General features: G+C 38.8%; 36 protein-coding genes and 1 pseudogene. 21 read left to right on the plus strand and 16 right to left on the minus strand.

What is annotated here, in order from left to right:
• Nucleotides 1-105, plus strand: a pseudogene (locus tag H5119_RS20540) (IS5/IS1182 family transposase); the annotation flags it as partial.
• 273 nt (nt 106-378) lie between these two features.
• Nucleotides 379-1,668, plus strand: coding sequence for an alkaline phosphatase (locus H5119_RS14875; protein ID WP_182702816.1), 1,290 nt, complete (start codon nt 379-381; stop codon nt 1,666-1,668).
• Nucleotides 1,669-1,763: 95 nt separating this feature from the next.
• On the opposite strand, the gene H5119_RS14880 is transcribed toward H5119_RS14875, so the two are convergent.
• From H5119_RS14880 to H5119_RS14905, 6 genes are all read right to left on the minus strand, one after another.
• Complete coding sequence (locus tag H5119_RS14880; RefSeq protein ID WP_077535275.1) at nt 1,764-2,093, minus strand: hypothetical protein; 330 nt, start codon at nt 2,091-2,093, stop codon at nt 1,764-1,766.
• 68 nt (nt 2,094-2,161) lie between these two features.
• Nucleotides 2,162-2,863 (minus strand): tRNA (adenosine(37)-N6)-threonylcarbamoyltransferase complex dimerization subunit type 1 TsaB, encoded by a 702-nt coding sequence (gene tsaB, locus H5119_RS14885; RefSeq protein WP_182702817.1) that lies wholly within the window; start codon nt 2,861-2,863, stop codon nt 2,162-2,164.
• Nucleotides 2,864-2,872: 9 nt separating this feature from the next.
• Nucleotides 2,873-4,789 (minus strand): ATP-dependent DNA helicase, encoded by a 1,917-nt coding sequence (locus tag H5119_RS14890; RefSeq protein ID WP_077535273.1) that lies wholly within the window; start codon nt 4,787-4,789, stop codon nt 2,873-2,875.
• A 95-nt stretch (nt 4,790-4,884) separates the two neighbouring features.
• The gene (locus H5119_RS14895) at nt 4,885-6,738 is read right to left on the minus strand and encodes a M28 family metallopeptidase (RefSeq protein ID WP_182702818.1); all 1,854 of its coding nucleotides are present in this window, start codon (nt 6,736-6,738) and stop codon (nt 4,885-4,887) included.
• Nucleotides 6,739-6,825: 87 nt separating this feature from the next.
• Nucleotides 6,826-8,997 (minus strand): M4 family metallopeptidase, encoded by a 2,172-nt coding sequence (locus H5119_RS14900; RefSeq protein ID WP_182702819.1) that lies wholly within the window; start codon nt 8,995-8,997, stop codon nt 6,826-6,828.
• 338 nt (nt 8,998-9,335) lie between these two features.
• Nucleotides 9,336-9,572: a hypothetical protein gene (locus H5119_RS14905; RefSeq protein ID WP_182702820.1), complete on the minus strand. Its 237-nt coding sequence runs from the start codon at nt 9,570-9,572 to the stop codon at nt 9,336-9,338.
• A 395-nt stretch (nt 9,573-9,967) separates the two neighbouring features.
• Here H5119_RS14905 and hisG point away from each other — a divergent pair, with 395 nt between their 5' ends.
• Genes hisG through hisIE form a run of 8 tightly spaced genes read left to right on the plus strand, consistent with a single transcriptional unit; the run spans nt 9,968 to nt 17,052 of the window.
• Nucleotides 9,968-10,867 carry an ATP phosphoribosyltransferase gene (gene hisG / locus H5119_RS14910; protein ID WP_138585252.1) on the plus strand — a complete coding sequence of 300 codons (900 nt, stop codon included), beginning with the start codon at nt 9,968-9,970 and terminating at the stop codon, nt 10,865-10,867.
• 5 nt (nt 10,868-10,872) lie between these two features.
• On the plus strand, nt 10,873-12,174 hold the full coding sequence (hisD, locus tag H5119_RS14915) for a histidinol dehydrogenase (RefSeq protein WP_182702821.1): 1,302 nt from the start codon (nt 10,873-10,875) through the stop codon (nt 12,172-12,174).
• Nucleotides 12,164-13,273, plus strand: coding sequence for a histidinol-phosphate transaminase (hisC, locus tag H5119_RS14920; protein ID WP_182702822.1), 1,110 nt, complete (start codon nt 12,164-12,166; stop codon nt 13,271-13,273). The genes hisD and hisC overlap by 11 nt, the downstream gene beginning before the upstream one ends.
• Nucleotides 13,270-14,331 (plus strand): bifunctional histidinol-phosphatase/imidazoleglycerol-phosphate dehydratase HisB, encoded by a 1,062-nt coding sequence (gene hisB, locus H5119_RS14925; RefSeq protein WP_002960263.1) that lies wholly within the window; start codon nt 13,270-13,272, stop codon nt 14,329-14,331. Before hisC ends, hisB begins: the two co-directional genes overlap by 4 nt.
• Nucleotides 14,328-14,918 carry an imidazole glycerol phosphate synthase subunit HisH gene (hisH, locus tag H5119_RS14930; protein WP_002960265.1) on the plus strand — a complete coding sequence of 197 codons (591 nt, stop codon included), beginning with the start codon at nt 14,328-14,330 and terminating at the stop codon, nt 14,916-14,918. Before hisB ends, hisH begins: the two co-directional genes overlap by 4 nt.
• Nucleotides 14,919-14,951: 33 nt before the next feature.
• Nucleotides 14,952-15,686 carry a 1-(5-phosphoribosyl)-5-[(5-phosphoribosylamino)methylideneamino] imidazole-4-carboxamide isomerase gene (locus H5119_RS14935; RefSeq protein WP_182702823.1) on the plus strand — a complete coding sequence of 245 codons (735 nt, stop codon included), beginning with the start codon at nt 14,952-14,954 and terminating at the stop codon, nt 15,684-15,686.
• A complete protein-coding gene (hisF, locus tag H5119_RS14940) occupies nt 15,668-16,447 on the plus strand; it encodes an imidazole glycerol phosphate synthase subunit HisF (RefSeq protein WP_007376298.1) in 780 nt (259 codons plus the stop codon). The genes H5119_RS14935 and hisF overlap by 19 nt, the downstream gene beginning before the upstream one ends.
• Nucleotides 16,438-17,052: a bifunctional phosphoribosyl-AMP cyclohydrolase/phosphoribosyl-ATP diphosphatase HisIE gene (gene hisIE, locus H5119_RS14945; protein ID WP_182675446.1), complete on the plus strand. Its 615-nt coding sequence runs from the start codon at nt 16,438-16,440 to the stop codon at nt 17,050-17,052. The genes hisF and hisIE overlap by 10 nt, the downstream gene beginning before the upstream one ends.
• A 74-nt stretch (nt 17,053-17,126) precedes the next feature.
• Here hisIE and H5119_RS14950 read toward each other — a convergent pair whose 3' ends face one another.
• Nucleotides 17,127-17,696 carry a hypothetical protein gene (locus tag H5119_RS14950; protein WP_182702824.1) on the minus strand — a complete coding sequence of 190 codons (570 nt, stop codon included), beginning with the start codon at nt 17,694-17,696 and terminating at the stop codon, nt 17,127-17,129.
• 136 nt (nt 17,697-17,832) lie between these two features.
• Here H5119_RS14950 and H5119_RS14955 point away from each other — a divergent pair, with 136 nt between their 5' ends.
• Both H5119_RS14955 and H5119_RS14960 read left to right on the plus strand, forming a co-directional pair.
• Nucleotides 17,833-18,351, plus strand: coding sequence for a hypothetical protein (locus H5119_RS14955; RefSeq protein ID WP_182702825.1), 519 nt, complete (start codon nt 17,833-17,835; stop codon nt 18,349-18,351).
• Between the two features lie 2 nt (nt 18,352-18,353).
• Entirely contained in the window at nt 18,354-18,539 is a 186-nt protein-coding gene (locus H5119_RS14960) for a DUF1289 domain-containing protein (RefSeq protein WP_182702826.1), read from the plus strand.
• Nucleotides 18,540-18,685: 146 nt separating this feature from the next.
• Here H5119_RS14960 and H5119_RS14965 read toward each other — a convergent pair whose 3' ends face one another.
• The 4 genes from H5119_RS14965 to H5119_RS14980 all read right to left on the minus strand — a co-directional run bounded on the left by H5119_RS14965 (nt 18,686) and on the right by H5119_RS14980 (nt 23,158).
• Nucleotides 18,686-20,302: a M56 family metallopeptidase gene (locus H5119_RS14965; RefSeq protein ID WP_182702827.1), complete on the minus strand. Its 1,617-nt coding sequence runs from the start codon at nt 20,300-20,302 to the stop codon at nt 18,686-18,688.
• Between the two features lie 11 nt (nt 20,303-20,313).
• Nucleotides 20,314-20,694 (minus strand): BlaI/MecI/CopY family transcriptional regulator, encoded by a 381-nt coding sequence (locus H5119_RS14970; RefSeq protein WP_182702828.1) that lies wholly within the window; start codon nt 20,692-20,694, stop codon nt 20,314-20,316.
• A 257-nt stretch (nt 20,695-20,951) separates the two neighbouring features.
• Entirely contained in the window at nt 20,952-22,223 is a 1,272-nt protein-coding gene (locus tag H5119_RS14975) for an O-acetylhomoserine aminocarboxypropyltransferase/cysteine synthase family protein (protein WP_182702829.1), read from the minus strand.
• A 134-nt stretch (nt 22,224-22,357) separates the two neighbouring features.
• On the minus strand, nt 22,358-23,158 hold the full coding sequence (locus H5119_RS14980) for a chromosome partitioning protein ParA (RefSeq protein ID WP_182702830.1): 801 nt from the start codon (nt 23,156-23,158) through the stop codon (nt 22,358-22,360).
• A gap of 98 nt (nt 23,159-23,256) precedes the next feature.
• On the opposite strand from H5119_RS14980, the gene H5119_RS14985 reads away from it, so the two are divergent.
• Nucleotides 23,257-24,150 carry a response regulator gene (locus tag H5119_RS14985; protein WP_182702831.1) on the plus strand — a complete coding sequence of 298 codons (894 nt, stop codon included), beginning with the start codon at nt 23,257-23,259 and terminating at the stop codon, nt 24,148-24,150.
• Nucleotides 24,151-24,397: 247 nt separating this feature from the next.
• On the opposite strand, the gene H5119_RS14990 is transcribed toward H5119_RS14985, so the two are convergent.
• Both H5119_RS14990 and H5119_RS14995 read right to left on the minus strand, forming a co-directional pair.
• Nucleotides 24,398-26,569, minus strand: a complete 2,172-nt coding sequence (locus tag H5119_RS14990) for a S46 family peptidase (protein ID WP_182702832.1) — start codon at nt 26,567-26,569, stop codon at nt 24,398-24,400.
• A gap of 142 nt (nt 26,570-26,711) precedes the next feature.
• Complete coding sequence (locus tag H5119_RS14995) at nt 26,712-28,505, minus strand: M61 family metallopeptidase (RefSeq protein WP_182702833.1); 1,794 nt, start codon at nt 28,503-28,505, stop codon at nt 26,712-26,714.
• 204 nt (nt 28,506-28,709) lie between these two features.
• Between H5119_RS14995 and H5119_RS15000 the strand changes: the two genes are divergently transcribed.
• The 8 genes from H5119_RS15000 to ilvN all read left to right on the plus strand — a co-directional run bounded on the left by H5119_RS15000 (nt 28,710) and on the right by ilvN (nt 38,598).
• A complete protein-coding gene (locus tag H5119_RS15000) occupies nt 28,710-30,245 on the plus strand; it encodes a GGDEF domain-containing protein (protein WP_182702834.1) in 1,536 nt (511 codons plus the stop codon).
• Between the two features lie 77 nt (nt 30,246-30,322).
• Complete coding sequence (ppnN, locus tag H5119_RS15005) at nt 30,323-31,666, plus strand: nucleotide 5'-monophosphate nucleosidase PpnN (protein WP_077535256.1); 1,344 nt, start codon at nt 30,323-30,325, stop codon at nt 31,664-31,666.
• 10 nt (nt 31,667-31,676) lie between these two features.
• Entirely contained in the window at nt 31,677-32,450 is a 774-nt protein-coding gene (xni, locus tag H5119_RS15010; RefSeq protein ID WP_182702835.1) for a flap endonuclease Xni, read from the plus strand.
• A 194-nt stretch (nt 32,451-32,644) separates the two neighbouring features.
• Nucleotides 32,645-33,028: a DUF3192 domain-containing protein gene (locus H5119_RS15015; protein WP_077535254.1), complete on the plus strand. Its 384-nt coding sequence runs from the start codon at nt 32,645-32,647 to the stop codon at nt 33,026-33,028.
• Between the two features lie 10 nt (nt 33,029-33,038).
• Entirely contained in the window at nt 33,039-34,727 is a 1,689-nt protein-coding gene (locus H5119_RS15020; RefSeq protein ID WP_182702836.1) for a hypothetical protein, read from the plus strand.
• A 214-nt stretch (nt 34,728-34,941) separates the two neighbouring features.
• A complete protein-coding gene (locus H5119_RS15025) occupies nt 34,942-35,949 on the plus strand; it encodes an isocitrate dehydrogenase (RefSeq protein WP_182702837.1) in 1,008 nt (335 codons plus the stop codon).
• A gap of 427 nt (nt 35,950-36,376) precedes the next feature.
• Nucleotides 36,377-38,101, plus strand: a complete 1,725-nt coding sequence (locus H5119_RS15030; RefSeq protein ID WP_182702838.1) for an acetolactate synthase 3 large subunit — start codon at nt 36,377-36,379, stop codon at nt 38,099-38,101.
• Nucleotides 38,101-38,598, plus strand: a complete 498-nt coding sequence (gene ilvN / locus H5119_RS15035) for an acetolactate synthase small subunit (RefSeq protein WP_138585236.1) — start codon at nt 38,101-38,103, stop codon at nt 38,596-38,598. The genes H5119_RS15030 and ilvN overlap by 1 nt, the downstream gene beginning before the upstream one ends.
• A gap of 182 nt (nt 38,599-38,780) precedes the next feature.
• Here the strand turns inward: ilvN and H5119_RS15040 are convergent, their stop codons facing one another.
• The 3 genes from H5119_RS15040 to H5119_RS15050 form a co-directional block, all read right to left on the minus strand.
• Entirely contained in the window at nt 38,781-39,056 is a 276-nt protein-coding gene (locus tag H5119_RS15040) for an HU family DNA-binding protein (protein ID WP_008166804.1), read from the minus strand.
• Between the two features lie 208 nt (nt 39,057-39,264).
• Nucleotides 39,265-39,804 (minus strand): DUF3833 domain-containing protein, encoded by a 540-nt coding sequence (locus H5119_RS15045; protein WP_138586333.1) that lies wholly within the window; start codon nt 39,802-39,804, stop codon nt 39,265-39,267.
• Between the two features lies 1 nt (nt 39,805).
• The gene (locus H5119_RS15050) at nt 39,806-40,294 is read right to left on the minus strand and encodes a chalcone isomerase family protein (RefSeq protein WP_138586334.1); all 489 of its coding nucleotides are present in this window, start codon (nt 40,292-40,294) and stop codon (nt 39,806-39,808) included.
• Nucleotides 40,295-40,631: the final 337 nt, after the last annotated feature.

Here is a 40,631-nt window from a genome sequence, read left to right on the forward strand (position 1 = left end):
AGGCTAAAGCACTTCCGTGCTATAGCGACAAGGTACGATAAATTGAAATTACAGTTTGAGAGTATGTTAGCGCTGGCATGTGCAATGATTTGGCTACCAATGTGAAAGATCAACAGCCCCTAGTTGTTCTAAATAAAAAATTTTTAACGACGTTATAGTGCAATCTAATTCGTTAAATTGATCAAAGATTTATGCAGTTTGGTATTAGTACATAAAAGCGATATATTTTATAATTATAGAGATTATAAATACCAACCCAATACTCTTTTAAAAACAACATCACTTATTGTAATTCATCTCATATATTAATTTATTTATCATGCTTAAGGTATACAATAACGCAGGCTTTTAAATAAGGTACACTCAAAAGGTACAACTATGAAAAAACAGTTCAGCTTATTAGCACTTTTGTGCACTGCATCAGGTGCTTACGCAGAGTCAGCGCCTAAAAATGTAATTTATATGATTGGTGACGGCATGGGTCCGGCATACACCACAGCTTATCGCTATTTTAAAGATGACCCTGCAACTAAAGAAATCGAAGGTACCGTTTTTGATACGATATTAAAGGGCATGGCGCATACCTATCCGGATGACCATACGTATGTAACCGATAGTGCAGCAGGTGCGACAGCACTTAGCAGCGGGCATAAAAGTTACAATGGCGCTATAGCCGTAGATACACACAAAAAAGCGGTTAAAACCATGCTTGAAATTGCAAAAGAGCGCGGTATGACAACGGCACTTGTTGCAACATCACAAATAAATCATGCAACGCCTGCAAGCTTCGCTTCGCATAATGAATCGCGTAATAATTACGATGCGATTGCTAACGACTACATAGACAATAAAATTGTTGGTAAATTACCAGTCGATTTAATGTTAGGTGGTGGTACTAAATACTTTATTAGAGACGATCGTAATTTAGTTGATGAGTTTAAAGCCGCTGGCTATCAATATGGCGATGACATTAGCAATCTCGGCCAAATAACTCAAATACCCGCTTTAGGTTTGTATGCGCCAAAAGGTTTACCTTTTGCACTTGATGAGAACCCAACTCGCCTTACGCAACTAACATCCAAAGCGCTTGATTTACTAGATACTCAAAACAAAAGCGGTTTTTTTGTGATGATTGAAGGCAGTCAAATAGATTGGTGTGGTCATGCAAATGATATTGCTTGTGCGATGGCTGAAATGGACGACTTTGCAAAATCAATTGAAAAAGCAAAAGCCTATGTCGACAAAAATAAAGATACTATTTTAGTAGTAACAGCCGATCACTCTACAGGAGGATTAACTCTTGGGGCACACGGTCAATACAAGTGGGAAACTGAAGTAGTTAAAGGCGTTAAAGCAACCGCAGGTAAACTTACTCAGTTATTACTTGATGCAAAAGATTTAAAATCAGTGTGGACGACTAACACGAACATTGAATTCACAACTGAAAATCAAATTAAACTTGAGCAAGCTAAAAAAATGGGCGACAAAGCGCTTAATTTAGCCGTTAAAAGTATTATTAGTGATACTAGCTTTACTGGCTGGACAACAGGCGGACATACAGCTGTAGATGTTCAAGTATTTGCCTATGGTAAAGGTAGCGAGCATTTTATTGGATCACAGAACAATACTGACATTGCTGATAAGCTGATTGGCTTTATTGAACAGTAAGTTTTACCTCGTTTTGAGTACAAAAAGCCCGAACACTTGTTCGGGCTTTTTATTAAATTTTATAGCTATATTTATCTAAAGCGCTTGAATAAGCGTTAAGCGTATATATCAACACCTATTAAATTTTGCACTTCAGCACGGCGCTCTAAATTAGCAAATTCAGTATAAGTAGAAATTGCTTTGCTTACTTGAGCTGATGGTTGGTCGTAAATTGTTTGACTGTATTCGTTGCTTTTAGCGCTGCTTTTAAACAGTTGATTGGCAAGCTCTTCGCCTTTTTTACTGCTTTTTACATAGTCGGTATTCGCTTTTTGTGTAGCCGGTTGCTCTACTAAACTCTGTGGTTTATTAGTAACGACTTGAGTAGAGCTAACCCTCCCCGGAATATCTCCGGTAAAAAAACCTGAACCAATAGGCAGCGTCATTACGCGTCTCCAACCTTAATATTGCATAAAATTATGATTTAAAAACAACCAATTTGCAAATAATACGATTACTCACGCCCTGGTAGCTTTTTCCACGTTACCGTATCTCGCACATATTTAGGTTGAGCGTCACTCGCTTTTACAACGTCACCCGCTAAAAGCGCGGCTTCAACATGCGCTAACATATAACGCGCATCAGGTAATGTAATCTCACTATTAATTGTCACGTTTTCAAAGTTATTAAGCGCACCTGGGTAGGTTTTAAACCCAGTGCCCACTGCGATAGATGGCTCAGTAGAAGTAATATAGTCATCGCTTAATAGGTCCGGCTTTATTACACACTCTTGATTGACCAGTTGCACTAAATTATTTTTTGCTTGGTAATGGGCGAAATATATTTCCCCCATACGCGCATCTATACTAGGGAAAACACTAAGGCTGCCGTTTTGTTCAAACGCTTGTTGCGCCATAATAGCAAGTGTTGAAACGCCAACTAGTGGTAAGTTTGTTGAATACGCAAGCCCTTGTGCTATTGCAACACTAATACGCACGCCAGTAAAACTACCGGGTCCTTGACCAAAACCAATCACATCTAAATCTTTCAATTTACAGTTAGCTTTGGTTAACAACTCATCCACGAGTGGAAGTATTTTTTGGCTGTGCTGCTGCGGGCATTCTTCAAAATGATGAAATGTTTGGCCCTGAAAATGTAAAACAATTGACAGTGCTTCAGTAGAAGCGTCGAGGGCGAGGATATTACTTTTAATCATTTTATTACTCTAATTAATTTGTTGTAAAAATTTATTGGCATCTTCTAAACTCCGCGTGCGGCGCATTGGCGGTAAGCTCTTTAAAAACACTTGCCCATACTGACGTGTAACTAGGCGATTATCACATATTACAAGGACGCCTTTATCTTTGCTATCACGAATTAAACGCCCGACACCTTGCTTTAGTGCAATCACCGCTTGCGGTAATTGTATGTGTGCAAAAGGGTCTTTTCCTTGCATTTGGCAATCTTGCATTTTGGCTTGTAATAAAGGGTCATCGGGGGCTGCAAATGGTAATTTATCAATAATAACACAGCTTAGTGTGCTGCCGCGTACATCAACACCTTCCCAAAAAGAAGCTGTGCCGAGTAACACCGCATTACCATGGCGGGTAAACTTCTCTAAGATAATACGCTTAGACATTTGCCCCTGCATATAAACTGGGTAGTCTATTTGTGTGGTGAGTCCTTCAGCGACCAAATGCATCATTCGATAACTAGTAAAAAGCACAAAGCAGCGCCCTTGTGCTGATTTTATAAGTTCGAGTGTGAGTTTTACAATTGCGTGGGGCATGTTATCAGCGTGTGATTCAGGTAAATAACGTGGCAAACATAACAATGCCTGATTAGGGTAATCAAACGGGCTGTCTACCATCATGCTTTGCTTTGGTTTTAAACCCAAACTTGCGTTAAAGTGCGCTAATTTGTTGTCGACCGAAAGCGTAGCTGATGTAAACACAAAGCCTGCGCCAGTGTCTTGCATCATTTGAGCAAATTTAGCGGAGACATTAAGTGGTGTTATATTAATCGTTAAATAACGACGTGTTGTTTCATACCAATAACTAAAACCTGTTTGAGCCGTGTCAAACACACGCTCTAACTGGCCTTTAAAAGCAAGTGTTCGCTCAAACGGATGCTCTATTTTATCGCTTCTGTCTAAACACAGTTTAAGTACCTGATAAACAAAATCTAAATCACTGATCACACGATGAAGTGCTGCACAAATTTGTTTGTCGCTCAGTTTTTCTCGCCAGTCACCTCTGCTACCATCAACACCAAACTGCAATCGTAAATCTGCAACACTTGTCTCTAGCTTATTTAAGCTTTTACCGAGTTGCAGCATATCGGGTATTTCAGCTCTATAAATAGCACGTAAGTCATTAATTAAATCCACCAGCTTTTTAGTGCTAACACTCTCGCCAAAATAATCACTGGCAATTTCACTTAACTGATGGGCTTCGTCAAATATATAGGCATCTGCTTTTGGCATCAATTCAGCAAAGCCGCTTTCTTTTACGGCCATATCGGCAAAAAACAAATGGTGGTTAATAACAACCACATCGGCATCGGCCGCTGTTAAACGCGCTTTGCGTATATAGCAGCTTTGAAAGTCTGGGCATTCTTTGCCTAAGCAGTTATCTGCCGTTGAGTTTACATAAGGCAGTACTTTGGCATCATCTTCTATACCAATGCAATCGGCTAAATCACCTGACTGTGTTTCACTGGCAAATTTAGCGACCATAGCTAATTGATGCATTACGTCTGAATCATCAGTAGGTACATGGGCAACATGCTGGTTAAGTCGGTAGGTACATAGGTAATTGGCACGCCCTTTTAATAAGGCGGTTTTTTTAGAGGCACTAAGCGCTTTAACAAGCTGCGGTAAATCGCGGTGGTATAACTGCTCTTGCAAGGCTTTAGAACCGGTGGAAATGATGGTTCTACCTTTAGATTTAAGTGCAGGCGCTAAATAGGCAAACGTTTTACCTGTCCCCGTGCCCGCTTCAACTACCAATTGCGAACTGTTTTTTAATGCATCTGCAACGGCAACAGCCATATCTATTTGGGGCTGACGTGGTGTATATCCATCTAAAGATAACGCCAAAGGCCCAGTTGCACTAAACAGTTGTTTGATAATACCAATCACTTTACAAGAAATAATAGCGCGATTTTACGTAAGCTAAACATCAAGGGCAAGTAATTAAGTTATATAATAAAAGGGGCATTGCCCCCTACTAATTATTATTGTGCGTTAATAGATAAGGTAATTCCACTTGCTGAACTATAGCCTTTTAAATCTATGTACCATGTACCCGCTTGCGGGTTATCAATACGACAGGTTTCGGTATTGCCATTTTTAAAAGGTCTACATTGATATACAGACTCTGTTGATGGGCTTGCAAAGTTTAAGTACAAATCCGCATCTCCACTGCCGCCGGTCATATTAACCGTTAATGCTGAATATCCTGCATCAAGATCTTGTGTGTATCGAGCCCAATTGTTTGTTGTTACAGAAACATTATTTTCTACCCGATTGATTGGCTCAAGTTCACTACCTTCATTATAGCTACCAGTCAAAGAAACATTAGTAATCGCATCCCATGCTTGGACCATGACATAATAAACTCCCGTTTGAGCATTACTTATTTCACAACGCTCATTACTTGAAGACGTTGTGCTTTTACAGTCAAAACTAGTGAGTGTCGGCGCTGAATTAAACTTAACGTATAAATCGGCATCCCCCGTACCACCTGATGTAGCGAAGTTTAAATTAGTTGCATTACTGGGTACTTTTAATGTGTACACACGTTCCGCTTTTGCATTTTCAGTGATACCAGACACTGCAACACCATTTTGTAGTTCGTTATCGATTGGTGGTACTACATCGCCTGCATTTTTTGCCATTTCAGATGCATAACTCACAGCTAATTTTGCAAATTTACTCGCATGATCAGCGTCAAAGTTAGTGTCGTTAACAGTGTGAATTAATCGATTTATATCGGCCATTTTTGATTCAAATGGCATCGATGCTGTAAACCCCTGTTGATACCAAGATGCGTGATCCGAACATCCATATCCACATTGATCAAAACCGTAGCTAATAGAAGGCAAATAAGTATCAATAAGCTGACCCAAAAATTGATTTTGAGCATTGGTCGTGTAATCAGTCATCATCACAATGTCTTCATTGCTGCCGTTGTTGCCCGTCATATCAAACTGCACCATACCTACAACATTTTTGCCTTGTGATTTATATGCAGAGGCAATCGCCTTTGACCCTCTTAAACCCACCTCTTCAGCTGCAAACCCCATTATATGAATTGTTCTTTGTGGCTTGTAGTTATTATCGACAATTGCTCTTAGCACTTCTGATAATACAGCAATACCTGAGGCATTATCATCCGCACCTGGAGAGCGTCCATTTGTTGGATTTGATTGGTTAATCGAATCTAAATGTCCACCTATAACAACAATCTCATCCGCTTTTTCATCCCCAGGTATTGTGACTATAATTGAAGATTGCGCCCAACTATGTGTAAAGTATTCAACGCTAATATCACTGCGATTTGTGGCTAATTGTTGCCAATAGTTTTTTAGCCATTGTGATGCATCTATTCCTGTTTGAGCTGTATAGTAGCGGTTGTAGAAGTTGCTCATTGAATTAACAGTATTTGTTAAATTATTTGGGCTGACACTATTAATAAGTTGCTGCGTAGTTTGCGCGTTATCAATACTGTAGTTAAAAGCCAAAGTACTTTGATTTTGAACAGCAGCTAGTTGCTTCGTGTATTGCTTTGCTTCATCAAGCGATTCATGCGCTACAAAACCACCGCACCGGTGGTAATTATCATGCATAAATTCACTTAGGCCTGCTATATTTTCGGGCTTTACCTGCAAAAAATTAACCGTGTCTAATTCAGTTGTTTGCATACTTAATGATTCACGTGATTTGCTCACTGTTTTTTGAGTCTGCTGGTAATGCTTTGCTGCAATAGGATCTATTGTCACCCAAATTTTTTCGTTGTCTTGTGCATACAGTGATTGAACAATTAAGGTACTGGCGCTAACTAACGCGACATTTAGTAAATGTTTCATAAATTGATTCCTTTTAAATCGAGCTATATTCATAGAAAATGACATTACTAAGATAAAAAAGGGAGCGGACGCTCCCCTGGAATGAATTTAGTTCGCTTTAATGTCTAGCGTTACACCACTTGCAGTGCGAAAGCCTTGTAAATCGATATGCCAAGTTCCTGCTTGTGGATTATCAATAGTACAACTTTCGTTATTGCCATTTTTATAAGGGCGACAAACGTAAGCATTTGTACCCGACTCTGTTCCAAAGTTTACATATAAATCAGCGTCACCACTGCCTCCAGCAATTGAAACATTAAGTGAGCTGTAGCCTGCACTCAAATTTTGAGTAAATCGTGTCCAGTTTCCAGCATTGACACTCACATTTTCTTCAGTTCGATTGATTGGTGTTGTGCCACCCGTATCGCCATCAAAACTGCCAAGTAACGAGACTCCTGAAATTTGATCCCAAGCCTCAACCATTACATAATAAGTACCCGCTTGAGCATTACTAATAGAGCAGCTTTCGTTACTGGTTGAAGTTGTGCTTTTGCAATCAAAGCTAGTAAGCGTTGGCTTAGTCGCAAATTGTACATATAAATCAGCATCACCTGTTCCACCTGACGTGGTAAATGCTAAATTACTCGCACCTGCAGGAACATCCAGTGTAAAGAATATTTGCTGTTTCGCTGAGCCACTGATGTCAGGACGAGGTACGCCATTCGAGAGTGCTTCGTCTTCAATTGGAGGCACTGAATCACATGAACTTCCAGCACTCAAACTAGAGGTAACACCAACAGCACTTAATGCCGCTTTTACGTCATTTGGCTCATAATTTAAGTCGCAGGCTGCATCCATAACCCCATTACCGGCAAGATCCCAGTTTGTACTTGCTGTCCAATATTGTTGATTTGCACGCGCCATGACTAAAAATGCTTTTTTCGTATCCCAACCAGGTGTTGTTGCTAAATTATAAAACGCTTTATTAAATACTCCTGAGCTATGATGTACATCCATTCCTGAAGAATAACTACTTTGATTGTCTATTGAGCGCCCATCTTGTGTCGGATTGTTCATATAGCGCAATGCACCATTGCCCTTGAATATCTCTTTTCCGACTAGCCAATCATTACTGCCTTTCATGTAAAATTCAGCAGCTTCACCCGCCATGTCAGAAAAAGCCTCGTTTAAGCCGCCTGATTTTCCACTATAAACTAAGCCAGAGTTTTGCTCAGTAAAGCCATGGCTCACCTCATGAGCAGACACATCTAAGCTCACCAATGGATAGAACGTATTTAGACCATCGCCAAATGTCATTGCACGACCATCCCAAAATGCATTCTCATAGTTACTGCTATAATGCACTCGCATTTGTAGTTGAAATGAAAGTGGCGGCGAGCCGATCCAATCGTTGTACATGTTAAAAATTACGTTGCCAAAGAAGTGTGCGTCATTAAGTGGTGAATATGCACCGTTGATTTCTTTAAACGTATTTTCAGGGCAAGTAAATGAATATGCACTTGTACCACTTGTGCCACCATTCAAATTAATGGTTTTTACATTGCTATTATTCATTGTGCAGTTATTACCAGACTGCGTAACATCTAGGCTGGCAAAATCAGTACCATAAATATATTTGCCCGTTTTTAAATTACCGCCGGGGCCTGTTGCATCTGCATGTTGAAGGTTGTCTAAGCTAAATAGTAGCTCACCTGAGTTCGCATCAATGATTTGATATGGACGAGATGGATTACTTCCATAAGTAACATAAGATACTTCATAAACAAGATGCGCCTTACCTTGCTCATCAACCCAAATTGCTAATTGCGATTTCTCGTCATGCTTTTCTAAACCGACAGATTGAAGCGCCTGAGGAGATTTTTGTAATCCCTTAGCTACCGCTAACTGTTTATTTATCTTTGGGATTACCGTGTTTATATCACTTGAAATGTCATATACCGCAGCACCGTGAGCATGTTTAAACTGCCCGTTGCTGTTAAAGGTTAAACTCACCCTGTCACCTATAACAGGTAGGCCATTGTATACTTGCTGAAATAATCGAGTTGTGTCGCCGTTATTACTTTTTATTTCTTTAATTACAACTAATTTGTTCCCAGCCTCTAAGCCAACTAATTGATCTGGGGTCGCTGTTGATGCAGACAACGTATTATTAGTATTTACGTGTTCATTTAGGTATTTCTTATTTGCGGCTACTGCGCTTGATGCTTGCATTAGTGTAAAAGCAGCAAGAGTTGCAATTGTTATTTTTGATAATTTCACGTTTACGCTCCATTAGATTATTTAGTTTTAATGTACTTTGTTAATCGGCACTACCTGTTCCCGATTAAGGATCAGCCTAGGTTACAAATAACACAAATGAAAATGAAACAAATAATTTACAATTAAAGTATGAGATAATAAATTAAGTTATTTATATTCAATATATTGGTATAATAAAGGTAAGAAAAAACAAACCAATATGTAACAACATGTACACATAAGTTTACTTTTTGTTTTATTTTTAAACATTTAATTAACAATTAAATTACATTTAAACTAAATATACACATTAAAAAAGGCCCTATCTGGGCCTCTTTACTTTAATTACGGGATCTTCATTAGGCCCATGTATCTAAATGTGGGGGGTCGTCGTCATCAGCGCTAGTCTTTGTTTTTTTTGTTTGATCGTCGAGGGTATTGAGCTTTTTCTTTTTTTGTAGCTCACGCTTTTTTTTATTTTCTAGCTCAACTTTTTCAGCTGCGGCTCCACTTTGTACACCCGCAATATGAAATGCCCCTTTAGATTCAACAGCTAAACGAGTGATAGTTCCTAAGTAAGGGATCATGATGTCCATACGTACTTCCTTATTTAACTGTTTGACTAATAAACAATTACATTATTAAAACTACATGTATTATCTTCTATAGTATCGACAGTTATAAGATATACTTTAATTTAGCTAAATAAAACTTGCCATAATCAGGCTATTTATGTTTTTATAAATGCGAAATTTATTTAAACAGATAACAACTGAACGTTAACCAAATGACGGGCAGTTACATAGGATAAAAAATGCGCTTAAACCTGACAACAGTACATCATCACCACCATTCATCGGAATAACCTGTCAGGTCTTTCGCTGAGAGGTTATTCCTAAAAGGAACCTCTGGCGATTCAAATAACATTGATTCATTTTCGCCCTGAGGTTCCCTCGGGGTTTTTAGTTTTTAAATTAAAGGAAAATGAATAATGAACAACAGTAATCGTCTACGTATCGCCATCCAAAAAGGCGGCCGCCTATCTAAAGATTGTCAAGATCTGCTTAAACAGTTAGGTGTTAAACTCAACCTTCGTGAACAGCGCTTAATTGCACACTCAACTAATATGCCAATTGACGTGCTACGTGTGCGCGATGACGATATTCCGGGTTTAGTAATGGACGGTGTATGTGACTTAGGCATAGTTGGCGAAAACGTACTAGTAGAAGTGCAAGCAGAACGGATGCGCCAAGGTGTGCCAAGTGAAGTAACCAAACTTTCAAAACTAGACTTTGGTTACTGTCGTCTCGCACTTGCATGGCCACAAGAGCTTGGCGCTCGCGATAAGAGCTGGTTTGAAGGCAAACGTATTGCGACTACCTACCCAGAAATCTTAACTCAGTGGTTAAAGCGCGAAGGCATTAACGCAAGTACAGTAATGCTTACTGGCTCTGTTGAAGTAGCACCGCGTGCAGGTTTATCTGATGCAATTTGTGATTTGGTGTCTACTGGCGCAACACTTGAAGCTAACGGCTTAATTCAAGGTGATACAATTTTAGAATCAAACGCATGTTTAATTCAAAATAAAGACCTTCAAGACGCTGACAAACTAGCACTAATCAATAAGCTTATGCCGCGCCTACGTGGTGTTAGACAAGCTAAAGAAAGCAAATACATCATGCTACACGCACCAAAAAACAAACTTGATGAAATTTGTGAAATTTTACCTGGTTCTGGTCAACCTACTCTACTTGCCCTTGCTGGTAACGATGAATACGTAGCACTGCACATGGTAAGCAGCGAAACATTATTTTGGGAAACAATGGAGCAGTTAAAAGCCTTAGGCGCTAACTCTATTTTAGTTATGCCAATTGAAAAAATGATGGAGTAAGTGCCATGCTTCGTTGGAATGAGGAATCTTCACAAGTACAAACAGCGGCGCTAATGCGCCCTGCAGTTTCTGCCAGTGCCAAGGTTGAAGCTATATGCAAAACTATTTTAGCTAACGTAAAAGAGCAAGGCGATGAAGCCTTACTTAGCATGGCTAAAGAGTTTGATAATAGAGCTAATCCTCGCTTATGTGTTCCGCTTGATGAAATTAACGCATCTGAGCAAGCACTAAGTGCAGAGCTTAAATACGCAATTGACACCGCTTATGCAAATGTTAAACGTTTTCACGAAGCGCAGTTGCCAAAAGATATTAAGTTATCAACCCAACCAGGCGTTGTATGTGAACTGAAATATCAAGCCATCGAAGCAGTCGGTATTTATGTACCCGGTGGCAGTGCTCCACTGCCATCGTCGGTTATTATGCAGGGTGTATTAGCGCAGTTAAGCGGCGCAAAAACCGTTGTACTTGCTACACCAGTACAAGGTGATAAAGCGATTAACCCTGCTATTTTATATGCAGCTAGGTTATGTGGCATTACTACGTTAATAGAAAGTGGTGGCGCAGGCGCAATTGCAGCAATGGCGTATGGCACCGAATCGGTTCCTAAAGTGAACAAAATATTTGGTCCAGGTAATAGCTTTGTAACAATGGCTAAACAGCTCGTTGCGCAAACTATTCCAGGTATGGCCATTGATATGCCAGCAGGTCCATCTGAAGTATTAGTTATTGCAGATGAACGTGCGAACCCAGAATTTATAGCCGCCGATTTACTCTCACAAGCAGAGCACGGCGCAGATTCGCAAGTTATTTTATTATGTAACAGCGAAAGTATAATAGAACAAACACAGCAGGCACTTACACGCCAGTTGGCTAATTTGAGCCGCAAAGCAACAGCCGAGCAAGCGCTCGCTAATTCATCGCTTATTTTGGTTGATTCAGTTGAGCAAGCATTTGAAGTATCGGCGCAATACGGCCCAGAGCACTTAATTTTACAATTAGCTGATGCAACTCCTTACCTAGATAAAGTTAAAAATGCAGGCTCAGTATTTGTAGGTGACTACACGCCAGAATCTGCAGGTGATTACGCATCGGGTACTAACCACGTGTTACCAACATATGGTTACAGTGCAACTTACTCGAGTTTAAACTTGCTTGATTTTTTCCGTACATACACAGTGCAAACAATTACTAAAAGTGGTTTAACGCAACTTTCAAAAGCAATTTTACCACTTGCAGACGCAGAAGGCCTTGATGCCCACGCTAATGCGGTTTCAATTCGTTTAGAGGCAATTAAAAATGAGCAATGAGAGCGCACAAGCGTCTAGCTTATTACCTAAAAATATTGCAGCCCTCGCTGCATACAGCTCTGCAAAAAGTGAAAAGCTAACCGGTACTACGTGGCTAAATGCTAACGAAAGCCCGTATGCTAAAAACCTTGAACTGAGTATTGAGGATTTAAATCGCTACCCTGATCCACAACCGCAACTGGTGATTGACCGCTACGCAGCTTATACAGAGCTTAAAAGCGAAAATGTATTAATGACGCGCGGCGCAGATGAAGGCATTGAGCTTTTAGTACGCACTTATTGCGAACCTGCAAAAGACAGCATTGCGTTATTTTTACCAACCTACGGTATGTACAAAGTAACGGCTGATACTCATAACGTTGCTATTAATAGCCTAACGCAAGCGCTATTACTTGATGGTAGTGTGGATGAAATAGTTGCAGCTGTTGGCAGCTCAAAATTGGTATTTATTTGTAACCCAAATAATCCAACGGGTAGCTTAACGCCTCTTGATAAAGTAAAAGCAATTGCAACAGCCCTTGCGGGTAAAGCCTTAGTAATTGTTGATGAAGCCTATATAGAGTTTTGCCCAGAGCAAAGCGCCACTAAACTTATTAATGAGTTTAGTAATGTAGTGGTTTTGCGTACGCTTTCTAAAGCCTTTGCGCTGGCAGGGCTCAGAACGGGCTTTACCCTTGCACAAGAGAGCGTACTAGCGCCAATTCGTAAAGTCATTGCGCCGTATCCGGTATCGGGCGTTGTAGCTAGTATTGCAGCGCAAGCAATTGCACCCGATGCAATTACATCAATGCGCCGCCAAGTTACTATTTTAAATAGCTTAAAAGCTAAGTTGGTAGATTGGCTAAACGCCTCTCCTGCTGCATTAAAAATTCTCACTGGTGAAGGTAACTTTGTTACTTTAAAATTAGCTGATAAAAACTACTTTAAAATTGCACTTGAGCAAGGTTTGGTTATGCGCGCTTTTACACTATACGGTGAAGACGACTGGCTACGAATTTCAATTGGCAGTGAACAAGAACTTGAACAAGTAAAAATTTGGTTAGATGGCTTACAAACGCCGGCTACCGCAGCATCTTTAGCAGGAAACGAAGTATCATGAGTAACCCCTATTTATTTATAGACCGCGACGGCACTATTATTGAAGAGCCAATTACCGACAAACAGGTAGATAGCCTTGAAAAGCTAGCATTTTTACCTGGTGTTATCCCTGCGTTATTACAATTACAAGCCGCAGGTTACCGTTTAGTAATGGTATCGAATCAAGATGGTTTAGGCACAGACAGCTTTCCTACTGCTGATTTTGACATAGCACAAGACAAAATGATGGACATAATGCAAAGCCAAGGCATTAGCTTTGAGACCGTATTAATTTGCCCACACTTTGACGAGCAAAATTGTGATTGCCGTAAACCTAAAACGGGCTTACTTACCGAGCTTATGCGCTCTGGCAAAGTAGACTTAGCGCGCTCTTTTGTTATTGGCGATCGCCAGACCGATATTGGTCTTGCTCAAAACTTATGTTGTGAAGGTATTTTATACGACGGTGATTGGAGTGCGATAGTGACAAAATTGACCACCGCAAACCGCGAAGGTCGTGTTACACGCAACACCAAAGAAACCCAAATTGATGTAGCCATAAACTTAGATCAAACTAAAAATGGCAGCATAGACACCGGACTTGGCTTTTTTGATCACATGCTTGATCAAATTCGCACCCACGCAAACATTGGTTTAAATATTAAAGCCAAAGGCGATTTACACATAGACGAGCACCACCTTGTTGAAGACATTGGTATTGCTCTTGGTGTTGCACTTAAACAAGCGCTTGGCACTAAATCGCAAATTGCACGCTATGGTTTTGCGCTTCCTATGGACGAGTGTAAAGCTGAAGCACAAATTGATTTATCGGGCCGTGCATCATTTGTATTAAACGCTAACTTTAGTCGCGAAAAAGCAGGCGATTTAGACGTGCAAATGGTTGAGCACTTTTTCAAAAGCTTAAGTGATAACGCCGCCATTAGCCTTATTTTATCGGTAAGCGATGGTAACTGTCATCACCAAGTTGAAGGTTTATTTAAAGCGTTTTCACGTGCTCTTCGTATGGCAGTAGCACAAGACACAACCCAACAAACAGCCAGCTCTAAGGGATGTTTATGATTGCCATAATTAATACCGGTTGTGCCAATATAAATTCAGTACGCTTTGCGTTTGAACGCTTAGGGCAAACGCCAACAGTAATTACATCACCAGAGCAATTAGCGGGTTTTGAGCGCGCTATATTGCCAGGTGTAGGTCATGCGTCGGTTGCTATGAAACGCCTAGTAGATAACGGCTGGCAACAAGCTATAAACGAATACCAGCGCCCACTGATGGGAATTTGTTTAGGTATGCAGTTACTGTGCGAAAGCACCGAAGAAGGTAACGTACAGTGCCTAGGTAAAATACCAGGGCAAGTAAAAGCGCTTGATGTAGGCAATTTAACGTCGCCGCATATGGGTTGGAATAACTTGAGCGTTAATAAAGAACATGCATTAACTAAAGGGCTAACGCTTGATGAGCAAGTTTATTTTGTTCATAGCTTTGCGCACACCGTAAACGACGCCACACTAGTGAGCGGCGAGTACGGTCAAACCTTTTCAGCCATTGTTGCCAAAGACAATTACGCGGGCATGCAATTTCACCCAGAGCGCAGCGCAAAAGTTGGCGCACGTTTATTACAAAATTTTGTTGATTGGCAGTTATAAGCTGCCCATTAACTAACAAAAAAGAGATTATTTGTGATTATTCCAGCATTAGACGTATTACAAAATCAAATTGTGCGCTTGTACCAAGGTAAATACGACACAGCACAGTTTTACCCTTTCGAACTTGGCGCGCGTTTAAAAGAATACGCCGACAGCGGCGCAGCTAAACTACACCTTGTTGATTTAGAAGGTGCACGCGATCCAAGTAAAAAGCAGTGGAAACATATTCAAGCTGCAACCAAAGCACTTAACGTACCGTACCAAGTGGGCGGCGGTATTCGCTCAGAGCAAGATGTAAGTGATTGGCTAAAAGCCGGTGCAAACCAAGTTGTTATTGGTTCAATGGCAGTAGAAAAACGCGAACAAGTAAAAGCCTGGATTGAGCAATTTGGCGCAGAGCACTTTGTAATTGCCCTTGATGTAAATAAAACAGCCACGGGCTGGGCACCTGCTACGCACGGTTGGTTAAGTGAATCTGAGTTTGGTTTACTTGAGCTGGTAGATTTTTATGTAGGCTTAGGTGTTATCGATTTTTTATGCACGGACATCAGTAAAGATGGCACTATGACGGGCCCATCGTTTGAATTATATGAAGATTTAACTCGCCATAACAGCACAATTAAAGTGCAAGCCTCAGGGGGCGTAAGCTCACTAGATGACATTAAAAAGCTTAAAGAGCTAGGTGTTGGCGGCGTTATTTTAGGTAAATCATTGCTTGATGGCGCATTTAGCGTTGAGGAGGCACTGGCATGTTATCAAAACGCATAATCCCGTGTTTAGACGTTAAAGACGGCCAAGTAGTTAAAGGCGTTAAGTTTAAAGGTCATGAAGTTGTTGGCGATATTTTAACAATGGCTAAAGCCTACAGCGAAGCTGGCGCCGATGAACTGGTTTTTTACGAAATCAGTGCAAGCGTTGAAAAACGCCTACTTGATGTAAATTGGGTAGAAAGTATTGCACGAAATATCGATATTCCATTTTGTGTAGCGGGCGGTATTAAATCAGTGGCTGATGCAGCGCGGGTACTTGAGCGCGGCGCTGACAAAATAAGCATTAACAGCCCTGCTATTGCGCGCCCTGAACTTATTAAAGAATTACACGATGAGTTTGGTAAGCAATGTGTTGTAGTCGGCATTGACAGCTTTTTTGATGAAATTACCGGCGAGTATTTAGTGTATCAATTAACCGGCGATCCTAATGCATCAAGCCGTACGCGCTATAAAACACAAGAATGGGTTAAACGCGTACAAGACCTAGGCGCAGGCGAAATTGTATTAAACTGTATGAACCAAGATGGCGTTCGTAACGGTTACGACAACGAGCAACTAAGTAAAATTCGCGAGCTGTGTGACATTCCTTTAATCGCCTCTGGCGGTGCGGGTAGTATGCAAGATTTTGTTGATGTATTTAAACAAAGCAAAGTAGATGGTGCATTAGCCGCCAGCGTTTTTCATAAAAATGTGATTAACATTGGCGAACTAAAACAATTTTTAACAGATAACCAAGTGGCAGCAAGATTATGCAAGTAACACAACAAAACCAAGCTCAGGTCGATTTCGCTAAAAGTGACATGATCCCTGCTATTATTCAAGATGCCCGCTCGGGTGTTATTTTAATGCAAGGCTTTATGAACAGCGAAGCACTCGCTGTTACGCTTGATACCAATAAGGTAACGTTTTACTCGCGTTCAAAATCGCGTTTATGGACCAAAGGCGAGTCATCAGAAAACTACTTAAATGTAGTATCTGTTCATACCGATTGCGACTACGATTCAATTTTAGTCCTTGCCAACCCAGAAGGCCCAACGTGCCACTTAGGCACACAAAGCTGTTTTGGTGATGATGCAAAACCAAGTTTAAGCTTTTTAGCACAATTAGAAGATGTGATTGTTGCGCGTAAAAATGACGACCCTGAAAAAAGCTACACAGCCTCATTATTTGCAAAAGACTTAAGCCGTAGTTGTCAAAAAGTAGGTGAAGAAGGCGTAGAAGTTGCCCTTGCCGCTATGAAACACGATAACGATGAGCTAACTAATGAGTCTGCTGATTTAATTTATCACCTTACTGTATTGCTACAACGCCAAGGCTTAGCCCTTGAAGATGTAGTTAAATGCTTACAAGGTCGCCATAAATAATTTCAACAAAATAAAGACGAGTTTTAAAGATCTTAGCAAGCTCTTTAAGCTCGTTTTTATAAAATAAATTTTGGTTAGTTAGCACCAATTTCAATCGTCATGGTATTTTCATCTGCTTGGCCAACCAGATAAAAGGAGTACGCTTTCCATTTTTCATCAGAGCGTAATGTATTAGCAATAGTCATCGCCTGCTCTATAGAATCAGCCTCCGTAGCAGACAATTGTAGCTGGCATAATGATGCTCTACATTCCACATTTTTTAGTTTTAGAGCGGCCAGTTGTTCGTTAGCAGAAAAGAAGTCATACAATTGGTATGTAAAGTCATCCGCCCATTCATAGTTTACTTCTTGTTTGTCAAAGGGGATATACGTTTGGGACACACTGGTTTCTAAATTCTCTTTGGATACATCCGCTTTTTTTAAGACTTGCGCATGCGTTAGAGGCCTGCGTTGATCAGTACTAGGATCGTTAGACAGTTGTACCTTATTCACTTTTTCTTGTTTAATTAAATCAACTTGGCAATTTTCAGATACTGAGTTATTTGCACTCAACGTCGCATTACTATCATGTTCTATATGGTCGCATTTAGCCAAAAGGTATACTAATGTAGACACTATAAATACAATTAAAACTATATATTTCATTTTCAAATCCTATTTTTGAATTACATCATTATCATTGGGTACAATTAATTTGATAAAGCATTAATTTGCTAAGTTGTTCAAATGTTTATCTCATTTGGTATACTATACAGATAAATCTTATTTGCTACTGTGAACTATGAAAAACTATATTACTCCTCTTATTATCGCGTTTATTTTAGCGGGCTGTACCAGCAAAACTAATCAAACACCTACAACTGCAAAGCCTTTAAAAATCACAGTAACACTCGATGAATGCAGCACCATAAATAACCTAATAAATGGTTATAAATCTGGTTTTGATTCAATAAAAACAGATAAAGTTAATAACCCGTTTACTAATCAATGGCGTACTAATATTCATATTATTGGAGCAACCTGTACGGTTACTTTAAATAAATCAGAGCAAGCAAGTTACCAGTGCCAAACGCAAGTTAAAACACAAACGCAAACAGTAAAATCTCATCAAAAACTGGCTAAGCAATTGCGCCAATGTTTAACAAAAACAGGCTGGTTTGAAAGCCAAAAAGAAACAGCAAGTTCAATTTACAGCACCTTTGTACTTGATACTAAAACCCCAGTCATTACACTCTCTACCAATCAAGAAGGTAGTGGGTTCACTACTCGTTTTGAAATTGCACCACCGTTAGGGCTTTAATAATGCGCCAATTAAATCAAAACAAAAAGCCATCTAAATTTAAAACCGATTGCTTAGGAATATGTGAGCGCCGCAGCGGTTACTGCACCGGTTGTGGGCGTACTAACGAAGAAATTTTTGATTGGATAATATTATCTGAAGATGAAAAAAAGATAATTTTAGAAACACCACGAGCTGATTCAAAATAGTTAATCTGAACTCTGGTTAAGAGATTTACTAACATATTGAACTATGGTGATATTTAATTCGTTAAATTGATCAAAGATTTATGCAGTTTGGTACTACTCATTATTAAATTGAGGCTCAAAAATCTGAGCCTCATTACGCTATGTATTTATAGTAATCTTAGTAACTGCGAACCTGGTATACCAGTTTGTGGTAATAACGCGGGGGTAACTGCAAATACTTCTGGAATTTTACTTTTAATTTCATCCATCTTTTTACGGTTATTTTGTTTATCATAAACATAATATTTAAGGATATTTCCGTATACATCGTCTTTTGCATCAACCTGCTCTAGGGTTTTTAATGCCTTATCGTAATCAGCAAGGTAAATGTATGCCAGTGCTAAGTTATCAGCAGAGCCAACATGTAGCTTACCTTCAAGCTGTTTTGATAAATCTTCAAGCTCTGCAACAGCAAGCTCATAACGCCCTAACTGTATATAGGCCGTTGCTAATGAATTTTTTAAAAAGTAAGGCGGGTTACTGCCCGGCTCGTACCATTTTTCGTAAGCACTCAGTATGTCTTCATATTGCTCAAGTTTAGAGTAAACGTGATTTAGCAACCTAAAGCTTTGTAGTTTGATTTCAGTTTCTTCAAAACCGTTTAGTTTATCTCTATTTAAGTGCCAATCTTGAATGCCTTGCGCAGCTTGGTTTAACAGTTCAGGGTTATCACTTTTTGCCCCAGCAGCATTTTTTAAAAGCTGTGCAAGTTGTTGTTTATATTCTTCACTTTTAACAGAGACTTGCTCAGCATTATTACTTCTTTGTTTGCTACCTGTATTACCATCTACAATTTGCGCTGCAGCTAAAGCACTAAAAGACATTGCCGCCGCGACCATTACTAAATATTTACTTTTCATAGTTTTTTCCTTGTTTAACATTTTAATCCTTTGAATATTAAAGCTCTTAGAATGAGCAATATTCAAAAGTGGGGGGGTAAAAAAGTTATGCGAGCTTATAGCACTTTGCTCTTGTAGTAATAAACTGGCTAAATCCAATTGGTATTTACCTTTTAGCTTTTGCATACACAACTCATCACAGCTAAGTTCGAGTTGCTCTCGTGCTAAACCTGTTAACTTTAAGCAAATAGGATTCCACCAAAAAACGCTTTCTATAAAACAAATAAGCCACATCCAATAAATATCGCCTTGTTGTAAATGAGTTACCTCGTGCTGAATGACTGAATCTAATTCTTCACGGTTTGTCATCGTCGACTCTAACCAAATAACAGGCTTTATTAACCCAGTAGCAAAAGCAGGTTCTGTATGGGTTGTTAGTCTAATTGGGTACTGATTGTTAATGTGTTTAAGCTCAGGACTTGGCTTTGAGTTGATGTATAAATTTTTTATAAGCTTTACATATAAGCCCATGCGTAATAAAAACAAACCAAAACCAGTTAAAACTAAAAACATAAAAACATTACTAAGTAATGGCAATAAATCCCATATACTCATATCACTTTGTAATTCATCCTTAGTTGCTACTTGTTCAGCGTTTGGTATTAATGCTTTAACATCAGGAATCAATTGCGCCACATTGAATGTGTAACGATTTTCTCCTTCAAATAACGGTAACTGGGAAAAGTATTGCCAAGGAACAAACCAACATGCCAAAGCAGTCATTAAAATGTAAAAGTTTAATCGTGCTGGGGCATTTTTTAGTCCTTTTACTGTCAGCAAAATACATAAGCTAATAAGTGTGCAAGTTAGTAAATAATCCGTCATTACCCTCTCCTTTAATCTAACTTCTTATTTTTTAAAAGCGTTTGTAAATATTCAATATCTTCATCATTTAGCTTTTCTTCTTTTATAAAGTGAGCAATTAAACTACGAGAATTGCCTTTAAAAAATCGTTGCATAAAACTGGGCATAGCTTGCTCCGATAATGTGTCTTGAGTCACGATTGTTCTAAAAACAATAGCTCGCCCTTCATGTCCACAGCGCTCAATTGCTCCTTTGTGTTCTAGCCTATCTACAATAGTTTTGACTGTTGTATAGGCTACTTTTTTATCTTTTTGCTTATCAGCTAAAAGCACTTTATGTAGTTGACTCGCGGTACAGGGTTCTTGCTGCCAGAGCAGCTGCATAATATCCATTTCAAAATCACTAAGTTTCATTGTCGCTCCTATTACTACACTTGTAGTGGTACTGTTACAAATGTAGTAGTAAGTGTTCTTAGTGTCAATATAAAATTGTAATATCAATTAAAAAAAATGGCAGAAATACAAAAGTATTTGGAAGGTTTTATAAAAAAGGTATATAAAATAAAGAGGTATAGTTATTTATTGATTTTAGGAAAACATAAAAAACGATAGTTTATTTTCAACTAACGCTTTTTATGCTTTAAAGTTTTTTATGAAAGGTAGTGAGGTAACTATGCTTTATCGATCGCTTGGCTTACATCGGCAATTATATCTGCAATGTTTTCAATACCAACCGACAAACGAATTAAATCGCGACTTACACCCGCATTAGCAAGTTCTTCATTATTTAATTGACGGTGTGTGGTTGATGCAGGATGGCACGCAAGCGACTTGGCATCGCCAATATTAACTAAGCGTAAAATCATATTTAGCGCATCAATAAAACGAGTACCAGCCTCTAGGCCACCAACAATACCAAAGCTTAAAATACCGGATGCTTTACTACTGGTAATTTTTTGACTCATTTCGTTATACGGGCTTGATTTAAGCCCTGCGTAATTAACCCAAAGCACTTTTGGATGATTTTCTAAATACTCAGCCAGATGCTGTGCATTTTCGCAGTGGCGATCCATTCTTAAGCCTAAGGTTTCAAGGCCGATTAAAATGTCAGAGGCGTTTTTAGGGGCAAGCGCTGCACCGGTATTTCTAAGTGGTACAACGCGGCAACGACCAATAAACGCCGCCTCAGCAAACGCATCGGTATACACTACATTATGATACGACGGATCGGGCTCGTTCATCATTGCAAAACGCGTAGCATTCGCTTTCCAATCAAATTTTCCTGAGTCGACAATCATGCCGCCAATGGCAGTACCGTGACCGTTTATATACTTTGTAAGTGAGTGAACCACTATATCGGCGCCTAGCTCAAATAGGCGACATAAATACGGCGTAGCCACGGTATTATCAACTATAAGCGGCACACCTTTGCTGTGTGCAATACGTGCTAAACGCTCAATATCAACAATATTACCTGCAGGATTACCAATAGATTCACAAAAAACAGCGCGGGTGTTGTCGTCAATCGCATTATCGAACGCGGTAAAGTCATCAGCTTTAATCATGCGTGCTTCAATACCTTGCCTAGGTAAGGTATGCGCAAATAGGTTATACGTGCCACCATATACTTGGCTGGTGCTCACAATATTAGTACCTACTTCACACAAACATTGAATAGCATAGGTAATCGCCGCCATCCCAGAGGCAACAGCTAACCCACCTATGCCGCCTTCCATCGCCGCAATACGCTGCTCAAGTACCGCATTGGTCGGATTCATTATGCGGGTATAAATATTACCCGGCACTTTTAAATCAAATAAATCAGCGCCATGCTGCGTGTTATCAAATGTATAAGAAGAAGTGTGATAGATAGGCACGGCTGCCGATTTGGTCGTAGCCTCAGATTCGTAACCGTGGTGAAGTGCTAGTGATTCTAATTTCATAATTATTTCCTTCAATTAATTTACTACTAAGCTAGCACTTCTTGGTTACAAAATGCACATGAAATATATTAAAGGGTGTTGAGGTGATTTGATTTAAGCTAAAGGTGGCTAGGCGCAAATACCGGACTTCTTTGCTAACTTGGTTTTTGTGTATTTTTCATCATTTCTAAATATCGCCCTTCAATGAATTTTTTTTCTTTTGTAAGGTGCTTCAGTGCATACTGCGTTTTTTCTAGCTCTTGCTTAAGAGTGTCTAATTCCTCACTACTTTCAGGCCCGTCAGTTTGTAACTGCAATTGCTGTAGTAGCTGATCTTGCTCTGCAATTTGTCTTTTATATTCGTTTAAAGTGTTAAGTAGCTTAGTTTGATCTTGCGTTGAAGATACATCTACGTTTAGTGTTTTATCACTATTTTCGCTCGCTTTTTTAAGCGCTTTATAATCTGCTTGTAACTGCTCTTTTTCTTCTTGAAGCACAGTCACTGCATCATATTGTGCATAGAGTTTTTGACGAGTTACTTTTAATTTTTCGACACTTTTGTCGAGATCCCCTTTAAGTTTGCGTATTAAGTTATGCGAACGTCTTAATTTATTATTAAGCTCATCGATTAGCTGTTGTTCTTTTTCAGTAACATGATCTTTGGTTGATGAAGTAACCTCAGTTAATTGTTGCTGTAACAGTATTTGTAAATTAACTAACTCAGCAATTGTCTTTCGATTATCGTTAACATAGCTCATTGCATTGTCAACAGATTCCCTACACATAGCTAACGTAGCATCATCCATCCCCCCTGTACTTTTAACCATGCTAAGCGCAAACGACCTAAACTCTCTGAGTATCAATAAAAGAATATAAAACCAAGCAGCTAAAATAAGTAGCCCAAAGTTTATAGCAATATATTGATAAACCTCAGGAGGAAATACGACGTATGGCATTATTTAATTATCTTAAATTAAGTGTCAATTTACTAGAGTTTAGCGCTGTCAAAATAATATGCCATAATAACAACAACATTTAAAAAAAAGTAACGTGCGTGAAAATACTTATCGTTGATGATAGTCAAGCAACACTCGCAATAGTACGCCGGGGGTTGGAAAAATTTGGCTATCGAAAGTTATTAATAGAGAAAGCCAACAATGCTAAATCTGCGTTGACACTTATTGGCAGCTGGCATCCAGATATTGTTCTCACAGATTGGCATATGCCTGAAATGTCAGGAGTGATGTTATTGCGTGCTATTAAGCAACGACAACTTAATATAATAGTCGCGATGCTCACCACAGTTGACGAAAAGTCTAAAATTGAAGAAGCTATTAGCTTTGGTGCAACCTTTGTGTTGTCAAAACCTTTCACCGACGCGCAACTACACGATAAATTATTGCCTTTAGTACAGCTTGTAGAAAATAACGAAATAATCCCCGATGAAATTGAATTAAACAGTGATTTAGCTTTACCAAAACTTTCGCAATTAGAACGCCTATTTCATAAACATATTAGTCCGTCTTTAATAGTCAACACTATACAACCACAAGTATTCAATGAGTCTAAAGTTCCTTGTGTAATGGCCGTTTATGAGGATCCAAAAAGTCAAAAAGTGCGTGCCATTGCCATACTTGATATTTATGCAGCCTGTGTAATGGCTGGCGGATATAATACCTTGTCTACTGGCGATATCAGTAACTTAATAATATCGGGCGCAGTATCGAATGCGGCATTATCTGCATGTAAAAAGGCACTTAGCGAAACTGCTTTTGCCTTTTTAGACAAACGAACGCGAGTTAGTTTACAAATTAAAACCGTCAAAGTTATTACAACACCTTTTCACAAACTCACTTTGCTATATAAAACTCCTGCAGAAAAGCGAATTGATTTTAGTTGCCAGCTTGAGGGGATGGCACAAGGTAAAATCATGTTGGTTGGTATTTAATTTTTTATTTAGATGACCGTTATATTATAAAAAGTATCAAGCATGTAATAGACCATAAATTGTGTAAATCAAAATCAGCGACTTATCCTTACCAAAGAAGCTAAAACTTTAAACGTTACGCCATGTTATGTTTCTTTAAAAGCGAAGCGTCTCTTTGCCCTCTTTGTGAATTAATCACTAATAATATTTACGATAAAAAAGGCGCTTCCATTACAGTAAGCGCCTCTTTTCTTATCTCACTGATTACTTATTTTACTATTTTCATTTCGTCTAATAAGTTTTGTGCATTATCTACTTTATCCATTACCCACAGCATGTAGCGCGAATCAACGTGGATTGAGCGATTAAGCTCAGGGTTGTAATCCCAATCACCAATAATACTTTCGTACACACCATCAAACAGTAAGCCAACAAGTTCTGCTTTGCCGTTAAGTGTAGGTGAACCTGAGTTACCACCGGTAGTGTCTACATTTGATAAAAAGTTAACTGGCACTGTATTCATGCCACCCGTGTAATCACCAAATAGTTTTGCTTTAATTTGCTCTTGTAACTTTTTAGGTGCATTAAATGGATCAACATCGGTGTTTTTAGCAAGTAACCCTTCAAGCGATGTAAACGGCGTTGCTACCAATCCATCTTGAGGTGAATAGCCGCCTACGGTGCCATAGGTTACACGTAGTGTGCTGTTGGCATCGGCGTATACAGGTTTGTTTTTAGCTTTGTTAAACGCAATGATTGCGCTCATTAGCTCTGGGCGAGCTGCTTGTAATTTACCTGCAAGTGCTTTTGATTTATCTTCCTCTGCTTTCATTACTTTAAATATTGCTTTAGCGTACTGCACAAATGGGTCTTGGCTTTGATTTAGCTGGCTAAACGATTGTTCAAATAATGAACTGCGAACAGTGGCATTATCAAGTCTCGACTGCTCATACATGCTATCAAGTAACGCGCTTTGAGTTGCTTTATCAAACCCATTTTGTACGTTAAATACATTATCAACGTCGCTAAAACGCTCTTCTTTTGGAAGTGCTGCATATAGCTCTAAAAAGTGCAGTAAAATAGCTTTATCTACTTTGCTATCATAACGGCGCGTCATACGCTCAAGGCCCGCTTTAATGCGGGGCAAGTCACGTTCTTGATAACCCGATTCACGTTCGCTATTTGGCTTTTGCTTTTCGTAACCTAAGCGGTATAAACGTCGTGCTGTGCTGATCATTTGTGAGCGATGTACATAACCTAACATACGATCGCGTTCACTGTGCTCTTGTGATTGCGCAATTAGTTTAGATAGCTCACTTAGTACACTTCCGTATTGCTCTTTACGTGTACCATCGCTATTGATCCAATTAGTTAGTTCTTGTTCAAACTGTTTTTTACGCTCAAACATAGTGCCTTTTTTAAAGCTTTCGATCATCGAACCATAATTTTTAATGTAGTTATTGTAACCAGCTATGGTGCTTTCGTAAGCAATACGCGCTTTACTGCCGTCTTCTGAATTCTCTTCAATAAGCGACACGTATTTTGAATTATGTACACGTGCTTTTGGGTAGCTATTGTTAAATACATTATCAACTTCTGCGGCTATGCGGTAACGATTGGTACGCCCTGGATAGCCTGTAACCATAACAAAATCGCCCTCTTGTACGCCTTTAGCGCTTACACTTAAGTAAGAGTCTGGTACGTAAGGTACATTATCTACGTTATATTCTGCCGGTTTGCCGTCTTTGCCTACGTATGCACGGTAAAAACCAAAATCGCCTGTGTGGCGCGGCCACATCCAATTATCTATATCGCCACCGTACTTACCTACGCCCATAGCGGGTGTATATGCTAAGCGTACATCTTTAATTTCAAGTGACTTAATTAAGTAAAACTCCAAACCACCATGAAAAGAATACACATTACAACGGTAGCTTTCATCAGCTTCACACTGGGCTACTAAGGCTTTTTCGTTTTTTTCTAGTGCGTCGTAGCGTGCTTTTGCGCTTAATGTTTCAGTGCCTTTAATAACTTGGTCGGTGACATTGGTCACAGTTTCAGTCACGTATACGCGAGCACCCGGTGCAGCTGGTAAATCTTCAGCTGGCGTTTTGGCTAAAAAGCCGTTTTCTAGAATATTATTTTCAGGTGTTGAATTGTACTGAACTGAGCCATAAATACAGTGATGATTTGTCACCACTAATCCTTTTGGCGATACAAACGATGCCGTACAACCACCTAAACTAATAACTGCATTCATTGGAAATTCGGTTAATTTAGAAATTGAATCAACACTTATCTCCAACCCTTTGGCTTTTAAAATTGATTCTAATTCTGGAAGTTGATGTGGCTGCCACATGCCTTCATCGGCAACGACACTGCCCGAGATGGAAAGTGCAAATGTAGCTGCTAACGGAGCTATTAGGGGTTTTAAACGCATTACAGAGTCCTTTTTATTGTTTGTGCGGTAGTAACATAGCTACTTATTGAATAATTGAGCCATTACTACGATGGATAAATGACAAAGTGAAGGGAGCACACACTCCCTTACTTTAAATTAATGTATTTGAACTAAATTCAAATCACTTTTCGTCTTTTTTTACATCTGCGGGGTGTTCTACACCGATCCACGCTTTAAATAGCGCTTTTTGTTCAAGTGTAGCGTCTTTATTCGAAACTACTTTTTTTGGCTTATCAAAATCTTCTGACAAAACAATACTGGTCGTTGCTAATTCATCACGACGTATATAATCAATTGTTACTTTATCGCCGGCATTAAACATTTCTAGACTTGTTTTTAAGTCTTTACCTACTTGATGCTTATTTATTGCAACGATTTTATCAGCGATTGTTAAGCCCGCTTTCCATGCACTACCACCTCTGCGAACATGTGATAAAGTAAGTAGTTCGCCGCTTGATTTAGCTAAAGCGTCAATACTTGCTAATGCTTTTGCTTTTTCTGGGCGTTCTAGTTTAAGGCCTACTTTGTTAAGTAGTTCATCAAAATTTAAGTTTGCTGGAGCATCAACATTTTCTTTCCACCAAGTACTGTAATCGCGCCCAGTAAGATCGTTTAAAATTGTGAGTACATCTTGCTCTGTGAATCCTTCTGGCATTTTATGAGCGTTATAAAGTGCTTTGTGAACGTCGCGGTAGCTAATTTTACCTTGGCTTTTCTCTAACAAATCAATGTCTAATGCCATTGAAAGCAGTGAACCTTCAGAGTAAATGTTAGTGCCGTAATTACGCGCATGATCGCCACCTTGATTAATCCATTTATCAAAACTTGTTTCGCTTGCACTTTGCACTTCGCGACCCGGTGTTTGTAAATGACGATTAATCGTTTTAGTCATCACTTTAAAAAACTCATCCGTGGTTTCTATGCCAGAACGAACTAATAAATGATCTTCAAAGTAGCTTGTTGAACCCTCGGCTATCCACAATAATTTTGAATAGTTCATATTGGTATAATCGTAAGGAACCAATCCTTTAGGACGGTACGCTTTAACGTTCCACGTATGAATAAATTCGTGGGCGGCGGTGCTAATAAAGCCTAAGTAATCTTCACGTTTAGCAAAACGGTCACGTGGGCGTTGAATAATCGTTGAGTTTAAATGCTCTGTTGCACCGCCCGCTCCCGACGTTGCATGTACCATAAATACATAACGCTCATACGGATAGCTATCCCAAATTACGTTACCTGTCGCGACGAGCTTTTTAAGATCGCTAAGCATAAGATCTATATCGTAATTACCGTTGCCCCACACCACTAAGTCATACTCTCGTCCGTCTACTTCAAAGGTATGCAACTGATTAATACCCGTTTCAATAGGCGAATCAACTAATACGTCGTAGTCAGCTGCTTGAAAGGTGTTTTTACCTTTGAGGTTATCCATCCCCGATACAGAGCGCCATTTTTTAGGCACATCTAAATTTACAGTAACTGGCTCTTGGCGAAACGACTCGCTAAACATAAAAAAGCCTGATGCATCAATAAAGGCATGACTGTCATCAATATGACGGGCACGTTTTCCTAGCTCGTTTGCATAGACCTGATAGTCAAGGTTTACTTCGGTTGGCTGAGTTAAATGAACACGCCATGTGCTGTGATCTATTTTTTCCCATTTTAACGCTTTGCCATTTTCATCTTTCGCGTGGAAATAACGCACACCATTGGCAAGATTAAGAATTTCGTAACGGCCAGTGCGCCAAGCAGGAAGCTTTACGTCAATATGCGCTTGTGCGGTTTTTGGAAACTCAACACTTACATTTCCTAGATGATGTTCAGGTTGAGATATGCTTAATGCGTAATTTACATCGGCAAAAGCAGATGTTGAACAGGCAGCTAAAATAGATAACGCTAATAATTTTTTCATAGAAACTCTTAATGGAAACTTGATTGCGGTAAGACTAACAAGCCCCAATTTAAAAGTGAATTAAAAGCGATAAATGACCCTGTATATAAGTTTATACGCAATAGCCTACTAAAAATTGCTAAGTTTTTAGTTAGATAACTACACTTAATAAGAATTTGTTGTAAACTGAGGATAATATAACTAACTCGATGGCGGTATGCTTAGGTGTCTGAAAAATCTAACGCTACAGATAAAAAACTCAAACAGGCGATCGATGCGCGGATGGCTGTTGAGGATGCTCGTAAATATCAAGTCGATACTCTGACTAATTTTTCAGCTAAATTATCATTAAGCTGTAAAGGACTTGATACCGAGCTGGACAACCGGTTAGCTAAATTTAGAAATGCGCTAACTAAAGGCGTTAGCTTTGAACACTTATCGCCATTAATAGATGAAACAATTGTTTTATTAAAAAACCAAGAGTCGGTACAACTAGCTCAACAGCGAGATTTATACACCAGTGTATTAAATGCTGGAAAACAACTGCAAAAAACCAAAGGCCTACCTGATGACACGCGCAGAACATTACGTCATCTATTAGATCACGATATTAATAATGTTCATTCAACTCATGATTTTATTCCTTTACTCGATAAGCTGGTTTCTTTTTACCATCAAGCACTAAATACAAAGCTGACAGGCACCTCCAACGAACAATGTGATGCGACACCTGAACTTGCAAAAAAATTATTAGAACTTGCTAACGATTTAATGCTTGAGGATGAAGCGGCTGAAGAAGTTAAATACATAAAAAACAATATTACTGAAAACGATAAATTGGACGCTCTGTTAAAAGCAGCCATAAATATAATTTCGGTCGTCGTAAAAAACATCACCAAAGAGCGCCAGTCTGCACAGAGTTTTTTGGCTTCACTAAACCAAACACTTGAAGACTTGCACCACTCGATTGTTTCTACAAGCAAACACTCAAAATCGATGGGCGTTGAGTTTGATTCGTTGAATAAAAGCATAGAAAGCAAAATAAAAAATCTGAATATACAAACGCAAAATGCAACCTCAATTTCATCTCTAAAAGAGCTCGTTGATAACGAGCTTAAATCGCTAAGCCAAGATTTTATAGCAAAAGAAAAGTTAGAACGTGAAGATAGAGAAACGCTGATTTCAAGCTTTGATCAAATCAATAGCAGAATTGGTAGCCTTGAAAGCAAACTGACTAAATACAAAAAACGTTTAAATGAACAGCGCTTTAAAAGCCTTCTTGATAGCTTAACAAAGTTACCTAATCGTGCTGCATTTGACGAACGCTATAATCACGAAGTGCATTTATTTAATGTGCAAACATCCGATGTTACCCTTGCCGTTATTGACGTAGACCATTTTAAATCAATCAATGATAGGTTTGGCCACACCGCAGGTGATATCACGTTACAAGTTATTGCTAAAGCATTATTAAAATCAATAAGAAAATCAGACTTTATTGCACGTTATGGTGGTGAAGAGTTTGTACTACTAATGCCAAATACCACGATTGATAGTGCAGCAGCACCGCTAGAAAAACTTAGAAAAGTGATAAAAAGCATTCCTTTTAAATTTAGAGATAAACAAATAGAAATTACGATTTCATTAGGTGCAACACAATTTAAAAAAGGCGATACACCTATTATCGCTTTTGATAGAGCGGACGATGCGCTCTACGAAGCTAAAAATACAGGTCGGGATCGCCTTTGTATCAGTAAATAACGCCATGTTTTGATAAATATGCTAAGAATTATGGCTAAGCAGTTAATTTACATAAATAAGTAGCAAGGAGAATGCCGATGTTAATACAGTTAAACCCAACTGGGGTTTTAGATTTACTGTCGCAATTAGAAGTTGATTTATTAGAGCAATCCTCTGCGAGTGAACGCTATAAGCTATTTAGAAATTGTGCGCTTGCGGTTCTTAATGTCGGTAGCCATACCGATTCAAGCAACGAAATATACGACAAATATAAAGATTTTGATATACGCTTAGTCAGTAGAGAGCGTGGCATAAAAATAGAACTTGAAAACCCACCAGCAACAGCATTCGTCGATGGCGAAATAATCACAGGTATTCACGAACATATTTTCTCTGTTATTCGCGATATATTATTTATTTGTCAAAAGTATGAGAAAAACCTTAAAGAGCAAAAAGCCATAACCCATATGGTATTTGATATGCTCAGAAATGCAGACGCATTGCGTGTAAATATTGAACCCAATATGGTTGTTTGCTGGGGTGGACATTCAATAAATGAACTTGAATATAAGTACACAAAGCAAGTAGGTTATGAATTAGGTTTACGCGGATTAAACATTTGCACAGGTTGTGGTCCAGGCGCGATGAAAGGCCCAATGAAAGGTGCCACTATTGGCCATGCAAAACAGCGTATCAAAGATAACCGTTATTTAGGATTAACTGAGCCAAGTATTATTGCCGCTGAGCCGCCTAATCCAATCGTAAACGAATTAGTCATTTTACCTGACATTGAAAAACGCCTTGAAGCCTTTATAAGAACAGCTCACGCGATTATTATTTTCCCAGGTGGTGCGGGTACAGCAGAAGAACTGCTGTATTTATTAGGTATATTACTGCACCCAGATAATACCAAGCAATGCCTGCCGGTTATTTTAACGGGCCCAAAAGAAAGTGAAACGTACTTTAAAGAATTATGTAAATTTATACAAATGACTCTTGGTAAAGAAGCATTAGATAAATTTGAAGTCATTATTGATAACCCTGAACTTGTCGGTCAAAAATTAAAGTCAGCAATGACTGATGTACGTAATTACCGTAAAAGTGAAGGCGATGCTTATTACTTTAATTGGACTTTGAAAATCGATAATGATTTTCAACAACCTTTTGCACCTACGCACGAGAATATGGCCAGCCTTGATTTACATCTTGATCAACCTAAACAACAATTAGCCGCAAATTTACGCCGAGCATTTTCAGGTATTGTTGCCGGAAATGTAAAAGATGAAGGTATAAAAGCCATAAAACAAAATGGCCCTTATATTTTAAGTGGCGAGCCTGCCTTAATGAAAGATATGGATAAATTACTACAAGCTTTTGTTGAGCAAGGGAGAATGAAACTCCCAGGTAGTAAGTATGTTCCGTGTTACAAAATAAAAGCATGAGCCTTATAGTTTGAAACCCCATTTACTTCTTATCGATGCGCTTAATTTAATTAGGCGCATTTACGCAGTCGACATGAATCAAAAGCATCACAATGACGAGCAAATGATACAAACCTGCTCTGCACGTGTTGCCCAAGCATGTAAAAAACTCTTAAATATCACTAATGCAACCCACGCTATTGCCGTTTTTGACGGTGATAAAAGTTGGCGTTATCACTTTTATAAAGACTATAAGCATTCTCGTGCACCGATGCCCGAGACATTAAAAGAGGCATTAGTCCACTTTAAAACCGCAATTGAAGACACTGGAATTGTAGTATTTGAACCCGAAAATGATGAAGCCGATGACATTATTGCCACACTCGCGTGCAAAGCGGCGAGTAATCAGGTATCGAATACAATTGTCTCGACCGATAAAGGCTTTTTACCACACCTAGGAGCTGATATTACTGTTTATGATTATTTTAAAAAACAGTATCTTGATGAGCACAGTATAAAGGAGCGCTTTGGCGTTAATAAAAACAAACTTGTTGATTTTTGGGCTTTAGCAGGAGATAAAACCAATGATATTCCTGGTGTAAAAGGTATTGGAGCAAAATCAGCTCAGCAGCTTGTTAATAATTACAATACAATTGAAGATGCGCTTGAAGATGAATCACTTAGTCCAAGTATTCATAAAAAACTAGACGCTAATATGCAAATGTATGTTATTTCAAAGCAACTGGTAAGTTTACGCTCAGATATAAATCTAGGTTTTAGTTTAAAGCAGCTAAGGCTTAATTAAGTGATTTATTTTGAGGCAAGAAAATCGTGTCGATAACAAGGCAAAAATTTCGTTATTTAGTTGTTCCGTATAAGAAATGTTTAACGCCGTTAGCGTCATCTCAAATTGATTAGGTATTATTGCGGATTGGTATTAATAGCGCGTACTTATTACAATACGTATACTATTGTTAGTTATGGCAGTTAGAGTAATTCATGTTGAAAAAGTTTTCTCGGTATTTAATTTTAGGTTTGGGACTTTACGCACTTATTGCAGCCTTAGTGATCACTTTTTACAAAGACGATCCACAAGCAATGATCTGGCAAGACCGTGAAGCATTTAATAAACGCTATATTGAAAAACTAACCCTTAAAAAGCAAACAACTCTCAATAGTGTACTTGATTATTTGGGCAGTCCCGATCTTACTTATGCAAAACGTGAAGGTGAACAAGTACTGCAAATTATTTTTTACCGTACACAGCATATTGCATCTGATGGCATTACCACTATTGACGAATGCACTGGGCTTTTATTTAAAAATGGACAGCTTATTTTATGGGGACCCAATGCCTACAAAAAGTATCAGGAAAATAATTAGGTGAGCCATAATGGATGAACCTATCTCAATAAAATTAAACCAGCTGTTTGAAAATACCCAGTTGTTTTTAGCCTCTTATAACAATAAAGAGCAATGGCAAACACTCTACCCTGTCATTTGCAAAATAGCTGAACAATTTCGACTGTTATACAACGAAAATCCATTTTCACTGCAAGCACAACTGGCGCTATTTAATCCAAAATATGACTATTCAACAAACCTCGTTATTAGCCAATGTGTATTAACTACAGCACTTTGTTCAAGTCAGCATTATAATAACGAATTAAGCGAACTTTATATAAGCGTCGCACTTGTTGAGCATCTGTGCGTTTGTAAGCAACTCAATAAACTTGCTGAGCATACTGACTTTAATGTTAATGACAAAAAAGTATGGCAGCTACGTCATCAGCTAGCGGCTAAAATTATTTTAAGCGCAGGAGAGTCAGCAAAGCCAATAGCACAAATTTTAGCTAAATTGAGCAAATACAAGCAGGCACTTGTTAGCACGCCTAAGATTATGCTTTACGATGGGGGTATAACGCTTGTCGCACTCGCTAATATCATCGCAATGAATACGACTTATAATGCTGAGAAAAAACATATTGACCTTTTTAAAGCACTCGGCGATTTATATATAAGAACACCAAATTTATTTGCTCAGCAATTAATAAAAGCGCTGATTGCACATATAGGACCCTTATTACCGGGTAGTAAGGTGCTATATTCTGAGCAATCGATGCTCTATTTAATGACCAATACATTGCAACGCCACATTCTAATAAGCACTAACGAAAAAAATAAAATAACGTGGTATCGCGTAAAAGCATCGCTTAATGACAATCCGAAGCAATGGTATTGCACAAATCAAAAATTACACTCAATGGTTTGGAATAGCGAACATATTAAAACAACAAATGATGTATCAGCGAATGAATCGTTGCAGTTACTTGATTTAATAAGTCGTATTAAGTTACAACATGAATACAGTTATAAAGGTTTGAGCCAAATTATGGCTGAGCATCCTCAAATAATAGTTAATTTGTGCGAAGCAGTAAGACCTTACAACAAAGAACATCAACTCGCTAAAGATTTAAAACATAGTTTGTCTATGGTTGGTTACTTAAATGTGCCGGCGATTATTCAGCGTGTCGTGTTTGAGCGACTTGTCAATGTAACACCGCATCCACTACAGCAATTTGTTTTAAAGCGCTTAACTTGCTTAGTAAACATTATGGGATTAATCGTTAAGCACAACAAAAACTATCAATTTGAACATATTGCTTTGCCTTTATATGCTTACACGTACTATTTATTAACTCAATGCAGTACACAGCTTTCAAGAAAGGTTTTAATAAGCGAAACGCCAAATAATGATTTAAGCGATCCATTTTGTGTATTATTCGGCGTCGATAGAATTAATCAAGAACAATTAAACGCTCAACTTAAGCAATTATTGAGTGATAACCCATGGACTCACGCGCTTTTAGAAGCAGAGCAAATACCTAAAAAGCAATTTAATAGTCAACACAAGCTTTGGATAACATTAAAAGTAGTCGCGCAAAGTGTATTTAAACCCGAATTAGCACTAACGGTATGGCAAAAGCAAATATTAAATGAGCAATTAAAATTACAAGGTTGGTCAAATCAATCTACTTTTAATCAGCAGCTGCTAGCGCTAAACTTATCGAATAGTATTTAATCTGACTCAGGCTTAGATTATTTAGCAAACCTATTATGACTATAAACACAGCTTATACCCATTATTTGTGGTATAAACTGGCAAAATGGGTGAGATATTGGTATAAATGCGCCCTTAAAATTTTCAACCCTCAATCGCATAAATGATCTAACAAGCAGTTGCTCTCTCAGAGTAATAGTTTATGCGTAAATCAAACTCTTTAAAGGAAAAGTTAATGGCCAAAAGAACCATCACTGTGATCAAAGGCGACGGCATCGGTCCGAGCATTATCGACTCAGCACTTGAAATACTAAAAGCCGCAGGATGCGATTTTGATTATGAATTTGTTGATGCTGGCCTAGCTGCGCTTGAAAAAACAGGTGAGTTACTTCCGCAAGACACAATTGATACCATTGCTAAAAACAAAATCACACTTAAAGGCCCTTTAACAACACCTGTGGGTGAAGGTTTTACGTCTATAAACGTGACTTTACGTAAGCAATTTGGTTTATATGCAAATGTTCGTCCTGTTAAATCATTTGTAGGCACTAAAGCACGTTACGATGATATTGATATCATTACGATTCGTGAAAACACACAAGGTATGTACTCAGGTGCGGGGCAAATTGTTTCTGAGGACGGTAACGAAGCAGAAGCTAAATCTGTCATTACCCGCGAAGGCGCTGAAAAAATCGTCACATTTGCATACGAGCTAGCTGTGCGCGAAGGTCGTAAAAAAGTAACTGCGGTTCATAAAGCAAATATTTTAAAATCAACATCGGGTTTATTTTTAAAAGTTGCACGCGAAGTGGCTGAACGTTACCCACAAATTGAATCAACAGAAATGATTGTTGATGCAACGTGTATGAAACTAGTAATGACCCCGGAAGAGTTTGATGTAATTGTTACTACAAACTTATTTGGTGATATTTTATCAGATCTTTGTGCTGGTTTAGTCGGCGGCCTAGGCATGGCACCAGGTGCTAACATTGGTGAAGATGCTGCAATATTTGAAGCTGTACACGGCAGTGCACCCGATATCGCTGGTAAAAACTTAGCTAACCCTACATCTGTAATTTTAGCGTCGATTCAAATGCTTGAGCATTTGGATATGGGCGACACTGCAGAGCGTATCCGCAGTGCCGTTGCTGACGTAATTAAGTCAGGCGATAGAACGACTCGCGATTTAGGCGGTAGCCACGGTACTACAGATTTCACTCAAGCTGTGATTGAACGTCTGTAATTGATCGTACATTTACTATGAAAAGCCAGCAATGCTGGCTTTTTTTTGTTTTTATATATTCCTGCATTCCCCATTCTAAGCTGCATAATCTCTTCCTTACAGACCAATAAAAACCACTAACCTTGCAATTTAAAATTAAAAAAACAACATTAAATGAAATTTCAATGCAAAAAAGGCATTTCTCGGTTGACATGTGAGCTAAAAACCCTTAAAAATAGCTTCATAGAGAACTTTTAATTTAAAGCAATGTATTGCTTTGTAACACAGTGATAAATTATGAAAATGCAAATTCGCCTTTCTGTCGTACTCGTACTGGTCTTAGTGATAAGCCCAGCGGGGATGTATTGAAAAGTGATACTGCTTTTTAAAAACCCTCGCACTACGCGGGGGTTTTTTTATGCATAAAATACAGCACAGAGGAATGAGGATGAGTAAACAACAATATAATGGCTCTGAACTAGTCGTTCAGGCATTAAAAGAATTAAAGGTTAAATACATATTTGGCTACCCCGGTGGCTCGGTATTAGATTTATATGATGCACTTTTTCAGCAAGATGATATTGAACATATTTTAGTTCGCCACGAGCAAGCAGCCACACATATGGCTGATGGCTATGCGCGTGCGACAGGGGAAGTAGGTGTTGTACTTGCAACTTCAGGCCCTGGAGCGACAAATTGTATTACCGGTATTGCTACAGCCTACATGGATTCTATTCCAATGGTTGTGTTATCAGGCCAAGTACCTACAAACTTAATTGGTGACGATGCATTTCAAGAAACCGATATTGTTGGCTGCTCTCGCCCAATAGTTAAACATAGCTTTAACTGTAGGAGCGCGAAAGAAATTCCAACAATCTTAGCTAAAGCGTTTTATATTGCCAGCACAGGTCGCCCAGGCCCTGTTGTAGTTGAACTACCTAAAGATATGCTTAACCCTGCGATTAAGTTTGAATACCAATTCCCTCAAACTACAGAGCTCAGAACGTACAACCCCAATACTAAAGGGCACTCTAAACAAATTCGTAAAGCCGTTACTGCCATTTTAGAGGCTAAAAAGCTCGTTATTTACTCCGGTGGCGGTATTGTTATTTCTAATACATCAGAGCAGCTAACTCGTTTAGTTGAGTCGCTAAATGCACCAATTACAAATACCTTAATGGGCCTTGGAGGTATATCGGGTGTACATCCTAACTTTATTGGCATGCTGGGGATGCATGGCACGCTTGAAGCCAATAAAGCGATGGCAAATGCCGATGTTATTTTAGCGTTAGGCGCTCGTTTTGATGACAGAGTAACCAATAACGTTAAAAAGTTTTGTCCAAGTGCCACCATTGTTCATGTTGACGTAGATCCAACCTCTATCTCTAAAACTATCAAAGCACATATTCCCGTTGTAGGCTGCCTAGCAACAGTACTTGAACAACTACAAGCAGGTATTGACAAAAGCCCAATTCAAATTGATCGCAGCGCGCAAGAGGACTGGTGGCGACAAATTATAAGCTGGCGTGAGCAAAAATGTTTAAGCTACAACACGGATGGCGAAAAAATAAAACCGCAAGCAGTAATTGAAGCTGTTTATAAAGCCACCAATGGGGATGCATATGTAAGCTCTGATGTTGGTCAACATCAAATGTTTGCAGCGCAGTACTATCCCTTTAAGCACCCTCGTCAATGGATCAACTCAGGCGGCTTAGGCACTATGGGCTTTGGTTTACCTGCCGCTATGGGTGTAAAGCTTGCATTTCCTGGTAAAGAATCTGTCTGCGTTACAGGTGATGGCTCTATTCAAATGAATATCCAAGAGCTGTCTACCTGTTTACAATATAATTTAGCTGTAAAAGTTGTGTCTTTGAACAACCGCTCTCTTGGCATGGTACGCCAATGGCAAGACATGGTATACGGTGGTCGCCATTCATCATCTTATATGGACTCTCTGCCTGACTTTGTTAAGTTAGTTGAAAGCTACGGCCATGTAGGTATTAAAGTAAACACACTTGATGAACTGCAGCCGGCTATAGATAGAGCAATGAGCATCAACGATCGTTTAGTCTTTTTAGATATTCTTGTTGACGAAAAAGAACATGTGTACCCAATGCAAATTAAATTAGGCAGCATTGACGAGATGTGGTTACGAAAAGGAGTAAAAGCATAATGCGTCGTATTTTATCTATCTTATTAGAAAACGAACCTGGTGCACTGTCGCGTATCGTTGGGTTGTTCTCACAACGTGCGTACAACATAGACAGCCTTACGGTAGGCACAACCGACGATCAATCATTATCACGGATCACCATTACCACTATGGGTGATGACAGAGTTGTGGAGCAAATAACTAAACAAGTTAATAAACTTGTAGACGTGTTAAAAATAATAGATTTAACCGAGATGGGCCATATTGAGCGTGAGCTGCTATTAGTTAAAGTATTTGCACAAGACGAAACGACACGCGCAGCAGTAACTCGTGTAGTTGATGTTTTCCAAGGGATTATTTTAGATATGGGCCGACAAAGCTATAGTCTGCAGCTTGTAAGCAGCACAGATAAAATAGAATCGTTTTTGGATACCTTACGCCACGAAACCGACATTATCGAAGTTGTACGCTCAGGAGCTGTAGGCATAGGTAGAGGCGATAAAGCTTTAAAAGCATAATACCAATCTGCTTATATGGGGCCTGTTTAACGTTAAAAAAATTACGCTAGAACTAGGAAAAAATTTTTAACGACATTATAGTGCAATTTAATTCGTTAAATTGATCAAAGATTTATGCAGTTTGGTATTAAACATAAAAAAAAGGGCTAAATAGCCCTTTTTTATTTAATGCATAAAACCTATTAAAGGTTTACTTGGTCTTTAAGACCTTTGCCTGCTTTAAAGCTTGGGATAGTTGCCGCTGCGATTTGGATCTCAGCACCCGTTTGCGGGTTACGGCCTGTGCGCGCTGCGCGTTCTTTTACTGAGAAAGTTCCAAAACCAACTAATGCTACTGAATCGCCTTCTTTTAAAGAAGAAGTTACAGCGCCAGTGAACGCGTCAAGTGCACGAGTAGCAGCGGCTTTAGAGATTTCTGCATCAGTAGCAATTTTTTCAACTAATTGAGCTTTATTCATTTTAGATTCCTATTCGTTATTATTTTGCCTTCGCAAAACCTATCTTTATGCATTTTTGAAGAGTTAGCAACAGCAAATTGCATTTTTTGCTTAAAATCTTAAAAAACACGTAAAATTTAAATAATTGTCGGTAAAATACAGCGTGTTGGGTTAACAAAGACTTAATTTAAGTTCAATTTTGGCGCATGTTAAGTAACATTTAAATCAACTATATTTTTTCGATAACTAAGGTCACTTCCCCAACCTCGACTCCAAACTTAACAATAGATGTGCGGTTTATCAAGCGTGTTTGTGTAACCAAGTACATCCAATCGTCAAAATTCACCTCAAGAGTTGATCCATCGTATGGCAACTCAACATTATAATTCCAGTGAAATACACTCCCCTGACTTTTTCCTTTGGCTATACCTAAAACGTCATCAGCTGTGCCTGTTAATGAGTTATCATCATTTAGCGTTATTTTCCAAATGCGTTTCTGTGTTTGTCCGTCATCATAAATAAAGTCTTCCTCAATAACGCCTTCGCTACCATCCCAAGTCGCCTTCATGTCTACGACAAGCTTACGGGTTAATTCACCTTTAAAATCTTGTACAACGCCGTAGGCTTTCAAATTTCCATTAAAAAACGTTTTGAAGTCAAAGTTGGGTGATGTATTTTTATAATGTTCGACATTAGGCGCAGAACAACTCACCAAAAGGAAAGCAAGTAAGCTAACAGCAACCAGTTTTAGCATATTTGATACGTTCATCTTAATTCCCTAATAATTGTTTACGTAGTTTTGGCTCAGATGTATTTTCATCAAGCCAAATGGCTAAAAAATCGCTCGAAAATTCAGGCTCTTCGATCTGACCCGTTTTTTTATCGTTATGATAAAAAGTGCTTACGCCTTGCTCATTTGTAATAAGAGTTAACGAGTCACCTTTTTTAATATCAGGCCAAATAGACAATAGCTTAGTATCGTATTTGGCAGACAGCTTTGATTTACCTAAATGTGTCCATTGCTCGTTGGTTGCTTTTACAATTTCTTTAGCATCAAAATTACGTAAATAAGTGAGCTTAAATTTAACAGGATGTGTCCCAGCACTGTAATCACCTGAATGAGTAAATAATTGAGCGTCATACACATCCCAAAATAAATACTCCATTCTTGCCTCGCCTACTTTATTAAACTCAGCACTTGCATATGCCAAGGGCGTTGTAAGTAGATAAAAAACAATAATTTTAAATAAAACTTTCAAAATAAAATCCTTTCGTTTAGATGAATTATACCAATTGCATTAAATTAGTGGTCTATTATAGCGATAAGAAAACAGCTCAATAACAAGGCTAAAATTATGATACATAGTTGTTCTATATAAATAATTTTTAACGTAGTGTGTGAGCTATTTAATACGCTAGGGCCTGTTTATCTTTCGAGGTTAAATTTGCAGCAGACTGTTTGGTATTTAAACAAGGCAGAGCCTATGTAGTGTGGTTATTCCCCATAAATAGGCGATAACGCAGCATAAATGCCAAACATGCGCTGCCCTTGGGTTCTGCCTAGGGGCAATTTACTCTTTGTTGCTCGGTTTTTAC

Origin of the sequence: Pseudoalteromonas sp. SG45-5 (assembly GCF_014164085.1) — a bacterium.
In the GTDB taxonomy this organism is placed as follows: Bacteria; Pseudomonadota; Gammaproteobacteria; order Enterobacterales; family Alteromonadaceae; genus Pseudoalteromonas; species Pseudoalteromonas aliena.

Excerpts from the sequence above, each read along its gene's own strand:
- H5119_RS14875 (WP_182702816.1), top strand. The coding sequence starts at position 379 with ATGAAAAAACAGTTCAGCTTATTAGCACTTTTGTGCACTGCATCAGGT.
- H5119_RS14880 (WP_077535275.1), bottom strand. The coding sequence starts at position 2,093 with ATGACGCTGCCTATTGGTTCAGGTTTTTTTACCGGAGATATTCCGGGG.
- tsaB (WP_182702817.1), bottom strand. The coding sequence starts at position 2,863 with ATGATTAAAAGTAATATCCTCGCCCTCGACGCTTCTACTGAAGCACTG.
- H5119_RS14895 (WP_182702818.1), bottom strand. The coding sequence starts at position 6,738 with ATGAAACATTTACTAAATGTCGCGTTAGTTAGCGCCAGTACCTTAATT.
- H5119_RS14905 (WP_182702820.1), bottom strand. The coding sequence starts at position 9,572 with ATGGACATCATGATCCCTTACTTAGGAACTATCACTCGTTTAGCTGTT.
- hisG (WP_138585252.1), top strand. The coding sequence starts at position 9,968 with ATGAACAACAGTAATCGTCTACGTATCGCCATCCAAAAAGGCGGCCGC.
- hisD (WP_182702821.1), top strand. The coding sequence starts at position 10,873 with ATGCTTCGTTGGAATGAGGAATCTTCACAAGTACAAACAGCGGCGCTA.
- hisC (WP_182702822.1), top strand. The coding sequence starts at position 12,164 with ATGAGCAATGAGAGCGCACAAGCGTCTAGCTTATTACCTAAAAATATT.
- hisB (WP_002960263.1), top strand. The coding sequence starts at position 13,270 with ATGAGTAACCCCTATTTATTTATAGACCGCGACGGCACTATTATTGAA.
- hisH (WP_002960265.1), top strand. The coding sequence starts at position 14,328 with ATGATTGCCATAATTAATACCGGTTGTGCCAATATAAATTCAGTACGC.
- hisF (WP_007376298.1), top strand. The coding sequence starts at position 15,668 with ATGTTATCAAAACGCATAATCCCGTGTTTAGACGTTAAAGACGGCCAA.
- hisIE (WP_182675446.1), top strand. The coding sequence starts at position 16,438 with ATGCAAGTAACACAACAAAACCAAGCTCAGGTCGATTTCGCTAAAAGT.
- H5119_RS14950 (WP_182702824.1), bottom strand. The coding sequence starts at position 17,696 with ATGAAATATATAGTTTTAATTGTATTTATAGTGTCTACATTAGTATAC.
- H5119_RS14955 (WP_182702825.1), top strand. The coding sequence starts at position 17,833 with ATGAAAAACTATATTACTCCTCTTATTATCGCGTTTATTTTAGCGGGC.
- H5119_RS14960 (WP_182702826.1), top strand. The coding sequence starts at position 18,354 with ATGCGCCAATTAAATCAAAACAAAAAGCCATCTAAATTTAAAACCGAT.
- H5119_RS14965 (WP_182702827.1), bottom strand. The coding sequence starts at position 20,302 with ATGACGGATTATTTACTAACTTGCACACTTATTAGCTTATGTATTTTG.
- H5119_RS14970 (WP_182702828.1), bottom strand. The coding sequence starts at position 20,694 with ATGAAACTTAGTGATTTTGAAATGGATATTATGCAGCTGCTCTGGCAG.
- H5119_RS14975 (WP_182702829.1), bottom strand. The coding sequence starts at position 22,223 with ATGAAATTAGAATCACTAGCACTTCACCACGGTTACGAATCTGAGGCT.
- H5119_RS14980 (WP_182702830.1), bottom strand. The coding sequence starts at position 23,158 with ATGCCATACGTCGTATTTCCTCCTGAGGTTTATCAATATATTGCTATA.
- H5119_RS14990 (WP_182702832.1), bottom strand. The coding sequence starts at position 26,569 with ATGCGTTTAAAACCCCTAATAGCTCCGTTAGCAGCTACATTTGCACTT.
- H5119_RS14995 (WP_182702833.1), bottom strand. The coding sequence starts at position 28,505 with ATGAAAAAATTATTAGCGTTATCTATTTTAGCTGCCTGTTCAACATCT.
- ppnN (WP_077535256.1), top strand. The coding sequence starts at position 30,323 with ATGTTAATACAGTTAAACCCAACTGGGGTTTTAGATTTACTGTCGCAA.
- H5119_RS15015 (WP_077535254.1), top strand. The coding sequence starts at position 32,645 with ATGTTGAAAAAGTTTTCTCGGTATTTAATTTTAGGTTTGGGACTTTAC.
- H5119_RS15020 (WP_182702836.1), top strand. The coding sequence starts at position 33,039 with ATGGATGAACCTATCTCAATAAAATTAAACCAGCTGTTTGAAAATACC.
- H5119_RS15025 (WP_182702837.1), top strand. The coding sequence starts at position 34,942 with ATGGCCAAAAGAACCATCACTGTGATCAAAGGCGACGGCATCGGTCCG.
- H5119_RS15030 (WP_182702838.1), top strand. The coding sequence starts at position 36,377 with ATGAGTAAACAACAATATAATGGCTCTGAACTAGTCGTTCAGGCATTA.
- ilvN (WP_138585236.1), top strand. The coding sequence starts at position 38,101 with ATGCGTCGTATTTTATCTATCTTATTAGAAAACGAACCTGGTGCACTG.
- H5119_RS15040 (WP_008166804.1), bottom strand. The coding sequence starts at position 39,056 with ATGAATAAAGCTCAATTAGTTGAAAAAATTGCTACTGATGCAGAAATC.
- H5119_RS15045 (WP_138586333.1), bottom strand. The coding sequence starts at position 39,804 with ATGAACGTATCAAATATGCTAAAACTGGTTGCTGTTAGCTTACTTGCT.